Below are 41,682 nucleotides of genomic sequence, written 5' to 3'. Positions count from 1 at the left end.
ACTATATATTTACCCTATTTATTAAACAATGATTGTTCCGTTTTGTCAAAATTATTTTTTGAAAAAAACAAAGCACTTCACATGGAAGTAATTTTGATTGCGGTTTCAAAAGAGTAAAGGGACAAAAGGCGATTCCCCGACAGCGCCGATTAAAGTTAAAGCAACTAAGGCTAACTTTTCGGCACTGCACTCAGAATCGCCTTTCTCTAATATTCAATTTTTAAAATTAGCATCTGATGAGTTTTTAGATTTAGCATTTAAAGAGTTTTTAAATCTAGCATTTGATACTGTTAACCTTAATTGTTATTTAATCCTAATTGCTATTTGATCTTATCCGGCCGATCCGAAGGATGGCCTTCGCTACCGTTTAAGAGCACGTTCATAAGCACGGCTACCAAGCTGCCCAAGGTAATGCCGCTATGCATTACGGTCTGAGCCCATTCAGGGAAGCGGGCAAAAAAGCTTGGATACACTAAGGTAATCATGCCTACGCTGATGCTGACTGCTACAATCATCAAGTTATAATTGCCTTCAAAGGATACTTTACCTAAGGCACGAATCCCGCTGGCAATAATCATACCGAACATGGCAAGACCGGCTCCGCCAAGAACGGCACTCGGAATGGAAGCAATCAAGGCACCCATCTTAGGGAATAAACCCAATACCAAGAGAATAATACCGGAGCAAGCCACTACATAGCGGCTCTTAATGCCCGTTACCGCTACAAGCCCTACGTTTTGAGCAAATGCAGAATGCGGGAAGGTATTAAGTACACCTGCCAACGCGGTGGAGATACCGTCAGCCCGGAGGCAAGCGGCGAGGCGCGGCTTATTGATTTTACGCCCTACAATTTCACCGATAGCAATGCAGTCACCGGTAGTTTCCACCATAATAACGAGCATTACAATCAGCATGGACAAAATGGCGGACCATTCAAACCTTGGGAAACCGAAATACAGTGGCGGTACTATGCCGACCCAGTCGGCATGGCCAACGGCACTAAAATCGGTATAGCCCATAAAATACGCCACCATAGTGCCGCCCATGAGACCGATTAAGATTGATAAATTACTGATAAAGCCTTTAAATACTCGGTACACGAGCACCACGATAGCTAACGTAATTATAGCTAAGCCCAGATTGTGAAGGCTTGCAAAATCCGCTGAATTCGGATTGCCCCCGCCGGCCCAACGAACGGCCACCGGTAAGAGCGAAATACCGATTAAGGTAATAATTGTCCCCGTTACAACGGGTGGGAAAAAACGAATCAATTTACTGAAATACGGCGAAATCAAGAAACCAATTAAGCCGGCCACGATAACGGCTCCGAAGATAGCCGTAAGGCCGAATTCTCGGCCGATAACCAACATCGGCGCTACCGAGGCAAAACTAACACCTTGAATCATTGGGATTCTGGCCCCTATTTTCCAGACACCCAAGGTTTGAATCAAGGTAGCAATGCCGGCCGCCATAAGGTCGGCATTGATTAAACATGTCAAAAGTTCTGTGGAAAGGCCCAATCCTTGGGCGATAATAATCGGCACGGCTACCGCACCGGCATACATGGCCAGTACATGCTGCAAGCCGTAAGCAAACATCTGCCCTACCGGTAAAATTTCATCTACCGGATTCACGCGCTTGGTGCCGTCCGGCATTTTTACTTCAACCTCATCCGTTAGTGTTTCCGTAAGTTCATCAACGCCTACGGCGTTCGACTGTACTACTTCGGTTCTATCCGTTGTCATACCCCTTCAACTCCTTGCCTATCGTTTATAGCCTGTATGTTGCAAAGGAAGTCGCCGACGTTCTTCTTTATCGATATGACGGTATGCATTGGATATAGCCGGAGCCATCGGAATGGTGGCAATTTCGCCAATCCCTTTTGCTCCGTACGCCATTTGGTCCGGCGTACCCTTTTCAACAAAATGTACGGTAATGTCCGGTCGCTGTTTCGCTCTGAGTAATCCCAAAGTCCCATATTTAGTGACTACACGACCGTTATCCATTTTAAAATCTTCTGTTACGCCGTAGCCCATACCCATCAAAGTACCGCCCTCAACCTGCCCCTCACAGGCTTTCGGGTTAATCACACGTCCTACATCAAAGGCTACGTCCATTTTACTTACAAAGTTTTTCTCATCGATGGTGGCCACGCAGGCGCCATAACCATACGCCACATGACTTACCGGATGCGGTTTATCACTGCCCATCGGGTCGGTAATGCCGTGATATTCACCGTAATATTCACAACCTTCAAGGTCTTTTAACGTTTTCCCCGAATCAAGCACCTCTTTAAGCTGCTGAGCGGCCACATGTGTTGCCTCGCCGGTGAAAACCGTCTGTCTCGATGCCGTGGTCGTACCCGAATCCGGCGTTCTATCCGTATCCGGTGCTTCAACGATGACATCATCCGGCGAAATTCCGGTAGTTTCACAAAGAATGTGAGTGGCTACGGTGCCCAAACCTTGACCGATACAGGCGGCGGAGGTGCGAATGCGCACTTTACCGTCCCGAACTTCAAGGCGTACCCGACCGGTATCCGGCAAACCTACGCCGATGCCGCTATTTTTCATGCATACGGCCAGGCCCGTTCTAGGCGAAGCATAATAGGACTCTTTCACTGCGTCCAAACATTCAACGAGCCCCGTTTCCGGTCCCGCCAATTGCCCATTTGGTAAAGATTCACCGGGACGAACGGCGTTTTTATAACGAAACTCCCAAGGATCCATACCCACCATGTCGGCTAACAGATCGATGTTAATTTCCTGACCGAACACGCTTTGCGTTACGCCAAACCCGCGGAACGCACCGCCCGGCACATTATTGGTATAGTAGCAGGTACCTTCCACCGAGAAATTCTCATAGTGGTAAGGTCCGCCCGAGTGAGTGCAGGCCCTTTGTAAAACCGGACCGCCCAAGGATGCATAAGCGCCACCGTCTGACACAATGACAACCTTGCTGGCTACCAAATTGCCTTCTTCATCACAAGCCGTCGTAATATCCATTTCCATAGCATGGCGTTTCACATGAATATCCAGGCTTTCCTGGCGTGAAAACTTCACTTTGACCGGCCGCTTGGTATGCCAAGCCATGAGCGCCGCATGATGTTGTACACTCATGTCTTCCTTGCCGCCGAAACCGCCGCCTACCAGCATGCTATGAACGTGAATTTCACTTTGATCGACTTTTAACATACGGCTCACTTCGCGTTGCTCATCATACACGCTTTGACCACCTGTATACAGATTGAGTCCGCCGTCTTCACGAGGTTCTGCAATAGCACATTCCGGTTCCATGAACGCATGGTCCGTCTGCGGCGTCGAATAATGACGCGTTACCACATATTTAGCCGCTTTAATAGCTGCATCCGCATCACCGCGATGAAGAACTTGATGGGATAGCATATTGCCGCTGCTGTGAATGAGCGGTGCATCCGGTGCCATAGCCGCTTCCGGCGTTAAAATCGGGGTCAGTTCCGTATAGGTAACATCCACCAAATTGCACACTTCGTCAAGCATGTCCTTATGTTCTGTCGCCACCAGGGCGATAGCATCGCCTATGTAGCGCGTCGTATCGCCTTCAGCGATGAGCACGTCCCAATCTTGGATGATATGGCCCGTTTTATTGAACGGCACGTCTTTCGCCAATAACACCGTTACGCAATCGGGATGGGCTAAGGCCTTGGAAATGTCGATATGTTCCACCACGGCTCGCGGATATTTACTGCGTACCGCTTTGGCATAAATCATGCCCGGCAGAACCATATCATCGGTGTATACACCGGTGCCCAAGGTTTTTTCCTTCGCATCGACCCGATGGAGTAAGGTGCCGATTTTACCGGATCTGTCGCTCTCGGGAATCGGACTGTTTTCACGAAATAGTTTGGCTGCCAATAAAATAGCGTCTTCAATTTTTACATAACCCGTACAACGACAAATATTACCGTTAATCGCTAACTTCACATCGTCACGGGTAGGATTTAAGTTCTCATCCAACAATGCTTTGGCACTCATAACCATGCCGGGAATACAAAAACCACACTGCACGGCACCGCATTCGCCAAAAGCATACACATACACGTCTTTTTCTCGCTCCGTCAAGCCTTCTATGGTCACAACCGGCTTATCCGCCAGCTGTGAAACCTTAAGTACACAGGCTTTTACCTTTTTCCCGCCGGCAATGACTGTACAAGCCCCACACGCTCCGGCTGCGCAACCATCCTTCGTCCCCGTTAAGTGAAGGTCATCGCGCAAATATTGAAGTAATGTCTTATCCGTTGCTGTTTCATGCCATTGTCCGTTAATTTGAAATTTAAACATAGGGTAAGCCTCCCTCCTTCAACATTGAAGGGTTATAGATAATAAGGCATCTCCTTACTGAACGCACTTACTATCGACTGTAACGGGCTCGGTAATTTTTCAAGCGGAAGCACGGCTTCCTGCCCCTTAAAACGGAACCCCCATTCTTCACCGGCTTTGTAGAAGCCGTCATTTTCACTTGCCTGTAATCGCTCTTTATCTAAAAAGAAAGTCAATCGATCTTTATACGGCTGACAAGGTTCGATGCAATTGCAAGCGCAGTTACCGCATTCATTGCACGCTTCATCAATGTGAATAATCAGTTTTTGACCATCCACCGTAACGAGTTCATTGGATCGGTTCGGGCAAACACGAACGCAAGTGCCACACGTCACGCGGCAGTGATAATCATCACTGTGAGCCGCCTGAAAACCCGGTTGTTTGGCTCGCTTTACGCGCATAGCCTCGGTTTTGTGGAATTCCGGTGATAAAGCCACGGTTTGAGCCAACTTTTCTATAGCCGGCACATTTAACGCGGTAATAGCATCATAGTCTTTACTTTCTACGCGTTTTGCCAAATCATCAAGCTGATCGTAACCGGCACCTTGCAGCAAGGTGGTGCAAACCGTAATCGGCCAAATACCGGTTTCAAAAATATCCCCGATACTCTTGCGATCGGCGCCACCGCTATACGAAATAGCAAGTTTACCATCTAATGCTCGGCTAAGCTCCGCCGCCAAGGTAATCGTCAATGGTAATAAGGCTTTGCCGGCCATATACATTTGCTCGCCCGGCAGTTCTTTTTCAAGAATTTGAACCGGGAAGGTATTGGTGAGCTTAACGCCGAATTGCTTACCGCACTTTTTACCTAATGCTTGTAAACGCTCTATCATCGGCACGGCATCAGCCATGGTAGGATCCACTTCAAATTGCTGTTTATCAAACTTCACATAGGCAAAACCGGCATCGTCCAATAAAGTGCGTACGCGATCATAGCCGAGTAAAGTCGGATTACATTTCAAATATAAGTTGAGCCCTTTTGTTTCCAGCAAATAACTGCAAATAGCTTCGATTTCATTGGCCGGACAACCGTGCATGGTAGATAAGGTAATGGACTGACAAATATCTGAATTAATGTTTGCCACATAGGCTTCATCAATCCGTTTGAATTTATCTAAATTAGCCAAGGTCCATGCTTTGCAAGCCTGCCAGGTTTCCGTCTTACCGGCGTCTTTTAAGTTTTCAATAAAAGCGTCGATTAGCGGGTCTTTGATGCCGGCTAAATTGTAGCCCACACTCATATTGAAGATAAAACCGTCCGGATTACCCAAACCAAATTCTTTACTGATTAATTTGAGGGCAAACCAGGCCTTAATATATTCCGCCATGGCTTCATCCGCTCTGTATTCAGCGGACCATTCCACGTTGTACGATTCATCATTAGAGTAGATGCATGGCCGCGGAATACCAAGTTCTTCGCCGTACATGGTTTGCACGGTTTTCAATTCGATAAACCGTGCGCCACCCACATAGGCGGCAATAATATTCTGCGCTAACTGAGTATGCGGCCCGGCTGCCGGTCCCAGAGGGTTTTCCAAGGTTTTGCCAAACAACTTAAGCACCTTGATCCCTTCGTAGCGGTGAATTTTAGTTACATTATAAATACGTTGATGAAGAGCATATTCCTGTAGAATATGATTCATTAATTTATCAAAACTTACCGGGTACATAATATCGCTCATGAGGACTCACTCCTTTTTGCGAACATCGAATACATTACACCTGTAATTTATACTTCTAATTTATGTCTGTAGTTTAGGCCTATAATGTCGGCTATAACTTTCTGCCTATAATGTCTGCCTGAAGATTACGCTTCCAATTTAAGCCTTTAGTTGATGCCATAGTTCTTCGGCTATCTCGCGTACTTCACCGAGCAATGCCTGTTTATTGAGGCCCTGCCATTGGCGATCTTGGTATCGCACCACGCCGTTGCTGATTGTCGTCACCACATTCATGCCGTTGGCACCGAATAAGAGATGACCGTTAATATTATCGGCCGTCAAACGTGTTGGCGGTTCATAATCCATCACAATTACATCGGCTGCTGCGCCCGGTGTCAAAATACCGGTGGTGATGTTGAAAAACTGTTCCGCCATTTTGCGATTCGTATCAAAGAGCATTGTCGGAATTTCAACCCACCCTTGATTTGGTAAACCGCTGCGATGTTTAACGAGGCAATTGGCCGCTTTATAGGATTCCAACATATCGCTGGTGTAACCGTCTGTGCCGAGACCTACGCGTAACCCCGCTTTAGTCATGGCCAAAATATCCGGCGCCCCTACGGCATTGCCCATATTGCTTTCCGGATTATGGACAACCATGGTATCCGTCTTTTTGAGGATTGAAAGTTCCTCGGCATCAATATGAATACAATGGCCGGTAATCGTAGTCGGTCCTAAAATGCCTTCGTCATAAAGGCGATTAACAACGCGTTTACCGTATTTAGCAAGGCTGTCTTCTTCATCGCTTATACCTTCGGCGACGTGAATGTGATAGCCCAGGCTATCCGCATTTTGCTTTCGTACATAATCAAGCGTGGCCGGACTCAATGTAAATGATGCATGGAGGCCGAACATAGCCGCTAGTTCAATGTCCTCCGGATTCGCTGCTTTTACGGCCTTACCGAAGCGCACATTTTCCGCTACCGCTGCTTCCATGGCTGCTTGCCCGTTCCGATCGCTCACTTCATAGCATAGACAGGAGCGAACGCCAAACTCTTTGGCCACATCACCGATAACACTGAGGCTGCCAGCCGTTTCACCATAACTGGCATGGTGGTCAAAAATCGTGGTAACACCGTTTTCAATACAGGCCATATAGGTAGCAACCGCACTGGCCCACACGGAATTTCTATTTAGATTGTTATCTAAATAAAACCACATGCCTTCCAAAATCTCGTTAAAGTTAGTGGGATTGTAATTCGGTAGTGCCAGTCCGCGTGCCAAAGCGGAGTAAATATGGTGATGGGCATTAATAAACGCCGGCATAATCAACTTGCCATGAGCATTAATTACGGTAGCGTCAGGATATTTCGCCTTCAGCTCATCGTAACCGCCCACCGCGATAATCGTCTTGCCGTCCATCACAACGGCACCGCGCGTAATCATAGGCTGCGCCGGATTTCTCGTAATAACCGTACCTTTGCCAAGTAATAACATAGTTAGCCACCTTTCTACCGGTGTATACGTGTACCGGTTTTGCCTTCAAGCCCTTCTTTGGCTTTTTCCAATAAGGTGATAATGGCTGTGCGGCCCAGTTTGCTGTCAGCAAATTGAATAGCCGCTTCTACCTTCGGCAGCATGGAACCGGCGGCAAATTGACCGTCCGCAGCATATTGCTTAGCTTCCGCTACCGTCATTTCATCGAGCCACTGTTCATTCGGTTTGCCGAAATGAATGGCTACTTTTTCAATGGCTGTCAAAATTATAAATACATCAGCATCAATGGCCTGTGCCAAGACGCTGCTGGTCCAATCTTTATCGATAACAGCGGATGCACCGCTTAAATGATTGTCTTTTTTCACAACCGGAATACCGCCGCCACCGCAGCAAATCACCAATTGATGACCTACGAGTTGCTTAATGGCATCCAGTTCTACAATTTCCATAGGCGCCGGCGAAGCGACTACACGTCGCCAACCGCGCCCCGAATCTTCCACGCATTTGTAATCATAATGTTCTTCTGCGTAGCGCGCTTCTGCTTCACTCATGAAGTGACCGATCGGCTTCGTAGGATTCTTAAACCCCGGATCGTTTTCATCGACCCGTACCTGCGTCACCATGGTGGACACCGCTAAGTCACGAATGTTGCGATTTAACAGTTCTTCTCTTAGCGCGTTCTGAAGGTCATAGCCGATATAGGCTTGACTCATGGCTACACAAACCGATAACGGTGTATTCGGTTGTTTCGGATTTTCTCGCGATAATGCAGCCATAGCATTATTTATCATCCCCACTTGAGGACCGTTGCCGTGTGTGACAACAACTTCGTACCCCATTTCAACTAAATCAACGATGATTTTTGAGGTCCCTTTAACTGCTTGCATCTGTTCCGGTAGCGTATTGCCCAATGCATTGCCACCTAATGCAATAACTGCCCGTTTTGCCATACTGTATACCTCTGAAACTTATACCTTAGTACCGGGCTATAGGATAGCTTCGCGCCCCTATAGCCGCAGTACCTATGCTCCCAATTAACGATCGATGCGCGCTTTACCTTTGGCCTGCAAATCTTTCAATTTTTGTACAGGGTCTTTGAATTTGCTAAGGAAAATCATAGCGGCAATCACGTATGGTTTATAGCTTGCTTCTTTGTAAAGCGGTACACGATAGCGGTCAAATACAGTGGCGTCTACTTCGCCGGTTTCACAGCTTACGCCGGTAATGTCAGCCGGTAAGCAGTGTAAGTATAAGGCTTTGCCGTCTTTAGTGAGCTTCATCATTTCTTCGGTGCAAGCCCAATCTTTATGATTAGCGTTCTGTTGTAATAATTCTTTTTCTAAGGTATCAATTCCTTCTAAATCGCCGTCGCCATATAATTTAGTGCGTTTTTCCATGGCAGCGAACGGTGCCCAGCTCTTAGGATATACAATATCAGCGTCTTTGAAGGCTTCTTTCATATCATGGGTCTTTTTAAAAGAACCGCCCGATGCAGCTGCATTTTTCTTAGCCACTTCTTCTACTTCCGGCATTACTTCATAGCCTTCCGGATGAGCCAAAACAACTTCCATACCGAGGCGCGTGAATAAGCCGATAACCCCTTGCGGTACGGATAAAGGTTTGCCGTAAGATGGGGAATAAGCCCAAGTCATAGCCACTTTTTTGCCCTTTAAGTTTTCAATACCGCCGAATTCTTTAATAATATGTGCCGCATCAGCCATAACCTGAGTCGGATGGTCGATATCGCACTGTAAATTTACAAGATTCGGACGCTGTTCCAACACGCCGTCTTCAAAACCTTCTTTAACCGCATCAGACACGGCATGCATATACGCATTGCCTTTGCCGATGTACATATCATCGCGAATACCGATTACATCGGCCATGAAGGATACCATGTTGGCCGTTTCACGAACCGTTTCACCATGGGCAATCTGCGATTTACCTTCATCGAGATCCTGTACTTCAAGGCCCAAGAGGTTACAAGCGGAGGCGAAGGAGAAGCGTGTACGCGTCGAATTATCACGGAATAAGGAGATGCCGAGACCGCTGTCAAACACTTTAGTGGAGATATTCTGTTCACGCAAAGCACGAAGCGCATCAGCTACGGCCCAAACGGCTTTCAGTTCATCATCACTTTTTTCCCAGGTAAGGAAGAAATCCTCGCCGAACATATTTTTACAATCCAATTTGGCTAATTCACTAACTACTTTATTGAAATCTGTCATGATACTATCCCTTTCCTATCACACGGCTATATCGGTACACTCCCTAAAATCTTATGCTAAACTCGTACCGATATTCACTACTGTTATTTACAATACATAGTTGGCAAAGCTGCATATACAGCGGCACAGGTTACGAGATCCTGCTTCCAAGTTTTTTCATTCGGTGCATGAGCCTGTGCTTCCGCGCCCGGACCAAAACCGATACATGGAATGCCGTTACGCCCCATAATGGAAACGCCGTTAGTGGAGAATGTCCATTTATCCGTCAACGGACGTGCTTTACGCATTTCAACAGTCGTGCTGTCGCCGATACGTTCCGTGCCGTATAAGCCTTTATACGCTTCTTCGAGAGCAACCGTTACCTTGTGGTCTTTAGGAATAACCCAGGTTGGGAAATAGCATTCAATCGGATATACGAGTCCTGTGTACGATGGACGATCATATTGGTACATGGATACGGTCACATCATCGCCGTATTTCTGTACGGCCGGTAATGCTCTGATTTCATCAAGGCAGCTTTCCCAAGTTTCACCGGCTGTCATGCGGCGGTCCAAGGATACGGCACAAGAGTCAGCTACGGCGCAACGACTTGGGGATGTGAAGAAGATTTCCGAAGCGGTAACGGTGCCGCGACCAAGGAATTGCGCTTCTTCCCACTGATCGTTATATTCTTTGTCGAGCATTTTTACGAGGCCTTTAATCTTCGTTTCAGCGGCCGCATCGTTTTCATTAAGGGCTCTGATATCTTGTAAAATATCGGCCATTTTATAAATCGCATTGTCACCACGTTCCGGTGCGGAGCCGTGGCAGGAAACGCCTTTTACGTCGATGCGGATTTCCATACGTCCTCGTTGACCGCGATAGATACCGCCGTCCGTAGGTTCCGTAGATACTACAAATTCAGGGTGAATTTTGCTTTCTTTAATCATGTATTCCCAGCAAAGGCCGTCACAGTCTTCTTCCTGAACGGTACCGGTTACGAGTACGCGGTATTTGTCGTTCAAAAGGCCTAAGTCTTTCATGATTTTAGCACCGTAAATGGCGGAAACGATACCACCCAACTGGTCCGATACACCGCGACCGCCGATTTCGGTAGCCGATTCAAAGCCTTCATAAGGATCAAATGTCCAGTTTTCACGATTGCCGATACCAACGGTATCAATATGAGCATCATAAGCGATTAACGTTTTACCGCTTCCCATATAGCCCAACACGTTCCCTTGCGGATCAATCAGCACTTCATCAAAACCTACGGCTCGCATTTCTTCCGCAATGCGATCGGCATGGCCTTTTTCATCAGCACTTTCACCGGGAATTGCCACGATGTCACGCAAACATTTCGTCATAGCCGCTTCATAGCTCTGCGCTGCTTTTTTGATAGCTTCAAAATCCATAATACAACCTCCTCAATACCTACACATTCTTACTTATAATCATTTAATTGATTAACCTAAGTTCTACGCATTCTCACCAAAATCAATTAATTGATTCCCTTATTTTTTACCGTACCAAACGATGTCTTTATAGCGAATCGGATCGGTGTCACCTTCGGTGGAGAAACATAATACCCTCGATGTTTCGTCCAAACCTAGGATGTCTTTTAACTCTTTATATTCCGGACAAGTCATAATGGCCGCTACCGTCCCCAACGGTGCCGCGCCGGACTCACCGGATGTAATCGGCGTATCGCCTTTTATCGGTGCTGCACTGATGCGCATGCCCCACTCGGCTACCCAATCCGGTGCGGACACGAACACATCGGCGTGATTTCGTAAAATTTCCCAACTTATCGTATTCGGTTCGCCGCAAGCAAGACCGGCCATAATCGTCTGCAAATCACCGCCCACTATACGCGGTTTACCATCGCCGGCTACCGCCCCTTGATATAAGCAATCGGCCGCTTGAGCTTCCACCACGATAATTTTCGGCTGTTGCGCCTCATTTTTATATAAGTTTCTAAAATAGCCTGTAACGGCACCGGCTAACGAGCCTACCCCGGCTTGAACAAAAATGTGAGTCGGCACAGCTCCGGCCGTCGCCAATTGTTCACCCGCTTCTAAGGCCATCGTGCCGTAGCCTTGCATAATCCAGCTTGGCACCTCTTCATACCCTTCCCAGGCTGTATCCTGCACAACGACGCCGTTTTTTACCTTAGCCGCTTCTGCCACCGCTTTGCGCACACAATCATCATAATTGAGCTCTTCAATGGTTACGGTAGCACCTTCGCGCTGAATATGTTCCAAGCGAGATTTGGTCGTGCCCTTCGGCATAAATACAACGGCTTTTTGACCTAATTGACGAGCTGACCAGGCCACTCCTCGACCATGGTTACCGTCGGTAGCCGTAAAGAACGTAATCTCCGGCATTTGTTCGTGTAACTCTTTGGATGTCATTACGCTATATGGCAAATCCGATACGTCTTTATGGAGCTGCTGTGCCACATATTTGACCATCGAATACGAACCGCCCAATACCTTAAAGGCATTTAAGCCGAAACGATATGATTCATCTTTGACAAAAAGGCTACCCAAGCCCCAGAATCTGGCTAACTGCGGCAACTGCGTTAACGGTGTTGTTTCATACTGTGGAAAACTCTGATGAAACGCGCGGGCTTTTTTGGCTTCCGCCACCGACATGATAGCTAAATTATCATCATTACCCTTAGGTAATGTATTAACTTGCCACTTCAACGAATCCATGTTATACCTCCCATACCTACTAACCTCTAAATCGATCCTATGTGTATCGGCTTACAAATTGTCAGGCTGATTATTTCTAAGTGAGTAAATCAGCCGGCACCGTAACCGATGTTTATGTCCCCATTATTTAGCTTTCGCTTTTACCTGCTCTTCCTTCTCTTTATCTTTAACAACGTTTAAATCGCTGTATAAAGTAAATCTTGAAATGCCGAAGTATTCCCCGATTTTGTCGGCCGCTTTGGATATTAAAAAGGCGCCCGCATCATTTAGATACTTCAAAGCTTCACACCGTTCAGCCTTCGTCATAAGCTGGGCCGGCTTACCTACCTTAGCCACCGCCTGCTCAATTAAATCATCCAGCAAATCGGTTACACTTGTCGTAATTCGTTCAGCCCCGTCGGCTTCTTTACTTGCCGAGTTGCCCGTCGCGATCCCCACAGGTTCCGTGAGTTGATTTACCATTTGCTGCAAATGAATCAAATTCGTAATGTCTGAATTAATACAGAACACATACGTAATTTGCCCTTTATCATCACGCATGTACATGGTACTGGAGCGAAAAACGCGACCATCTTTGGTTTTGGTTAAATAACCGTATCGGTCTTCTAAATCTTTGCCGTCATTCTTAAGCGCATCGAGCACCACGTGGGACGGTCCGTCACCTAACTTTCTATTAGATATCTCGCCGTTTTCAATACAAACAACGGTACCTTCCATTTCCGGCGTGCGTACGTCGTGAATTACAATTTCACAAGTTTCGCCAAACTGCTGAGCTAACCCGTGAGCAATTTGTTTCAAATTTTCCAATTCATTTTTCATAAAAACCGCCCCTCACCTTTCACGCATCTTGGCGTCATACAAACTAACTGTTTGGTGTCCCAACCAATGTCCTATTCAAACTGAATGACCTAAACATCAACTTCCACCGTCATTTTGATTATTCATTCTTCATTTCCAAATTCTATTATGCTAACTAATTTTCTGTCAGCCTAACAATTTGTTTTGTTTCTATGATTAAATAGTATCATAACAATTCAAAATATGCAACTGTTAAAAATAAAATAATTAGAGTTATTTATAATTTATCTATTTTCATCTAAACACTATAATTTTCTTCGAAAATATGTTATAAATAAGTATATCGATAAAATCTAATATATAGATACATCGGCTTTTGCCATATATCGACCAACGATAAACGAAATTATTTATAAGGAGTTAATAACTATGAAGTCTTTTATTAATGGGGCAAAGCGCGTTGCCAAGGATTACAGCGAGCACAATATCGGACGCTTATCCGCCGAAGCAACGTACTATATTATTTTATCCATAGTGCCCTTCTTAATTATTGCTTTAACAGCTATTTCCGTATTTCTCAGTCAAAATATGGATATCCTCGATCAATTTCTGGCGCTCTTACCACCGGATTCACAACATACCCTGTCAAACCTGATTGATGACTTAGCCAAAAATCAGAGCGGTACGTTGTTCTCCATCGGTATTATTACCGCCTTTTGGACCATGTCGGCTGGTACGCGCGCCTTAATTAACGCCCTTAACACCATGCTCGGCCTCGACCATGTGGAAGAAGGCATGATTAAGATGTACAGCAAGGCGTTCTTCTTCACCATTATCGGTACCGTAACCGGTCTCTTAGGTCTTATCCTTTCGGTGTATGGCCCGGCCTTCTTACAGGTAATGCAGCGCTTCATCTTTATTCCTAAAGAAATTGTCAGCCTCGCCACTATGGCGGCTACCTTATTGCCGTTGATCTCTTTTACCCTTGTGCTCACCTTGTTTTACCACTATGCACCGCGCAAAGAAACTGACAAGGACACGCCTGAAGCTACCAAAGAAAGCATCAACAAGCTTATCTCTTGGAAACGCTCCTTCGCTGGCGGCCTCTTAGCTACGATTCTTTGGTTAGCCCTTACCTACGGCTATCGCTTCTATGTTACGAATTTTGCAGGCAGTTCCTCCACATACGGCCCACTGGTTGGTATCATGATCCTCTTCGTGTGGATTAACTGGTCCGTCCAGGTCATCCTGCTCAGTGCCGAAATCGTGCGTGACCGTTCCTTCGACGCTGAGTTAAAAGCGGAAGCAGTTAAACTTAAAATGGAACAAATCGAGCAACTCAACAAAGAGGAGCAGGAAGAAAAAGAGCAGAAAGAGCTTGAAAAAAAGAAAAAATTAGAAAAGAACAAAGAGTAACATAAACTATAAAAACGCAAAAAACGCTGTAACCGATTAGTTTCGGTTACAGCGTTTTTATTATTTAATCAAACCGTATTCGTTTTATTTAAACAGATTACCTCGCAAAATCTAACATAGACCTTGCAACTGTCAAAATTACTTCTCAGCAACCTGTTGGCAACGCAAGACTATTTTGTCATATTATTCGGCATGTTCTTCCAACCATTGCAACGCATATTGGGCGTACATGGCGGAGCCGATTGGCAATGCGCGTTCATCAATTTTGAAAAAGTTACTGTGATGGGAATGAACCGCATCAATTTCAGGATTGGCAATACCGAAGAAAGCAAAGCAACCCGGTTTTTCTTCCAAATAATAAGCAAAGTCTTCGCCGGCCATTGTTTTTTCCATCAAGACTACATTGTCTTCACCAACGAGTTCAGCACCTACGCGATGAGCGAGTTCCGAGCTGGCCGGATCATTAATCGTCGGCGGTACCATTTGTCGGAAGGTTACCTTCGCCGTAGCCCCGTAGGCGGCAGCTGTTTCATTGACCATGTGAGTCATCGTCTGTTTCAAATCATCGCCGATGGCATGTTTGAAGTAACGAGCGGTGCCTTCCAAACGAGCGGATCCGGAAATAACATTATAGCGCGTACCACTGGTCATCTTACCGATGGTGAGTACCACGGAATCAAGTGGGCTGAAATGACGAGACACGATGGTCTGCAAATTCATCACGATGGCCGAAGCTACCACGGTGGCATCCACTGTCAAATGAGGCTGTGCCCCATGACCGCCCTTGCCTTCAATGTCGATACCGATTTCAAGGGCTGCCGCCATGCGTTCACCCGCTTCCACGGAAATCTTGCCAACCGGCAAATCAATCCAAATATGAGCCCCGAACACACTGTCCGTTTCTTCAAACCAGGTACCGAACTGTTTCATGTATTTAGCACCTTCGCCGCTTTCTTCGGCCGGCTGGAATACGAGGAACACCTTGCCTTTGATTTTGTCCTGCAAAGTTTTCAACATTTTAGCGGCGCCCAATAAAATGGCCATATGCGCATCGTGACCGCAGGCGTGCATCTTACCGTCATGTTTGGACGCGAAGTCATACCCGGTCTGTTCATCAACGGTAAGCGCATCAATATCGGCGCGAAGCATAATCGTTTTGCCCTTTTGAGGCCCTTCAATCCAGGCCACAATACCCGTATTTTTTTCAGGATTTATCACATACGGAATACCCAATTTATCCAGTTCACCGGCTAAATATTTAGTCGTTTCCTGTTCTTCAAAACTAATTTCCGGATATTGGTGCAAATGGCGGCGCCACGCAATAATATCCTTCGTATATTCTTCTTGTAATTTTTTTATTTCAGTTGAATTCATACATTCGCCTCCCAATCTCTTTGTTTTCATGGTAGTGTACCGGAAATGGTTTGTCAAGGTTTCCGGGTTAAAATTCCTATTTTATTACTATGATTTTGAAAATCGTGTGATTCTGCGTTTTTTCTTCTGTGGCGAGTTTTGAAAATAATATGTTATACTGACTGTATGCATTGACCGATTGAAGGGAGTTACTCTATATGGATTTAGCCTTATTTCCTTACTTTTTAGTATCATCAATACTCTTAACCCTGGCTCCGGGTCCCGATAATTTATATCTTTTAACAAAAAGCCTCGCCGACGGTGCCAGAGCCGGCATTACGCTAGCAGCCGGTCTCGCCTCGGGCATTGTCTTTCACACTTGCCTCGTTATCTTAGGGGTAGCCGCGCTGGTTAAAAGCTCACCAATCGCCTTTGCAGCCTTAAAATATGTCGGTGCCGCCTATCTTTTCTACCTTGCCTATGGCGCGTTTACAGCTAAAGTTGCGGATGCGCAACCGACTGAAGAAGCATCCGGTCAAGCTACTGCTGCCGGTTCAAACAGCGCAACAAACAGCGTATCCAGCAATGAAACATCCAGCCAAGCTTCAAGCGATGAAACATCAAGGCAAGCTTCAAACGGTGAATCATCAGCCTTCGCCATCTACCGCAAAGGTCTCATTATGAACATCTTGAATCCGAAAGTGCTGCTGTTCTTCCTCGCCTTCCTGCCTCAATTCGTGGCTCCTAATAATGAATCACCGGGCCTTGCCATTGCCATGCTCGGTGCCGTTTTCAGTCTACAAGCATTCATCTTATTCTCGATCATCGCTCTTTGTGCCGGTAAACTTCGCGGTTTCTTAAATCAAGGGCCTAAATCGCAACGTATGTTGAACCGTATTCAAGGCGTTGTACTATTGGGCATTGGCGGATTGTTATTGGTATTTTAAAATTATAAATCTACATAGCTTCCGGAATGGATAGTATTATACTTTATCATTTATGTTTAACAAAAACAAATGCTGAGGTGACTTTTAACTGTCATCTCAGCATTTTTAGTTCTATATTCTATTATCTAAAAACTATCTTAGTCGAAAACTCTTATTTAACCCAAGTTACGATATCTTCCATAGGCTGACGAGTTTTTTCACGATGAGGTTCTTCATCACGATAACCAAAGCCTACCATTACGGACACGCCGAAATGTTCTTTGTCGAGCACGCCTTCTTCGCTCAAGATTTCTTCTACTTTTTCAATGTTGAAACCTTCGATTGGGCAGGAGTCAACGCCGAGCATTGCAGCAGTTGTCATCATGTTCGCCAAGGCAATGTAAGTCTGTTTGCTGGCCCAGTCGAACATAGCACGGTCGCTATCGATCAATTTGAAATCGTTAGTCTGGAAATTGCTGTACGCACCGCGCATCATGTTCTGCACGTCTTCCGGCATGTGTTTAATATCCTTCATGATGTGAGTGATGTAATCTGCATCAGCTACGGTATCTGCTTTTTTACGAGCCAAGATAATCATGAAATGGCTGGCACCGTTCAAGCTGTTCTGAGCACCCCAGGATACAGGAAACAATTTATCTTTAATGCTCTGTTTTTCAATAATAAGGAATTTCCAAGGTTCAAAACCGAAGGAGCTTGGAGACAAACGACCTGTTTCTAAAATCGTGTTGAAATCAGCGTCGGACACCTTTTTATTAGGGTCAAACTTCTTAGTTGCGTAACGATAATTGTAAGCGTTTAAAATGTCATTTGCAGAAATGCTCATGGGTATCATCCTTTCAAATTAATAATAATTTATACTAAATTTTGAATATCTATCTTTCGACATGTTTAGTATAGCATATCTAAAAAAATAGTTGAAGAACGCAAATTTTTTATATATACTGTAAATAAATTAACTTAAGTATATTTTTTATACCTCATACATTTTAGCTTACTAAACACATCAAGTACATGGAAGCAGAGGAGAACCGTGATGAAACCCACCAGTAACACAAACAAAGAAAATTTAAAACCTTGCCCTCGTACACTATGCCCGGTAGCCACAACATTAGAGCTTATTAGCGGTAAGTGGAAAGGTATTATTTTATACCATCTTTTTACCGGCGACAAACGATTCAGCGAACTCAAGACACTAATCGAAGGCGTCACCCATCGCAGCCTGACCTTGCAACTTCGCGAACTCGAGGCCGACGGTCTTATTACCCGCACCGTATTTCCGGTAATTCCGCCACATGTGGAATATGCCCTATCACCGTTAGGTCGCACCATGGAACCGATTATCAACGCCATGTACGACTGGGGCGTTGCCTATAACACCCGGCAAGTTGATAATATACCTGCTGTTCAAGGTAATCAATAAAACTATGTGTAAGAACTCTTACAATTAAAAATACAAAAATCCCGTAACCGATGGCCCCATCGATTACGGGATTTTGCTGTCATTTCAAACTTCTATTTGCATAAACACTTTATATAACACATGTTAACGAGTTGTAAGATTAAAAGCTCGTCCCATTAATGCTTTCTTATACGCACGAGTCATTGCTTCCACACTGACTAAATCAAGACTGTCATCATACGTTTCAATTTCAAAATTGCAAACGGCTTGAGCTGCTTTCTTATTTTGCATCACTGCATAGTTATAGGCCAACTTCTTTTCTAAATCTGATAAATTAAATGAATAACTCATAATTAATTCCTCCTCCAAATTAGAACTATCTCTTTTCTTTGTTATTATCATACGCCTCTCACATTAAATGTCAACCCTTCTGAAAACTTCAAACAAATAACTAATAACTATCAGTTATGTAGGGCTATGAATTAAAGTTCTTACTCGTCAAAAAAATAATTGTCTATTGTTACTCTTCATCTTTTTATACCCTCGTAAAGTATCCGAATTTGAAGCACAAAAAAACCGCACAACGCCCACTGTTGTGCGGTTTTTCATAATTACTTATTATATACGGTTTATTGTTAACCAAAAACAATATATAGATTCTCGTCATAACTGCGCTTCATGAGGAAAAAAGGCATTTCAATTGTCAGCCTGCTCAAAAATTGTCTTCCAACATGACTAGCTTTTATAGGTTAAATTTCGCTTTTTACAATAACAGGATTTTCAGCAGCAATAATTCAAGTATAATATCTTGACTTCTGCCATTGAACTTTGATGCCCATTGTGAAAAAACGCCCCATGAGATACCATCTAATCAAACGAAATGTATATCCATTAATCATTAAGGAGGTCCCTCATGAACACTGAAACAATGAGCCTACGTAAAGCCTTAGGTCAGAAAAAGTTATTAGACAAACAAATCAAAGCCATGATGTCCGAAAAGTTCGTCACTTCTGAATCGGCCCAAACGGCTGTTATCGACGGCTTGCCGCTTAATGCTTGGCAAGACGAAGTGAAAGCCAATTATCAGTCGTTAAACGACAAAATCCGTCGCCGTGAAGCATTGGCCGTGGCCATTATGGACGCCAATGTGAATAACTTCGTGGAACTGCCGCGCTTCATTACTCTCGACGAAGAAAATATCGGCACCGAAAAAGTAAGCTTCGCCGGCGCCATTGCTCGCAAAGCTTACTATACGAATGAGCTGTCTTATATCGTTAACGAATTGCGCCAGAAGGTAACTAACGCTACCGAGCAGTTTGATTTTATCAATGATCTATGCGAAAGGACTATCAGAGATCGTATGGCGCAAGAGTTCGGCACCGTTAATAACGCCAGTGCCAAATCCCGTGAAGAACGGGAAACTACCCTTCGCAAACAATATGAAGCCGTTTTCTACGATCCGGCCGATATTGTGAAAAAAGCGAAACTCGCCAAAGAGCGCATCGAGAACTACCTCGAAGAAATCGACGCTATTTTGGGCAATGCCACCGAAATGACGACCATCACTGTGACATACTAACTTTGCTGTGAAATACAACTGAATACGCCGGATTACCGAAAAACATTAAATATGGTTTGCCGGGTTTTTGGGAGCAGGGTTTTACCGGTAAAACTAAAACTCTGCCATTGCCTAAAATAGGATAAACCAAGGCACTTTATTGTCTGGTTGTAATTATGCTGCCATGAGCAGTTATGGTCCGCAGGGCGCCGTTGATATGCTAAAGCCCCTGCAGTAATCATTAACCATTAATTGTTAGCGTTAAACTATTAATCATTAAACCCAAGTTAACTGTTACCAATAAGCTATTAATCAATAAAGGTTAATCATTCTAAAATCTTGGAGACAGATTTTCGCTACCAAACCAAAGCCCAATGTTTTGCACCAAGCAGGTAATCCGGCATTTTTATTTTTGCTTAAACAACAAAAAAGATGCATAAAAGGTAAATCACTTATACATTTTATACATCTTTTTTTATTTAAGTATTATTTATTGATTTTATCTTTTATTTGTTCTGTTTTATCTTTTAAAACTTCTGTGCCCTTAATCGCTAATTCTTTAATAGCTTCAGTATTTGCACCACTAAAAGAATCAATCCCAATTTCATTATTAGGATCAAAATACGGGGCTTCTTTGAAACCTAACGCAGAGGCAACAAATACCATTGGAATTTGTGCTATCTGGCTATTGTAACCTTTAACCACATAGTTGTAAGTTTCACGCTTTTCAGTTAAGATCTGCTCATTTTGACTAATATTTTCTAAGAATTGCGAATAATGAGTACTGGACTTTAATTCAGGATATGTATTCGCTAATGCCTTAATCGAAGTAACAGCTTCAGATGTAGCACGAGCCATTTCAGTATAATTATCAGAAACCTTAAGTTGAATTAGTTTTTCATAGCTACCATAACTGTTAACTAAATCGGCAAACTGATTAACAATCGCTACTTTACGTTCTACCACTACTTTAATATTAGACCTTGCTTCTTTAATTTCTTGGTTTAAACCCTGTAACCGATTGTATCTTGTAATAAAATAGTAAACAAGAAAAATCAGAAGAACCCAAAATAAAAAACTCATCATAGTAACACTCCTTATCCCTATCTTACCAACAAATCCCTATACTCTTAATACTTGCATATATCCCACACAATGCTATATCAAAAGTAGATATTACTGTATAATTTAATTATAGCAAAAAAAGTACTGCAGATGAATGATACATTTATAAAATATAAATTTCTTTCATTTTAAATCCTATAATCAATTATTCCTGCTGTGACAACTCATATAATTTAGCCACCCGTTTACGAAGCGGCAGATGGTCACTTACCAATTGATTGATGAAACCTTCCGTATCACCGTAGCGCGTCAGTTTTGCCAACGCCGACGCGAGTTCTTGCCCGAGTCCCAACTCATGAGCAAAACGATCGGCACGATATTCGGCAACACGTGAGCCGAACGGCGCCAACAGCACATAGCCGAAATTGGCGATACTATGCAAGATTCGTACAATAAATCGTATGAATAGGATAAAGGCCATGAAGATAACTGCCAATATATTGATAAACGGAATATAGCGAAGTATATTATACACCATCGTAATCATCCAAACGATTAATTCAAAGGCAATTATGATAGCGTTATACACATTGAGCATGGCCACCGACGTCATACCGTAAGTGGTATCGCGATGAATCAAATGGCTGAGCTCATGCGCCAGAATCCCCTTAAGTTCAGCCGAGTTCATTTCATTAATCAATCCTATCAACACAACGACCCGATCATGGCCTAAGGCAAAGGCATTAATCTGATTGCTGTGCTGTACATACAGCCGATAGCGCCCCGCATCAACGCCGGCGCGATTACACACATCTTGCCAACAGGCATCTAAATAGTTTTTCAAATCACCTTCCGGTTTGCTGATATTTTTAGCTTTTAAAAACAAGCCTTGTACCGGCGGTAATTGGAACAAGATGATGGCGACTAAAAAGAAAAGTGCCACCCAAGTGCAAGATATGGCAAAGCTGTGTGTCGGTAAATTGTATTTTTGCAAAAAGTCTAAAATAAACGGCTGTTCCAATATGGTCGGTTCGCCAAAAAGCGCAAAAATATTATTGATAAAGTGCAAAATAACCGTTCCTACCAAACCATAAATGAGGCCGGTAATTATGAGCAATAGAATTCCCATGCATATCCCTTTCTATTCGCACAACCTCTGATGTTTTAAACGTATACCCGGTATGTCCAATACCATGCCTAAACTTACGATATATTCTCTATTCTTATCTAGATTATACCCCAAGACAGGAGTAACGACCATGATTTATTTCACCAGCGATCTGCACCTAGGCTATCCAAAAGTTATTAAAAACAGAAATCGTCCATTCGACACGGTTGAAGAAATGAACGAAACACTCATCGCCAATTACAACAGCCTTGTTTCTAAAAAAGATACGGTGTATCTCTTAGGGGATTTAACACAAAAACTAGAGCCTCAGGAGGCCAATTCGTTACTGAGTCGTCTGAATGGTAAAAAGACGCTCCTCATAGGCAATCATGATAAGTATAAGAAATATGATGCCAAAATTTTTAAAGAGATGTGTGATTATAAATATTTGACTGATAAAAAAGTCCCTATCGCCTTGATGCACTATCCCATTTTGGCGTGGAATCGCTATCGTCACGGCAGCATGATGCTACACGGTCACATTCACTCAACGGGCGAGTATAACGAACGAAATCGAGTGGAAGGCATTCGACGCTACGACGTAGGCGTCGACGCCAATCACTTCTTCCCCGTTTCATTGGATGAGATTTTGGAATTTTTTGAGATTGAATAAAAAGGAGTTAACCTATGATTTTCTTTATTTCTTCTCATCCAGCAGCATTACGCCCTGTGGCGGATTATGATCAATAGCCCCCACTATGCGATGCGGAATATATGGTTCTTCCAAAAAGACTATATCTTCGTCTGTCAGGTTTACGTCAAGGGCCGCCACTGCATCATCTAAATAGGCACTCTTAGTCGCCCCTACAATAGGCGAGGCTACACCTTTAGCCCAATGCCATGCCAATGCAATTTCCTGCATTATTCCACCTTCTCAATCGTAGCCGTGAAGTCGCCTTTCAAGCCTGAGAGAATCTCCATTCCGGACTCTACACGTCCTAATTTAATTAGTCCCGGTGAATGGCCAAAATCTTTATAAAAAATGCATAAATTGCCCCATGGCGCGAAGTAGCATAAGTCGCCTACATCGGGATCCGTTGCATCCGGTTCCCCTTTGGTCGGTAATTTTTCAGGCGGATAGGCAATTTTCTCCGTGCCGTTATAATCTGAAAAACTCAGCTTCATAGGAAGTGTTTCGTAGAGGGCATTGGCCGTTGGGGTATCATAGAGAACAATAGAAATCTCTTGGCCTTCGACGGTCATTGTTAATTTACGATTCGTTACGTTTGGTGTAGCTTGTTGAGTTTTCACAACACTCGTCTCCTCTTTGACATTCGAATTTACAGCCTCTTTAGCCGTGCTCGACTGGCCCGCACAGGCCGTCAATATGGTAACAATCAGTAACATTGCCAGAAATACAATAACTTTTCTCATAAAAACCCCCTTTTCTCAATGAAACTGTATCCAAAATAAAAATCAAACTATTTATTCCGAAGATCGATTTGTTATCAAACCCTTGTCATAATTGCTTTGGATAGTCATTAATACTTCATATAGTTGCATATCTTTCGTCACTTCTTGTGGCTCTGAATTAATGTCTCTATCATCAACACCTTCAAGTGACACGATTATTTCATGAGAGGGAGCCGTCACATAGTAATCAATACTCGGAACAATAGTAGATATATAAACAATGACTTTTACAGTTTCTTTTGCATAGTCAACAAAGAAAACTCCATGAGAGTATGAATACATCGCCTGATCATCACTTTTTATAACTCCAGATTCTCCATCCGTATTCGGTTTTAGTAAAACTCTAAAAAAAGTATTATCACCATTTACCGTAGCAAATATTTGATTATTTGGATCTTTCGTTGGTAACTCAATAAAATTCTGCCTGCCATAATCGGCAAAGATTGTTTTCAGTGCATTACTGACAAGAGGTCCAGGATTACTTTTATTATAACCAAATACTGTAAAAATACTCATCATAAACATCATCACAAACACAACACCGACTTTTACCCTCATAATACCCTCCCTAAATAAACGTAACACTCATCGCCAAGATAAAAAAACTATGTAACAATCTATCCCTTACATACATTCATTTTTCATCTTATCTTAAAGATATATAAAAATATAAAAAATGTAAATACATTTTTTAGCCTTATTTTCTTCTTAATTCATATCGTATATTGCGACTTCCACCGATCTGTACAATCTGCCCCCTTATCTATCATTGATTTCAAAATACGCCCCGCTGTAGATAAAAAAAGGCCTCTCGAAAATTCGAGAAGCCTTTATTTATCTGGTGCGCCTAGCAGGATTCGAACCTGCGCTCTCGGTTCCGGAGACCGATGCTCTATCCCCTGAGCTATAGGCGCATATTGGGATAACCTCTTTTTTCAATATAATCATGAATCATAACGACAAGAGCCGTCAAGGTTACCCAATTATTATATCAGTGCTGATTATACACTGTCAAATACAGGCTAAGTCATAATCTAGCTATAATCTAGTTACAACTTAGCCGTACCGTATACACGGCTCAATCAAAACACAACCTCAACTTAGTCATGTTTAAGCTGTTTATTGCCGATACCTGTTTTACGAAGAATGGCGAAGCAGAGGCTTAAAATAACAGCTACTACGGTAGCGAGGCCCATGCCTTGAAGAACAACCGGGCCAAGTGTCACTTGAGCGCCGCTGAGACCGGTAATCATAACAATGGACGTTAAAATCAAATTATCAGGACGTGTATAATCTACTTTACGTTCAACGAGCATACGCAAGCCGGATGCTGCGATAATACCGAACAACAAGATACTTACACCACCCATAACCGGTACCGGAATAGCATGGATTAAAGCGGCGATTTTACCGATAAAGGAGAAGATAATCGCTAACACAGCCGCCCCACCGATAACATACACGCTAAATACACGAGTGATAGCCAAAACACCGATGTTTTCACCATAGGTCGTATTTGGTGTAGCACCAAAGAAACCGGACAGAATGTTGGCAATACCATCGCCCAATAAAGAGCGTTCCAAACCCGGATCTTTCATGAGGTCGCGACCTACGATGTTACTGGTTACCACCAAATGGCCTACATGTTCCGCAAATACAACGAACAAGGCCGGCATAATCATCAAAATAGCGTTAATATTAAAAACCGGTGTGGTCATATGAGGCAAGGAGAACCAAGCCGCTTCGGATACTTTTGAAAAATCGACCACGCCCATGATGGCTGCCAATACATAACCGGACACAACGCCTATTAATACAGGAATTACCGCAAAGAAGCCACGGAAAATAACGGTGCCCAAGATAGTTACAATCAAGGAAAACATGGAAATCGTCACAACTTGCGTATGGGTCATGCCCAAGGTTTGCCAGCTGTCACCAACGATGCCGGCCATGCCCATAGCTACCGGACCAAGTTCCAAGCCGATAACAGCGATGATTGCCCCCATGGCTGCCGGTGGGAATAACAAGTCAATCCAACCGATACCAACGGCACGAACAATGAAGGATAACACGATAAAAGCTAAACCGAAAGCAATAAAACCGCCTTGTGCCGCTTCATAGGACATGCCGGCCGCCATAACGGATAATACCGGCGCGATAAACGCGAAACTGGAGCCCAAATAGGAAGGGATTTTCCCTTTACAAATAAATAAGTACAAAATGGTACCAATCCCGTTCATAAATAACGCCGTTGCCGGATCCGCTTTTAACAAGTACGGTACCAACACGGTAGCCCCGAACATAGCGAATAAATGCTGGAAACTCAACGGCAACATGGCCGCATTTGACGGCCGTTCAGATACGTCAATAAAGTCTTTCATGCCTCTAAATCCTTTCTGAAATCCTTTTTTAAAACAAAAACACTATAAAACAAAAACTCTATAACACTATAACACTATAATGCTACAACACTACAGCACTACAGCACTACAATGCTAAGACACTATAAATAACACACGGCTCTACTTAGTCCCCACGGAAGATGGTCTGAAACGACTACGCGTCTCTTCTCGAAGGGATGGTGCCACACCTTGTGCACCAATCTGGCGATTAGCGAGCTCATTGCTGCGTGAAATGCTAAGCAAAATAGACACCGCAAAAATGTTCATCAATAACGAGGAACCGCCATAAGAAACAAATGGCAATGGTACACCGGTAACCGGCAAAACGCCACAAACCATTAGCATATTGAAAAAGGCCTGCCCCCCAATGAGGCAAGTAATGCCGATAGCTAATAGTTTTCCAAATAAATCACGAGCGTCCGCCGCCACACGCAAACCGTAAACGACAAACAGAAATATGACAATCGCTAAAAAAAGCGCACCCAATATACCTGTTTCTTGAGCCCAAACGGCAAAGGCAAAGTCGGTATGAGCTTCCGGTAAATAGAAGTATTTAGCCGTCCCCTCACCAAGGCCTTGGCCAAAAATCCCGCCGGATCCGATGGCCACAAGACTTTGTACGCTTTGGAAACTCTTGGTCAACGAATGCCCCCAAGGGTCCCACCATGCTAGAATGCGGTCACGCCGATAATCGGAAACCCAAATCAAAATAATAAAACCAATTATCCCCATGAACCCGAGATATTTTAGTTGGGTCAAAGAGGTACGACTCATTTTGCCGATTATCATCAACAGTAAGGGGAATGCCAAAATTAACATGGCCGTCCCTGTATCCGGTTCTACCAGCGTAAGACCGGCAAATGCTATCGGAGCCCAGAGTGCTTTGGTTGGCCGATAGGTAAACGGCGGTGTAAAACGTCGTCCGTATAAATCATGTTTTTCTAAAAGCTCTACATGAGGATAGCGCTTGCGCCAGTCTTCAATATATTTACAGGTCCAAATAATGCCACCTAATTTAGCAAATTCCGACGGCTGTATCGATACGCCAAAAGGCAGGGAAATCCAGCGATACGCACCGTTAACTTGTACCCCCGCAAAAACGGCTACCAATAAAACGATAAGAACCAACGAAATTATATTTAAGAACTTTTCGTCTTTCAGCCTTCGATAATCCAGCCTATACACGCCTCGCCCTAAAAATAAACCGAACGTTAAATATATGATATGTTTTACGATATTGCTGGAAAAGAACGAATCTTGACGCACTAAATCCACCGAGGTCGCACTATAGATATTGAGACTCCCGATAATAATCCAAATGCCTACCATGACCATAATGGCCTGGGCATCATTGCGGAAGAGCGTTTTCAAACTGAACGAAGGTAATTTTTTAACCTTTTGCGCCATAATTACGCCTCCTCAGGTTTAATTGCTTCCAGGCGGAAAATCGGCTGTCCTTTTTTGCTAAATTTTTCTTCGTATTCAGTCATTACATTCGGCGTATCCGTGCTGTGTAAATCGTAAGTCACATTTTTTAACGTCCAGCCGCATTCTTTAAATTCTTCCAAGGAGAACAAAAAGAGTCCTTCATTGTCTGTTTTGAAATGAATTTCGCCCTGTGGTTTTAACAAACGAGCATATCTGTCTAAAAACGTGCGATATGTTAAACGACGTTTCGCATGACGTGCTTTTGGCCATGGATCGCAGAAGTTGATGTAAAAGCGATCGATTTCGCCCGGTTCTACTACCTCTTCGATACCGGCAATATCAAATAAAGATACTTTGGCATTTGGCAAATTGCGTTCAAAAATCTTCTGAGCCGCGTAATATAAAACGCCGAGCTGTACTTCAAAACCTACGAAATTAGCTTCCGGATGGGCTTCTGCCATGCCTGCAATGAAGCGGCCCTTACCGGTGCCCAGTTCAAAGTACAAAGGTTTGGTCGGGTCTTCAAACATCTCTCGCCATTTGCCTTTGTGTTCCGCGTGGTTTTCTAAAATCACGTGGGAATCGTATTCATGAATAGCCTCGTCAATCCAAGGTTTTCTACGTAATCGCATATTGTCTCCTTCACAACTTATGTTAAAAATCTCTATCTAGTTAATTATATAGTATTGCTTTAAAATACTCAACGGAACAAGGGAAAAACATGATTCCCTTAATCGACTAAATTATTTTAGAGTTGTGTGATACAATTAAATTGAAATCACCGACAGCAGAAAATCGCATTTGCTGCCTTAATATGAAGAGTGCCATGTTTTATCATGGGTTGCGTCCTTCCGGTGATTTCTTTTTTGAAAAAACTAAAAAACAATGAGGCTGTATCAAAATGTAGATTTACCCACATTTTAGATACAGCCTCATTTGTTTGAGAAGAATAGTTATTATTGCAGATTTTAAAGTCAACCAGTGTCCCCTGCAGCCAATGACTGCCACTGTTAACTAAATCTACATTTGCAGAAACCCCTTACTTTGGTTTCCCCGATTCACCTCCTCCCCCATCATCAAATACGGATATGTACTGCTATATACACCCTTACATTAAAGGTACTGCCAACTACTTTGCTTTGCCTATTGCAAAAAGCTTAACTACTTGTACACCTAACATCTATTAAGCACCTGTACACTTAACATCTTTTAAGCACTTGTACGCTTAACATCTTTTAACTACTTACACATTCCCAAGTTTTTAGAAACTAACTTCTTTGAACTATCGGGCAGCCATTAAGGACTGAACCAATTCTTCCAGTTTTTGAATACGTTCGTTTTGGCTTTCGTTCTGCGCTTTCAAATCGTCGATTTCACTGGTCTGTTTTTCAACATACTCAATCAAACGGCCTTTGCTCATGCCCGCATACGGATTGGAGTTACCGAACTTCATGCTGACGCCGACGTTCATCATGTTTTCCCCATTGCCCATAGAGCCGCCGATACTGAACAATGTGTTTTCATTCGGACGATAGAAGGCACCTAAAGCTACGGCGTTAGAACCGTGGTAAGTACCCATACCGGCCGTGAAGTTCCATTTGTTATCAGGATCGTAATCCAGTGGATGTAAGGCTGCCAAGGCGGCGGCACCGGCACCGGATTTATTGACTTTCGAGTCCAATTTGGAGATTTGACGCGCATTGTTCTGAACGGCTGTAGCTACGCCACCGATTGCGGTTGCCATTTCTTGACGAACCGTGTAAACCTGACCGGTTGTAGCGGCACTGGTTCCTTCCGCTGTAAGCTCAACAGCTTTCACATTCTTAATTTCCTTATCATTAGCATTGATGCCATCTTTGGAAATGTACGTCATGTTATTAACGGCAATGCTGTTACCAACCTTCAAGTCATCGTTTAAGGATAAGTTGTATTCGTTTTTGCCTTCCACTTTAACAGCGTTGATATTATCGTCACCGTTAATCTTAGTAGCGCCAACAGAATCAGCAATAGTGCTGGCAAAATCTTTCAATTGACCTTCCGTAGCTGCACGGTCGTCTACAACCTTATCAACATCCCACTTGGTGTTTGTTAAACCGGTAATCGTACGGCTTGCGGTTTCACCTTCACTCGGAGCCTTACCATCGATAGTAATACCACCAACTTTAATTGTTTCATCGAGGCTGACTTTGACACCTTTTGTTGCATCATTATCATCGACTTTTTCAACCTTAACACCGGTTTCGGTATCACCGACTACATTGGCTACGCCCGCTTTACCCTCGATTGTTTCAATCTTAGTGTTAATATTTGTGATATCCTTGTTGATATTGGTGATGTCATTGTTAATCTTAGTAATGTCTTTCTTAACATTAGTTACATCGCCTTCAACTTTAGTTACACGATTATCCAAATTAGTGATATTCTTCGTATTATTGGTAACTTGCTCTACGAATTTAGAGTCTAGACCTACCTTGATGTCATTATTATCTTGGGTAATCTGAACCTTTTCGCCGTTAACGAAGTTAATCACAGAGTCTTTCTTAATGGCCCGTTCGTTGCCACCATTTACGGTTAACTTCCAAGCACCTGCTTCACCAAGGAGTGTGTCGGTAATGCCCAACTTAGTCTTCCAGTTATTTACATTATCCTCTGACAAGTTAGCTGCATCCAATCTTGCAGAAGAATCGGCAACTGCTTTCAGTTGTTTTTCAGTAGCCGCCCGTTTTTCAACAATGCCATTTTCGTCCGGATTCCAATCGGTATTGGCTAAACCCGTAATGAATAAACCATCTTCGGTCTTACCATCCTTAGTTGTTGGAACACCTTTCTGATTAGCGATGTAGATACCACCGGTAAGAGTGCCATCTTCAGCAGTCGTTCCACCAATGCGAATACTACCGTCATTCAAGTTAAGGTTCTTCGCTAATTTAACAGTTAAGCCACCATCAGCTTTAGCTACGACACCGATGTTGTTATCCGTGAGCAAGCCTTCATCGTTAATGCCACCTTTAACTTCTAAGGTTTCGTTAAGTTTCTTAGCGATAGTTACATTTTCTGTATCACCGGCAAATTTCAAGCCGTCTTCCAGCGTAGCTACGGTATGTTCTTCGCCTCTTTCATCTTCATAAACGATACGAGTGATACCGTCTTTGCCATGCTTGCCGTCGACACCGTCAACGCCGTTCTTCACGGAGATTTCGGCGTATGCATTTTTACCCGGTTGTCCATCTTCACCGGCAGGGCCTTGTGGACCAACTAAGCCAATGCTACCAGGCGTACCGTCTTTACCGTCCTTGCCAGGTTGGCCGATAACAACTTCATTCTTCAATTTGAGGTCATAAACTTTATGTCCGTTAACGTCTTTAACAGCCATGGTGAGGTTGTTTTCACCGATGTATTCGCCTAAGGCACCATCAGCACCAGCTTTGGCGGATTTACCGTCGAGAGTGAGTTCAGTATGGGCCCCGCCAACGTCTGAGGATACTTTAGAAATAGCTGCGTCGAGTTGGTCAACATTGACTGCGTCAGTGCCATCAATCCCAGTTGCCACGTTAACGATACGTTGATTGCCATTGTCTAAACCCGTGGAGCTCAACTTAACTGTACCAATTACAGGATTAGGTGCAGCTTGTAATGTTTCGCCATCCTTAGTGTAAGTCTGCGAATCTGCATCATAAACCGCATCGGTTAAATCAGTGTACCAGTTACCATCTTCACCTTTTACAAGAGCATTACCATCTTTATCTTTCGCCGTTTCGGCAAAGGCTACACTACCATCAGCCAAGTTAAGATTCTTAGCCAATTTAACGGTTAAGCCACCTTTATCTTCAGCAACAACACCAATGTTGTTGTCTGTAAGTAGACTTGCATCGCTGATACCACCTGTTACGGTTAAGGTTTCGTTCAATTTCTTAGCGATAGTTACATTTTCTGTATCACCGGCAAACTTCAAACCGTCATCCATCGTAGCAACAACGCGTTCTTCACCGTTTTCATCTTCATAAACGATACGAGTGATACCGTCTTTACCATGCTTGCCATCAACACCGTCAACGCCGTTCTTCACAGAGATTTCGGCGTATGCATTTTTACCCGGTTGTCCATCTTCACCGGCAGGGCCTTGTGGACCAACTAAGCCAATGCTACCAGGCGTACCGTCTTTACCGTCCTTACCAGGTTGACCGATGACAACTTCATTCTTCAATTTGAGGTCGTATACCTTCTGACCGTTAACGTCTTTAACAGCCATGGTGAGGTTGTTTTCACCGATGTAATCGCCTAAGGCACCATCAGCACCGGCTTTGGCGGATTTACCGTCGAGGGTAAGTTCAGTATGAGCACCGCCAACGTCTGAGGATACTTTAGAAATAGCTGCATTCAACTGATCTTCAGTTGCAGCTCGACCGCTTACGATACCATTAGCATCAAGATTCCACTTCGTATTGGTGAGGCCGGTAATGAATAAACCATCTTCGGTCTTACCATCCTTAGTTGTTGGAACACCTTTCTGGTTAGCGATGTAGATACCACCGGTAAGAGTGCCATCTTCAGCAGTCGTTCCACCAATGCGAATACTACCGTCATTCAAGTTAAGGTTCTTAGCTAATTTAACGGTTAAGCCACCATCTGCTTTCGCTACAACACCGATGTTATTATCTGTTAACAAGTCTGTATCACTGATGCCACCTGTTACCGTTAAGGTTTCATTGAGTTTCTTAGCAATGGTTACATCTTTTGTATCACCGGCAAACTTCAAGCCGTCTTCCAAAGTGGCAACAGTGTGTTCTTCACCATTTTCATCTTCATAAACGATACGAGTAATGCCCTCTTTACCATGCTTGCCATCAACACCATCGACACCGTTCTTCACAGAGATTTCGCCATAAGCATTCTTGCCCGGTTGGCCATCTTCACCGGCAGGACCTTGTGGGCCTACTAAGCCGATGCTACCAGGTGTACCATCTTTGCCGTCCTTACCAGGTTGACCGATGACAACTTCATTCTTCAATTTGAGGTCGTAAACCTTCTGACCGTTAACATCTTTAACAGCCATGGTCAGGTTGTTTTCGCCAATGTATTCGCCTAAAGCGCCATCAGCGCCGGCATTGGCGGATTTACCGTCGAGCATAAGCTCGGTGTGAGCACCGCCAACGTCTGAAGATACTTTAGAAATAGCTGCGTCGAGTTGGTCAACATTGACCGCATCCATGCCGTTAATACCGGCTGCTACATTAACAATCCGCTGATTACCGTTGTCGAGACCGGTCGAGCTTAACTTCACCGCTCCCACGACCGGACTTTCGACAGCCGTAAAAGCTGCACCGTCCTTGGTGTAAGTCTGCGTAGCTGCATCATATACGGCATCCGTCAAATCCGTGTACCAGTTGCCGTCTTCACCTTTCACGAGAGCGTTTCCATCTTTATCTTTCGCAGTTTCTGCAAAGGCTACGCTGCCGTCAGACAGGTTGAGGTTCTTGGCCAGCTTCACGGTCAAGCCGCCTTTATCTTGAGCAACAACACCGATGTTATTGTCTGTCAGCAGGCTCGTATCGCTGATGCCACCTTTAATGTCTAAGGTTTCATTGAGCTTCTTAGCGATGGTTACATTTTCCGTATCACCGGCGAACTTCAAGCCGTCTTCCAGAGTAGCTACCGTATGTTCTTCTCCGTTTTCATCTTCATAGACGATACGAGTGATGCCGTCTTTACCGTGCTTGCCGTCGACACCATCGACACCGTTCTTAACGGAGATTTCGCCGTAAGCATTTTTACCCGGCTGCCCATCTTCACCGGCAGGACCTTGAGGACCAACTAAACCGATGCTACCAGGTGTACCGTCTTTGCCGTCCTTACCAGGTTGACCGATAACAACTTCATTCTTCAATTTGAGATCGTAAACTTTCTGTCCGTTAACGTCTTTAACAGCCATGGTGAGATTGTTTTCACCAATGTATTCGCCTAAGGCGCCATCAGCACCGGCTGTTGCCTCTTTACCATCAAGAGTAAGTTCAGTATGAGCACCACCAACAGCTTCAGATACTTTAGAGATAGCCGCATTCAACTGATCTTCAGTTGCAGCTCGACCGCTTACAATACCATTAGCATCAGGATTCCACTTCGTATTGGTGAGGCCGGTAATGAATAAACCATCTTCGGTCTTACCATCCTTAGTTGTTGGAACATCTTTCTGGCTAGCAATATAGATACCACCGGTAAGAGTGCCATCTTCAGTTGTAGTTCCACCAATGCGTACACTACCATCAGCCAAGTTAAGGTTCTTAGCTAATTTAACGGTTAAGCCACCATCTGCTTTCGCTACAACACCGATGTTATTATCTGTTAACAAGTCTGTATCACTAATGCCGCCCTTAATATCTAATGTTTCATTAAGTTTCTTAGCGATAGTTACATTTTCTGTATCACCGGCAAACTTCAAGCCATCTTCTAGCGTAGCTACGGTATGTTCTTCGCCTCTTTCATCTTCATAAACGATACGAGTAATGCCGTCTTTACCATGCTTGCCATCAACACCATCGACACCGTTCTTCACAGAGATTTCGCCATAAGCATTCTTGCCCGGTTGGCCATCTTCACCGGCAGGACCTTGTGGGCCTACTAAGCCGATGCTACCAGGTGTACCGTCTTTGCCATCCTTACCAGGTTGGCCGATAACAACTTCATTCTTCAATTTGAGATCGTAAACCTTCTGACCGTTAACGTCTTTAACAGCCATGGTGAGGTTGTTTTCACCAATGTAATCGCCTAAGGCACCGTCAGCGCCGGCTTTGGCAGATTTACCGTCGAGAGTAAGTTCAGTGTGAGCACCACCAACGTCTGAAGATACTTTAGAAATAGCTGCGTCGAGTTGGTCAACATTGACTGCGTCAGTGCCATCAATCCCAGTTGCCACGTTAACAATACGTTGATTGCCATTGTCTAAACCCGTGGAGCTCAACTTAACTGTACCAATTACAGGATTAGGTGCAGCTTGTAATGTTTCGCCATCCTTGGTGTAAGTCTGCGAGTCTGCATCATAAACCGCATCGGTTAAATCGGTGTACCAGTTACCATCTTCACCTTTTACAAGAGCATTACCATCTTTATCTTTCGCCGTTTCGGCAAAGGCTACACTACCATCAGATAAGCTAAGATCCTTAGACAATTTAACAGTTAAGCCGCCGTCAGCTTTCGCTACCACACCGATGTTGTTATCTGTTAACAAGCTTGTATCACTAATGCCGCCCTTAATATCTAATGTTTCATTAAGTTTCTTAGCGATAGTTACATTTTCTGTATCACCGGCAAACTTCAAGCCATCTTCTAGCGTAGCTACGGTATGTTCTTCGCCTCTTTCATCTTCATAAACGATACGAGTAATGCCGTCTTTACCGTGCTTGCCGTCGACACCATCGACACCGTTCTTAACGGAGATTTCGCCGTAAGCATTTTTGCCTGGCTGCCCATCTTCACCGGCAGGACCTTGAGGACCAACTAAACCAATGCTACCAGGTGTACCGTCTTTGCCGTCCTTACCAGGTTGACCGATGACAACTTCATTCTTCAATTTAAGGTCGTAAACCTTCTGACCGTTAACGTCTTTCACGGCCATAGTGAGGTTGTTTTCACCGATGTATTCGCCTAAGGCACCATCAGCTCCGGCTTTAGCAGATTTACCATCCAGAGTGAGCTCCGTATGAGCCTTAGCAATTGTTTCCACAGTTTTAAGTTGAGCCAAGTTAACTGCATCAGAGTCTTCGGTACCGGCTGCTACATTTATAATCTGACGAGTTGCACCTGAACCACCTACCGAAACGGCACCGTAACTAGGTTTATATGCTGCAATAATACTAGTCCGTTTATTGAAACTTGCAGTCATGTTATTGCCGGCCTCTTGAACCGCTCTTATTGCCTCGGAATCTGTCGGATTTTGCTGATAAGCCGCTAATTTTTCCTGATAAACTCTAACTTTTTCAACATAATCTTGATTTGCCTGTTCAAATTCAGCCGTTTTCCCTAAGTAGGCCGCGATAGAGGCGTCATCGGTAAAAGTAATACCATCAGGCGAATAACCATAAAATTCAGCATTTCGATTAGCTACTGCACCAAGACCTAAGGCAACCCCTGACAGTTCAGAAACAACAGCACCATAGCCCAAAGCTACGCCACCTTGATTGGTAACGGAACTGTTAATACCTACAGCCATACCATAAGGCGCTCCATTAACGTTAGCCATAGAACCGATAGATATACCGGAATGAGAATTTGTGACTTTAGCAGATGGCCCTATTGCAGTACCATATACGGAGTTTGAAACACCTGAACTAACACCCATAGCCACACCACTTTGAGAACCAATTACCTTAGCAAATGCACCTACTGCAGTACCATTTTCGGATGATTCAACCTTAGCACTAGCACCTATGGAAGTTCCTAATTTTGAACCTGTTACCTTTGAGGTTGCTCCATAAGCACTGCCCCATTCAGAAGTACTTACTTCTGAGCGATATCCAGTAGCCGTTGCTGCCTTCGATTGATTATCAACAGCAGCTTCGTCACCTACTGCTATCCCCCACTCGCTATCCACTTTTCTATAATCTGACGCTGGATTATTTTCATCAATTCGTTTACCACTACCGATAGCCACAGCACCGGTAGCCGTTGCTTTCGCATTTGAACCAATCGCTATAGAATAATCCCCTGAAGCATCTGCACTCGTACCACCGGCAAAAGCGTTTGCACCGGCATGTGTAAACCAGCCAATCGCTGTACTTTGATGTCCATCGGCAATACTATGTTGCCCCACTGCTAAGCTAGCACCGCCAGAAGCTTTAGCATCCGCATCAGTTGGATTACCGCCAAGATCCATATCAATAAATTTAAGTCCGATATCGACAAACTTGCCATCTTGATTAAGTTTTATACCTCGTTCAGCACGAAGTACGACTTCGCCGCCCGGTGTAATAGTAGTTGCTTCACCTTTTGCCTCAGACTCATTAGTCACGGCACCCGGCAGTCTGGAAACGCCTAAAGTCCAGCCTTTATTGACGTTTTCTTTAACCTTTTTAAGTTGTGCCACGTTAACTGCATCAGTATCTTCACTACCTGCCGCCACATTAATAATCTGACGAGTATTTCCTAAAGAACCAACAGATACAGCACCTGAACCGGAACGATATGCAGAAACAATCGCATTACGTGCATCAAAACTTGCTTGCGTTGCTGCACCTGCTTCATTAAGCTCAGCTTTCAACTGTGCATTATTAGGATCATTCTCTAAAGCGGCTTTTTTCTCATTAAATACAGCTAATTTTGCATTGAAATCCTCATTTGCCGCTTGATATTCATCTGTTTTTCCTAAATAGGCGGCAACTTCAGTAGCTGTTGAAAGTGTAACGCCGTCAACTGTATATCCATAGACTCCACCGGCTCTATCAGCTAGAGAATTTGCCCCCAAGGCGACTGAACTACCTGCCGTTGTTTGAGCTTTATAACCTACCGCGGTGGCATCTGTACCACCTGTAACACGAGCATAAGAACCGATTGCAGTAGAATTTTTCGACGAAACATTACTGAAATGACCTAAAGCCGTGCCTAACTGGGCACTGACAACAGCTGTTTGCCCCATTGCCATGCTCCAATTAGCGGTAGCTTCTGCTCCGCCGCCAATACCAACACTACCAAACCCTAGTCCTTTAGCGGTAGGCCCAATGGCAACACCGTATACGCTATCCGTTTTAGCTTCAGTACCGATGGCCACAGTGCTATCTCCTGTAGCATTTGACCTGTCACCAATTGAAACTGCATTACGGCCATTTGCTTTAGCATCAATCCCCATAGCACTCGATGAAAATTCGGCCAGAGACCCGCTACCTATGGCCACACTACCTTGACCTTTTACCTTAGCACCGCTACCAATAGCAACGGCTAATCCACTAGCATTGCTTTTAGGGTCAGGATCCATAAATGCATCGGCACCATTCCCGATAGCCACACTATATTCCCTGGCTTTTGCCCCATCACCTATAGCCACATCAGCTTGCAAATCATCGCCGGCAACAGCGCCATAACCAATAGCTACACTATGCCTTGAGCTTGAATATGCTTCTTCACCGACAGCAACGCCGCCCTTAGAATCAATGTTGCGCCCGATAGCCACACCAGCTTCAACAGTTGTCTTAACATTAGGTCCAATAGCAATCGTGTCCTTTGCTACTGCCCCATCATTCAGCTTATTACCTTCTTCAGAAGAGTTAATCGATACATATTCAATCTTATTGGTATCAACTTTAGTGTTAAGAGCTTTTAATTGAGCCACGTTAACGGCATCAGTATCTTCACTGCCGGCCGCCACATTGGTAATCTGACGAGTATCAACATCACTACCTACCGAAATAGCACCTAAAGTTGAACGATACGCAGCTACAATCGCATTACGTGCCTCAAAGCTGGCTTGGGTAGCCGCTTCAGCTTCTGCAAATTCGTTCTTAAGTTGTTCATTATTTGGATCTGCTTCTAAAGCTGCTTTTTTATTATTATAAACAGCTAATTTTGCTTCAAAATCTGCATTTGCAGCTTGATAAGCTTCTGCCTTACCTAAGTACGCTGCCATTTCTGCATCGGATGCAAAAGTTAACCCATCAATGTTATAACCTTCTACTTTACTACCTCTATCTGCTATAGAATAAGATCCTAAAGCCACACCATTATTTGCTTTAGCCACTGATTTATATCCCAATGCCGTAGAAGCACCACCTGAAGATGCAGAGTCGTAACCTAATGCCATAGAGGCTCCACCGGATGCTGTAGAATAACTACCTAAAGCCGTACTCTTCTTGGCACTGGCCACAGAACTTTGCCCCATTGCCATACTCCAATTACCGGTAGCTTCTGCAGAGATACCAATACCAATAGTACCGTAACCTAAACCTTTAGTATAAGTACCTATAGCAATGCCCCCTGTACTATCTGCCTCGGCTCTATTACCAATTGCCACGGTGCCTTGACCGGTTGCTTCCGTGGTATCACCGATAGCAACCGCACCACGTGCTGTAGCTTTGGCGAGTGACCCCATCGCATTAGATTGGAATACCGCCTTCGATCCTTGACCAACGGCTACACCACCTTGTCCTGACACAACAGCACCACTACCAATGGCAACAGCCAAACCGCCTTCTCCATATTCTGGATCAGGTTCCATAAAAGCACTGGCTCCATTACCGATAGCAACACTATAGCCGGCAGCTTTAGCTACATTACCAATAGCCACATCAGCCTGCAAAGAATCTCCTGCAACCGAACCTAAACCAATAGCTACGCTATGTTCTGAAGTTGATGATGAATTTTGACCAATAGCAACACCACCATTTGCAGTAACATTACGACCGATGGCAACTGCCCCTTCATAAGTAGCACTCGCCTTAGGTCCAATAGCCATACCATTATAGAAAGCATCGCCATTTTCAATTTTCATATACTGTGTTGGAGTTTTTTCACCAAATTTGTCTGTTTCAAAAGCAGCACCTACATACCCAGCCTTTTCATCATCCGACAAGGCATTATATTCATCAGGCGTGATTACTGTACTTTTTACAACCGCTTCTGTCCCAATAGCAATAGATCCACTACCATATACAGCAGACTTAGAGCCGGTTGCCACTGAAGAATTAGCAAAAGTAGCCGCTTCACTACCTACAGCTACCGAACTTTCACTGTTACCTTGTGCCCCGACACCAACAGCTACGGTCCTAAAACTAGATTCCGCATTATTACCGACAGAAATACCACCGGAGCCATTGCTCTTAGCGTTATAACCGACAGCAACACCCAATGAAGTAGACTTTGCCGAACCACCGATAGCTACTGAAACACCCTCCGCGCTGGCAGCGGAACCTAGTGCTACTGATTCTTGACCGGAAGCAGTTGCCTTATACCCAATTGCCATTTGCCCATTAGCACTATCATCTGAAATAGTCGCTTTATGACCAATAGCTAAACTATTAGACGCATTCGTCGTTGCACCGGCACCAATAGCCATGGAACTTCTGCCTGTAGCGCCCTGATTATCAGCATTTACAGTTTCCTCTACCAATTCAGTATTGTCATCATAATACGTAGGTTTGACTGAAAAATATTTAACTGAGTTATCATCAACTTTAACATTAAGCGCTTTCAACTGTGCCACGTTAACGGCATCTGTATCTTCTGTGCCTGCCGCAACATTTATAATTTGACGCGTAGCAAAATCCGTACCTACCGATACTGCACCGAAATACGATTTATACGCAGCCGTAAGTTTTAATAGCGCTTGTTGGCTCGCAACTAACTTCGCATTTGCTTGTTCAGCCGCTACTCTTAATTCATCATTATTCCTATCAGCTCTCCAAGCAGCATCTTTTTCTTTATAATCTTTTTTATTCGCTGCAATAGCATCTACAGTCGCATTGTATTCATCAATTTTGCCTAAATACGTAAGTAACTCAGCATCACTTGTAAACGTCGCATGATCTACTGTATAACCGTAGGTATCATAACCCCTATCTGCCACACTCTTAGCCCCAATTGCTACGGAAGAGCTAGTGGCAGCAACAGCATTATGACCTAATGCAATTGAATCTGCACCACTCGCATTTGAATAACCACCTATGGCCATTGAATAATTACCGGTAGCCTGTGTTTGAATCCCCATAGCTATGCTACGTTTGCCTGATGCGATACTCTTAATACCCATACCAATAGAACCATCACCTTTAGCTTCCACTCTATCACCGATAGCAATGGAGGACTCATCCAAAGTTTCCGTATTACTTATTGCACCATTGCCAATGGCGAGGCCTGATTTTCCATATGCCTCTGCCCCGGGACCTACGGCAAGCGAACCTTGTCCCACTGCTTTCGCGTTAGCCCCATAGGCCGCACTGTGTCCGATACCGGTAGCTTCAGCATTCCAGCCGACAGCAGTAGAACCATCACCGGTAGCCTTTGCATTCGGCCCGACAGCCATAGAGTTGCCACCGGTAGCACCATCATTTGCTTTATTGCCTTCTTCAGAAGAATTAAACGACACATATTTAGTTGAACTGCCACCGGCAGTAACTTTTTTATCTACATCATCAATCTCACGTTTCAACGCTTTCAGCTGTTTAATATTGGCCGCATCATAATCATCAACGCCACCGGCCATGTTAGTAATACGGCGATGTCGTTCCGAAATAAGTTCATCACCCAATTGATAATCAGCATTCCCTACCGATACGACACCGTCCTGCGGATAAATATGTTCATCACTCAAATAGGATTCAACTATTTCGCTCTTATTAACTGCATAAGATTGACGCCCTATGGCCACTGTGTTTTCTCCAATAGCAAACGCCTTATGGCCTAATGAAATCGCACCTGTATTCGCAGAATAGGCCTGATGCCCCAAAGAAATATCTCCTTCATCTGAGGCATGAGCCTGAAAACCTAATGCCAATGATTTTTCGCCTTTTGCATTGGCACCGGCACCCATGGAGTTCCCCCATAGCCCGGAACTGGACCATTCACCAATAGCAACACCCGTATCTCCCGGTATAGCATGATAACCTATACCAATAGCAAAATTCGAAGTAATAGGCTCACTCTGGCTACCATTTTCCCCACCAATTAAAATGGTACGCATACCGCGGTTAACTAGATTAGTACCGATACCAATAGAGTCACTACTTTCACCATCGTCTCTGGCTACATCCGCATTATGACCGATAGCAATAGTAAACCCTGTATTTGCTCGCGCTCCATTTCCTATAGCAATACTTTGTCCACCTAATGCTTCAGATAAGGAACCAATGGCAATATGGGAAGAATATTCTGTTCCGGCATTTGCTTTATATCCAATGGCAATATTAGATACTTCTGTTGCAACTGCCCCTTCCCCTATAGATATCCCTCTATCACTCTCATTAAATGTCGGAATATTTGCGGTTTCTCTTACCAACGCATCAGTTCTACTTTCCAAGTCAGAGAAGCGACTATTAAACTCTGCTATCACCGCATCATACACGGCCTGCTGATCATCAGTTAAATCTGCCGCCAATACACCTAAGCCCGGATATAGCACCGAGCTTGTAAGTAATGACACAACTAACAGCGCTCTGGATTTTTTACTCATATGATTGTTCCCCTTTCAATTAACACTAACCTAATCGTCCCCATGTAGTGTAAGTAAAAAATTATCCAATACTTATCGTGTTTCTATATTCAGTTTTAATTCCCAAAAAGATGATTAAATGTTATATATTATATCCACATTAATCA

The 41,682-nt window shown here is 44.0% G+C and carries 26 protein-coding genes and 1 tRNA gene; 5 read left to right on the top strand and 22 right to left on the bottom strand.

Annotation, left to right across the window (positions count from 1 at the left end; translation table 11 throughout):
• Positions 1 to 320: 320 nt before the first annotated feature.
• The 9 genes from EO124_RS08915 to EO124_RS08875 all read right to left on the bottom strand — a co-directional run bounded on the left by EO124_RS08915 (position 321) and on the right by EO124_RS08875 (position 13,262).
• A complete protein-coding gene (locus tag EO124_RS08915; protein ID WP_127059240.1) occupies positions 321 to 1,655 on the bottom strand; it encodes a nucleobase:cation symporter-2 family protein in 1,335 nt (444 codons plus the stop codon).
• Positions 1,656 to 1,763: 108 nt separating this feature from the next.
• Positions 1,764 to 4,319 (bottom strand): selenium-dependent xanthine dehydrogenase, encoded by a 2,556-nt coding sequence (xdh, locus tag EO124_RS08910; protein ID WP_127059239.1) that lies wholly within the window; start codon positions 4,317 to 4,319, stop codon positions 1,764 to 1,766.
• 32 nt (positions 4,320 to 4,351) lie between these two features.
• A complete protein-coding gene (locus tag EO124_RS08905) occupies positions 4,352 to 6,040 on the bottom strand; it encodes a selenate reductase (protein WP_127059238.1) in 1,689 nt (562 codons plus the stop codon).
• 138 nt (positions 6,041 to 6,178) lie between these two features.
• Entirely contained in the window at positions 6,179 to 7,516 is a 1,338-nt protein-coding gene (gene ssnA / locus EO124_RS08900) for a putative aminohydrolase SsnA (protein WP_127059237.1), read from the bottom strand.
• Between the two features lie 14 nt (positions 7,517 to 7,530).
• Positions 7,531 to 8,466, bottom strand: coding sequence for a carbamate kinase (gene arcC / locus EO124_RS08895; protein WP_127059236.1), 936 nt, complete (start codon positions 8,464 to 8,466; stop codon positions 7,531 to 7,533).
• A gap of 84 nt (positions 8,467 to 8,550) precedes the next feature.
• Positions 8,551 to 9,744, bottom strand: a complete 1,194-nt coding sequence (gene ygeW / locus EO124_RS08890; RefSeq protein ID WP_021841241.1) for a knotted carbamoyltransferase YgeW — start codon at positions 9,742 to 9,744, stop codon at positions 8,551 to 8,553.
• A gap of 83 nt (positions 9,745 to 9,827) precedes the next feature.
• Positions 9,828 to 11,138: a YgeY family selenium metabolism-linked hydrolase gene (locus EO124_RS08885; protein WP_127059235.1), complete on the bottom strand. Its 1,311-nt coding sequence runs from the start codon at positions 11,136 to 11,138 to the stop codon at positions 9,828 to 9,830.
• 99 nt (positions 11,139 to 11,237) lie between these two features.
• Positions 11,238 to 12,443, bottom strand: a complete 1,206-nt coding sequence (gene dpaL, locus EO124_RS08880) for a diaminopropionate ammonia-lyase (RefSeq protein ID WP_127059234.1) — start codon at positions 12,441 to 12,443, stop codon at positions 11,238 to 11,240.
• A 123-nt stretch (positions 12,444 to 12,566) separates the two neighbouring features.
• Positions 12,567 to 13,262: a helix-turn-helix transcriptional regulator gene (locus EO124_RS08875; protein WP_127059233.1), complete on the bottom strand. Its 696-nt coding sequence runs from the start codon at positions 13,260 to 13,262 to the stop codon at positions 12,567 to 12,569.
• A 408-nt stretch (positions 13,263 to 13,670) separates the two neighbouring features.
• Between EO124_RS08875 and EO124_RS08870 the strand changes: the two genes are divergently transcribed.
• A complete protein-coding gene (locus EO124_RS08870; protein WP_127059232.1) occupies positions 13,671 to 14,657 on the top strand; it encodes a YihY/virulence factor BrkB family protein in 987 nt (328 codons plus the stop codon).
• Positions 14,658 to 14,840: 183 nt separating this feature from the next.
• On the opposite strand, the gene EO124_RS08865 is transcribed toward EO124_RS08870, so the two are convergent.
• Positions 14,841 to 16,031 carry a M20 metallopeptidase family protein gene (locus EO124_RS08865; RefSeq protein WP_127059231.1) on the bottom strand — a complete coding sequence of 397 codons (1,191 nt, stop codon included), beginning with the start codon at positions 16,029 to 16,031 and terminating at the stop codon, positions 14,841 to 14,843.
• A 197-nt stretch (positions 16,032 to 16,228) separates the two neighbouring features.
• Between EO124_RS08865 and EO124_RS08860 the strand changes: the two genes are divergently transcribed.
• Positions 16,229 to 16,957: a LysE family translocator gene (locus EO124_RS08860; RefSeq protein WP_127059230.1), complete on the top strand. Its 729-nt coding sequence runs from the start codon at positions 16,229 to 16,231 to the stop codon at positions 16,955 to 16,957.
• 151 nt (positions 16,958 to 17,108) lie between these two features.
• Here the strand turns inward: EO124_RS08860 and EO124_RS08855 are convergent, their stop codons facing one another.
• Entirely contained in the window at positions 17,109 to 17,780 is a 672-nt protein-coding gene (locus EO124_RS08855; protein WP_127059229.1) for an NAD(P)H-dependent oxidoreductase, read from the bottom strand.
• A 210-nt stretch (positions 17,781 to 17,990) separates the two neighbouring features.
• Between EO124_RS08855 and EO124_RS08850 the strand changes: the two genes are divergently transcribed.
• A complete protein-coding gene (locus EO124_RS08850) occupies positions 17,991 to 18,377 on the top strand; it encodes a winged helix-turn-helix transcriptional regulator (protein WP_127059228.1) in 387 nt (128 codons plus the stop codon).
• A 123-nt stretch (positions 18,378 to 18,500) separates the two neighbouring features.
• Here the strand turns inward: EO124_RS08850 and EO124_RS08845 are convergent, their stop codons facing one another.
• Positions 18,501 to 18,707, bottom strand: coding sequence for a hypothetical protein (locus EO124_RS08845; RefSeq protein WP_127059227.1), 207 nt, complete (start codon positions 18,705 to 18,707; stop codon positions 18,501 to 18,503).
• A 562-nt stretch (positions 18,708 to 19,269) separates the two neighbouring features.
• Between EO124_RS08845 and EO124_RS08840 the strand changes: the two genes are divergently transcribed.
• Positions 19,270 to 19,935: a hypothetical protein gene (locus EO124_RS08840; RefSeq protein ID WP_127059226.1), complete on the top strand. Its 666-nt coding sequence runs from the start codon at positions 19,270 to 19,272 to the stop codon at positions 19,933 to 19,935.
• A gap of 465 nt (positions 19,936 to 20,400) precedes the next feature.
• Here EO124_RS08840 and EO124_RS08835 read toward each other — a convergent pair whose 3' ends face one another.
• Together EO124_RS08835 and EO124_RS08830 are read right to left on the bottom strand one after the other, a co-directional pair.
• Positions 20,401 to 21,000, bottom strand: coding sequence for a LemA family protein (locus tag EO124_RS08835; protein ID WP_127059225.1), 600 nt, complete (start codon positions 20,998 to 21,000; stop codon positions 20,401 to 20,403).
• A gap of 184 nt (positions 21,001 to 21,184) precedes the next feature.
• On the bottom strand, positions 21,185 to 22,108 hold the full coding sequence (locus tag EO124_RS08830; RefSeq protein WP_127059224.1) for a M48 family metalloprotease: 924 nt from the start codon (positions 22,106 to 22,108) through the stop codon (positions 21,185 to 21,187).
• Positions 22,109 to 22,238: 130 nt separating this feature from the next.
• Here EO124_RS08830 and EO124_RS08825 point away from each other — a divergent pair, with 130 nt between their 5' ends.
• Positions 22,239 to 22,760 (top strand): metallophosphoesterase, encoded by a 522-nt coding sequence (locus tag EO124_RS08825; RefSeq protein ID WP_127059223.1) that lies wholly within the window; start codon positions 22,239 to 22,241, stop codon positions 22,758 to 22,760.
• Between the two features lie 24 nt (positions 22,761 to 22,784).
• Here the strand turns inward: EO124_RS08825 and EO124_RS08820 are convergent, their stop codons facing one another.
• The 8 genes from EO124_RS08820 to EO124_RS08785 form a co-directional block, all read right to left on the bottom strand.
• Positions 22,785 to 23,009 (bottom strand): aldo/keto reductase, encoded by a 225-nt coding sequence (locus tag EO124_RS08820; RefSeq protein WP_127059222.1) that lies wholly within the window; start codon positions 23,007 to 23,009, stop codon positions 22,785 to 22,787.
• Complete coding sequence (locus tag EO124_RS08815; protein WP_127059221.1) at positions 23,009 to 23,521, bottom strand: cyclophilin-like fold protein; 513 nt, start codon at positions 23,519 to 23,521, stop codon at positions 23,009 to 23,011. The genes EO124_RS08820 and EO124_RS08815 overlap by 1 nt, the downstream gene beginning before the upstream one ends.
• 51 nt (positions 23,522 to 23,572) lie before the next feature.
• The gene (locus EO124_RS08810) at positions 23,573 to 24,118 is read right to left on the bottom strand and encodes a hypothetical protein (protein WP_127059220.1); all 546 of its coding nucleotides are present in this window, start codon (positions 24,116 to 24,118) and stop codon (positions 23,573 to 23,575) included.
• 281 nt (positions 24,119 to 24,399) lie between these two features.
• Positions 24,400 to 24,474 (bottom strand) — tRNA-Arg (locus EO124_RS08805).
• 186 nt (positions 24,475 to 24,660) lie between these two features.
• On the bottom strand, positions 24,661 to 25,941 hold the full coding sequence (gene uraA / locus EO124_RS08800) for a uracil permease (protein WP_127059219.1): 1,281 nt from the start codon (positions 25,939 to 25,941) through the stop codon (positions 24,661 to 24,663).
• 141 nt (positions 25,942 to 26,082) lie between these two features.
• The gene (locus tag EO124_RS08795) at positions 26,083 to 27,369 is read right to left on the bottom strand and encodes an FtsW/RodA/SpoVE family cell cycle protein (protein ID WP_127059218.1); all 1,287 of its coding nucleotides are present in this window, start codon (positions 27,367 to 27,369) and stop codon (positions 26,083 to 26,085) included.
• 2 nt (positions 27,370 to 27,371) lie between these two features.
• Entirely contained in the window at positions 27,372 to 28,022 is a 651-nt protein-coding gene (gene trmB / locus EO124_RS08790) for a tRNA (guanosine(46)-N7)-methyltransferase TrmB (RefSeq protein WP_127059217.1), read from the bottom strand.
• Between the two features lie 650 nt (positions 28,023 to 28,672).
• Complete coding sequence (locus EO124_RS08785) at positions 28,673 to 41,536, bottom strand: YadA-like family protein (RefSeq protein WP_127059216.1); 12,864 nt, start codon at positions 41,534 to 41,536, stop codon at positions 28,673 to 28,675.
• Positions 41,537 to 41,682: the final 146 nt, after the last annotated feature.

Source organism: Veillonella ratti (assembly GCF_003992115.1).
GTDB lineage: Bacteria > Bacillota > Negativicutes > Veillonellales > Veillonellaceae > Veillonella_A > Veillonella_A ratti.
Note: the sequence above shows the minus strand (reverse complement) of the source record. Positions and strands in the feature narration are given on the sequence as shown.

Coding starts and splice junctions, on each gene's coding strand:
- EO124_RS08915 (WP_127059240.1), bottom strand. CDS start 1,655: ATGCCGGACGGCACCAAGCGCGTGAATCCGGTAGATGAAATTTTACCG.
- xdh (WP_127059239.1), bottom strand. CDS start 4,319: ATGTTTAAATTTCAAATTAACGGACAATGGCATGAAACAGCAACGGAT.
- EO124_RS08905 (WP_127059238.1), bottom strand. CDS start 6,040: ATGAGCGATATTATGTACCCGGTAAGTTTTGATAAATTAATGAATCAT.
- ssnA (WP_127059237.1), bottom strand. CDS start 7,516: ATGTTATTACTTGGCAAAGGTACGGTTATTACGAGAAATCCGGCGCAG.
- arcC (WP_127059236.1), bottom strand. CDS start 8,466: ATGGCAAAACGGGCAGTTATTGCATTAGGTGGCAATGCATTGGGCAAT.
- ygeW (WP_021841241.1), bottom strand. CDS start 9,744: ATGACAGATTTCAATAAAGTAGTTAGTGAATTAGCCAAATTGGATTGT.
- EO124_RS08885 (WP_127059235.1), bottom strand. CDS start 11,138: ATGGATTTTGAAGCTATCAAAAAAGCAGCGCAGAGCTATGAAGCGGCT.
- dpaL (WP_127059234.1), bottom strand. CDS start 12,443: ATGGATTCGTTGAAGTGGCAAGTTAATACATTACCTAAGGGTAATGAT.
- EO124_RS08875 (WP_127059233.1), bottom strand. CDS start 13,262: ATGAAAAATGAATTGGAAAATTTGAAACAAATTGCTCACGGGTTAGCT.
- EO124_RS08870 (WP_127059232.1), top strand. CDS start 13,671: ATGAAGTCTTTTATTAATGGGGCAAAGCGCGTTGCCAAGGATTACAGC.
- EO124_RS08865 (WP_127059231.1), bottom strand. CDS start 16,031: ATGAATTCAACTGAAATAAAAAAATTACAAGAAGAATATACGAAGGAT.
- EO124_RS08860 (WP_127059230.1), top strand. CDS start 16,229: ATGGATTTAGCCTTATTTCCTTACTTTTTAGTATCATCAATACTCTTA.
- EO124_RS08855 (WP_127059229.1), bottom strand. CDS start 17,780: ATGAGCATTTCTGCAAATGACATTTTAAACGCTTACAATTATCGTTAC.
- EO124_RS08850 (WP_127059228.1), top strand. CDS start 17,991: ATGAAACCCACCAGTAACACAAACAAAGAAAATTTAAAACCTTGCCCT.
- EO124_RS08845 (WP_127059227.1), bottom strand. CDS start 18,707: ATGAGTTATTCATTTAATTTATCAGATTTAGAAAAGAAGTTGGCCTAT.
- EO124_RS08840 (WP_127059226.1), top strand. CDS start 19,270: ATGAACACTGAAACAATGAGCCTACGTAAAGCCTTAGGTCAGAAAAAG.
- EO124_RS08835 (WP_127059225.1), bottom strand. CDS start 21,000: ATGATGAGTTTTTTATTTTGGGTTCTTCTGATTTTTCTTGTTTACTAT.
- EO124_RS08830 (WP_127059224.1), bottom strand. CDS start 22,108: ATGGGAATTCTATTGCTCATAATTACCGGCCTCATTTATGGTTTGGTA.
- EO124_RS08825 (WP_127059223.1), top strand. CDS start 22,239: ATGATTTATTTCACCAGCGATCTGCACCTAGGCTATCCAAAAGTTATT.
- EO124_RS08820 (WP_127059222.1), bottom strand. CDS start 23,009: ATGCAGGAAATTGCATTGGCATGGCATTGGGCTAAAGGTGTAGCCTCG.
- EO124_RS08815 (WP_127059221.1), bottom strand. CDS start 23,521: ATGAGAAAAGTTATTGTATTTCTGGCAATGTTACTGATTGTTACCATA.
- EO124_RS08810 (WP_127059220.1), bottom strand. CDS start 24,118: ATGAGGGTAAAAGTCGGTGTTGTGTTTGTGATGATGTTTATGATGAGT.
- uraA (WP_127059219.1), bottom strand. CDS start 25,941: ATGAAAGACTTTATTGACGTATCTGAACGGCCGTCAAATGCGGCCATG.
- EO124_RS08795 (WP_127059218.1), bottom strand. CDS start 27,369: ATGGCGCAAAAGGTTAAAAAATTACCTTCGTTCAGTTTGAAAACGCTC.
- trmB (WP_127059217.1), bottom strand. CDS start 28,022: ATGCGATTACGTAGAAAACCTTGGATTGACGAGGCTATTCATGAATAC.
- EO124_RS08785 (WP_127059216.1), bottom strand. CDS start 41,536: ATGAGTAAAAAATCCAGAGCGCTGTTAGTTGTGTCATTACTTACAAGC.